Raw genomic sequence first — 46,739 nt, 5'->3', positions numbered from 1 at the left:
TAGAGAGTTTAAGATGTCAGATGTTATAATTTCTACCATTTGGAAACCTTTAAATGACTCAACAATTCTATTGTCAGGAAGAGAACTTCCCATTAAATTCATTGATGATGAGACGATTATTTTTCGTGATGACACACTATGTCTTCTGAAGGATTACAAGTATATCCCCAAAGAGTATCAGAAAATATTAGGGGTGGATATTAAAACTGGTGGTTTGGGGAGATAGAATTGAATAAAAGGATCAAAGGGACTGAGAATCCGATCACTTTCTCCGCACCCCATTTCTTTAATAAGGTGCCAGGGGACAAGGTGCCAGGGGACAGGTACATGGCACCACCACCCTCGCGGAAACATGTTTAATGGAGTGGAATACTTTGACCTTATAAGATATGATTCAAATGAGATATTAAATAATCAAATTAATAGAGTCGTAAATGAGACTATACGTAATATTAATAAGAAGAGGGTAAAATGATGATAAGAAGAATGTTATTTTTTATATATTTGTGCTTTAGCTTAAAGACAAATGCTCAAGTTCAACAAGATACAATACAAATTTCAGAATATTGTATTATATTAAGTTTTCCTGGAGAGTACATAATAAAGGAATACTCGTATGAAGAAGGCGTTTTTTATGACTACTTTTTTTTGCAAGAATCGAGTATTATTACTATTCATGTTGGGTCTATGGTAATTTTACCTTTAATCGAAAAAAAAGATATAATTTCCAGTTGTCTGATAGGAAATATACTAAAAGATGAAACCGCTAAATATTTAGAAGATGGAAAGTTAAAATATTGTCGCGAAATAAATATCTTTCCATATCATTTGAATATTATCTATGATAAAGTAAGTTCGCAATTGAAAGATAAATATGATTTTGTGTTTGACAATATAAAGGTATTTAGATAATCATGGGGATGGAGATGAAGTGCACCCCAGTAACTGTTAATCTTGTTAAATTCTGCCATGATTATTTGGCTGATAGAGAAATCGTGCGTATATTTGTCCCAAATCAATTACTTTTAACTTAAAAGGCTCAAACCGCCACTAACTTATGAACGGAAATTTAATGCTAAAGACAGGGAAGATAGAGGTGCCAAGGGACAGGTACATGGCACCACCACCCTCGCGGAAAGGAGATGCCACGTACCTGTCCCCTGGCACCCACAATGGCAAAGAACTCGACAAAATGCACGGCCTGAATACCTACGATTACGGCGCCAGACAGCACGACCCGATACTTGCAAGATGGGATAGAATCGATCCGCTGTGCGAGAAGTACTATAATGTTAGTCCGTATGCATACTGTAACAATAATCCAGCTATTCATATTGATAAGGACGGGAAAGTCCCCTTGGTATTGATTGGAGCATTAGTTGGTGCTGCAATTGAAGGTGGTATTGCATATTCTGAAGGCAAATCTACACGGGAAATAATAGGAGCTGCTGCGAAAGGACTCATTGAAGGAGCTGTAATGACTATACCATTTGCTAATGCTTCAGCAGCAATTGCAACGTCTGCTTGTGGAGGAGGAATTGGGAGTTGTATAGAGCAATATATTGGTACTGGCACTATAGAGACAAAAGATGTTATGGAAAGTACTATATCAGGTGCTATAAGTGGAGGAGCGAGCCACGTAACATCACAAATGCTTAGTACAACCAAGAATATGGTTGAAAAAAAATTGAGCAGAAGTTTTCTTCAGAGATTGTTCAAAAAGCAATTAAGAAGGAAGTTCAAACAGAGATGAAACAAGCAGGTAAAGCTATTTCTGGCCAAAGTGCTCGTCAATCAATTAATTCTGCTACTGCACGCAGAATAAAAACGTTAAAAGAAGTGGAAAAATCAGAGATTAATTTTGCATTCAAAACTACAGACTATATTCAGCAACAAATAAATGCTAAAGCTGGTGATTGGATTACAAATGGAGTCTTTAATAAAAAATAATATTTTATGGATTCATATGTTTTAACTAAAAAAAATGAATATAAATTGGGATTCTACATTTCAATTTGCCTATTTGTATTCATAATTCCGTGTTTTATTTATATGCTATATATGAGTATTTATGGTAAACCTTTAATTGGCTTGTTGCTTATTACGCTATGTCCATTGTATAGTATATTTAGGTTTCTTACGTTTAAAGAAGATAATAATTATTACACTCTTTTGATAGATGATGAAGGACTATTAATTCGTCAGAGTGACACAAATGAGAAGCTAAAATGGAACCAAATAAAAAGCATCAGTTTTCATTTAGGAAAATGGCGACTGGATGGATTGGTAATGGATGTATCTGTAATTGGAAAAAAGAGAATTACTTTCTCATTTTTCAATTACACACCAGGAGTAAGTATTAAAGAAATAAAAAAAGCAATTTTATTTTTTTCTAAAAACCCAGCTATAATAAAAAGGGAATCATAGTGAAGTGCCCCCCTGGCACCAGTCCCCTATATTCCGACATATTCGCCAGCCAAGTACTTTGTTAGTGATGGAAATTCTTCTAAAATAGTGACAAATGTATCTATTGATAAAAATAATGGTATTAAACGAGATGGCATAATATCTCCTTATAAATTCTGAATATGAAAGTATTATATTTTATGATTTTCCTTTCTTTAGTTGCATGCTCACGAAAAGAAAACAACTACTATAGTCGTTCTTTAGGTCATATGAATGATTCTGTGTCGCTAACAGAGAATGTTGTCTGCCAAAGTATTATTCGGTTTAATGATTCTGTATTGACGGAACGTTATCAAACATTTGACGAGTACACTATGTCTGGTAAAGGACGACCTGTTCACTCTCCCTTTGTATATGTTAAAAGGCATAAAGATTCTATATTGGTGTTAAGCTCCAATAGGAAAGATTCTGTTCGTCTATATGTTAAGTTGAATTACAATATTTGGTATAGCCATATGGAGTATGATATGTGGAAGAAGGAACATTATATACCATCAAAAGACAAACTGTCAAAGACAGCTAGGACTTATGATAGGTACTTCTATAATGATACAATTCTAGAAGTAAAAACCTGTTATATTACAGGTAAACAATACCATCAAATATACATTAAGACTAATTGTAATCTTTATATTATAAGAAACGTAGAGCATCTGAACTTTTCGGTTTTCTCTGATTTACGTAGAATGGTCAATAATTTGATATTGTCTAATGACAGACGTGTGAATAAATATGTATTAATAGAAAAGAATAAAAGATATACATATGAAGGAAGAAATAACAAAGATACTTATTCTTACGAAAGAAAAGCTTATGGCATTTGGGGAATTCAACCAGGAATAGAAGAAGCGAATTTATATGAAGGGGTGGATATACGAGAGTTTTCTGACAATTTGAATAGATATCAACATGACAACTCGGATATTATATATGAGGCTGCTGATGAGGTGCCAGTATTTCCCGGGGGAACTAGTAGATTCTATGAATTCATTAGAAACAACATAAGTGATTCTTTAAAACTTGACAAAAGGCCATATAGAGTGATACTCGAAGTAGTTATAGAAAAAGATGGTCGTATTATTAACGCAGGAGTTAAGAGCTCTATTGATTCTATACATGATAATGAAGCATTATACATAATTAAAAAAATGCCTAGATGGGTGCCAGCAAAACTTAATGGTAATTTTGTTCGTTATAAAATGCTTATACCAATATCTTACAAATAATCCATGGTTTATGTATTCATAAAGATATTACATAGATTCAAGGGACAAAAGTTGAAGTGAACCCTGACATGCATCATATTGGGAACGGATTCAAAACACTAACAATTATTTTAAGTAAATTATGAAATACTATTTAATTATCTTTTTCTGCTGTATATTTATATACACAGCTTGTGGTCAAAAGAGGCCTAATATCACCCCTGAAGATAAATATGATTTGTATACTCACAAACTGCAGGGAGACACAGAAAAAAGAGCCGTTATTCAAAATAGGCGACCAACTATCAACGATGTGAACTTATTTATGGAGAAAAGATCATATAACGAATTCAATAATCTACGTTATCTTTTTCGAAACGCCGATTCACAATTTGAAATACTACTTTATGCAATAATCGCAACAGACAAATTTGATATTGTGCCTGCATATTATGAAGTCGCATGTTGCCTAACCAATTGTTTAAGTTATCTAACAATTGGGAAACATTCGAAAGAGATGGCAACTCATTATCTTGAAATTGGAGCACAGAAAAATAAAATATGTGCAGATGCATACAATTCTCTTGATACGCGTAGAGATAATGCAAAGATGTGGATGCCAAAGAGAAGTGTAAACACACTCGTTAAACTTAAAACAAATTCTTTAATGGGATCTATAACAGATTATAACAATCTCAAAAAAACACTTCTAAAAGATAATAAATACGATTATTTACTGTATTATTCTTATATAATGGCAGAACGATACGACTATACTCCTGCAAAAAAAGATATTATTGATATAATTAATAAGGCATATAAAAAGTACAATTTAGGGGAATATGGTAAGGAAACGTTTTTTTTCTGTAGTTTTTTTAAGGATTAGAATTTATAACTATTAGTGAAATATTACAAATGAAACTGAAATTATTACTACCATTATTGCTATCTGGAGCGATGCCGGTCTATGGTCAGGTGAATCTGTCTGGCATGGTGCCAGAATCGGCCGACAGCTTGCAGAAATGCAAGATCCGCTACTTCTCGCCCGGCAGAGGCGGGATGAACAGAGTATGGGACTTTTCCAAAAAGCTGGGCTCTAAGGAGTCTTCGCAGGTGATGTTTATGAAAGACAGCACAGGCATGGTGTCGGTCATTGAAACCTTTAAGAATAGCTACTATCGTACAACCCCCGACACGCTTGTACTCCTTGGCAGTGAAACGGCGTTGGAAAAACGTGCGTATGTCGATGATAAGATCTCCAAGAGATTCCCGCTTGTATATGGCGACTCTATCAGCATGCCTTTCCGATGCGAAGGCATGTATTGTGGTAATCATCCTTTCCGTGAGTTAGGTGTAACCACCATTAAGGTTGATGCCATGGGGGCTATCGTACTGGCCGAGAACGATACGGTAGATCATGTCAGACGAGTACATACCATTGATTCCTATTCTATCTGCATGGATATTCTATCTTTAGTAAACGATGCAAATAAAGGTCTTAATAAGACCGGGATGCAGATTGTTTATAGAAGAACGGGAAGTGATGTTAATAGTTATGATTTAGACGTGGTAAGATGAAACAGATTGTATATATATCGTTATTTTTGTTTTGTGTCATGTCTTGCTCAAAAGGATATGATAAAGCAAGGCTGATAGCTGGCGATAGCTGTCAGTATTGGTATTATGCGCATTCAGATCCTGATGTCAAAACAAAATTCTACATGTATTTTGATCGTGAAGGAAGGATGTATACTCTCGAAGAAAGATATGCCGACAAGAAATTCTATCTCCATGATGTAGATGACGTGGAAACTATTCCAACATGGTCTATGGTGAATGATTCTGTTATTGAAATGGGTTCACTCAATTGGAAATTGACCATTGTGAATGATACTTTTCTTATCATCACGACAGACGAATACCACTGGGGTGATACTTTGTATAAAGTGACTGATGCATATTTGCTGAAGAAACTACAAAAAGTTCCCATTCCGTAAGGGCAAAAGGATTGAAGGGAGGTGAGAGTGATCATTACAACCATTAGTGATATATTATTTATGAAACTGAAATTATTACTACCATTATTGCTATCTGGAGCAATGTCGGTCTATGGTCATGTGAATCTCTCTGGCACGGGACTGTCCCCTGACATGCGAGATATCTGATTCTTATGGAACGACTGAGACAAAATCGGTACAGCAGCAAACCAAAGATCGCTCACATGATGTGCCTCATTGGGAAGCGGGTGGTATAAAGACAGATAATGGTAAGCCTGAAATGAACAAATATGGAAGGCCCAAATTAAGAAATTCAAAAAGTAAAGCAGAATACGAATAAATGGAAACATTGGAACAAAAAAAGCGAAAGCTTATTGGCAAGATTAAGTATCTTGATAAATATATCAGAACACTTAATAGAATCATTTTAAAGGGAGTTGAACCAACAATGTTATTATCTGTTGTTGAAACAGATAATATATATCCTTTGAGTTTAATTTACAAAACTGTTAATAAAAGAACCTTGGATTTTTGTGATAAAAAAGAAGAATGGGGAATGATAAAGGATATTTTTGGTAATAATCCTTTGTATATTTGGTTAACACATGGTAGTGAATGTGGTTTGTGTCCCTTGGAATCAATAGATTTATTTAATATCGATTTTGATTATGAAGATGACCCAGAAGGAATAATCGTTCTGATTACACATGATTTTTCTAAAAAGATAGTTTTGGATTTTTATGAGGAGAGTAATGGAAAGAAAATAGATATTATAGTTAAAAGTATTATTAAGAAGAAGTAAAGCGTCTGTCATCCCCTGGCAATTACAACAGGCAATTCAAATAATACAAACAAAAAAATGAGAATGGACTTGAAAAATAGATTCATGGTATTATTAATAATTCTACCATTATTATATAGTTGCTCAAAATTTGAGAATAAACTTTCTCAATATATGTAGAAAGATATGCCTACATGTACAGATACAACATATTGGCGCATAGTTGATTTGCAGGATGTTGTAGGCGTCAAGTACGATAAATTGTTTCTAATAGGATCTGATTTCGAAGAAGATATTGCAAGAGAAACTGGAAAAAGCTTTTTCCAGCCTTGGGGATGGTTGCGTAATCATAAAAGTAAACCTTGGGGGCATGGGGTGTCACTCAAAAAAGGAAAGGAATCTGAATGGACAAACTAAGATAGCTATTAAGTCTCTTGATGTTTGCTTCTGCTTCGATGTTGGCGCAAAGTACAGGGCAGAACTCTGGATTCACAGGGGCGGAGAAGGTAATCATTATAATTATTAGTGATATGTTGCATATGAAACTGAAATTATTACTACCATTATTACTATCTGGAGCAATGTCGGTCTATGGTCAGTTTAACTGCCTAATAATCGTAAAAACTTTTTGTTAGAGTTGCTGACTTAAGTAAATTCGGTCGATTTTTATGCTGAGTTAATTCGATTGATGATTTGAGCTGGCTCGATTGATCGTTTGAATTAACTCGCGGTTTTTCAGTCACCCCTACGATATCCAAAAAACGATCAATAATGTGTCACTATTTCTCTAAGATATGGGCCACTCAATCCTTGTATTGTTGATTCACATTGCAAAAGTAGCCATAAAAAACAGAAAAACAGCATTTTAGCGAAAAAATATTTTGATATACGGGCTTTTTTCCGTAACTTTGCAGCCCAAAATAATACATATATAAACAAATGGCAGAAACAAGTAACAGCATTCTACAGAAACTGGACGGACTGGAGGCACGATTCGAAGAGGTTTCAACCTTGATTACCGATCCCGCCGTGATTGCCGACCAGCAGCGATTCGTAAAACTGACAAAGGAATACAAAGACCTGGGCGATATCATGGATGCCCGCAAACGTTATATTGCATGCTTGAACGGCATCAAGGAGGCTAAGGATATACTGGCTAACGAGAGTGACCCCGAGATGAAGGAGATGGCACGCGAAGAGCTGGCTATCAACGAGGAATTGCAGCCACAGTTAGAGGAGGAAATCAAGATTGCCCTCATTCCGAAGGATCCCGAGGATGCCAAGAACGTAGAAATGGAAATCCGCGCAGGAACAGGTGGCGATGAGGCTGCCCTGTTTGCCGGCGACCTATTCAAGATGTACAAGAACTTCTGCGAGTCGAAGGGCTGGCAGGTTGCTATCACCTACGTATCCGAAGGCGCCGTAGGCGGTTTCAAGGAGATTGACTTCTCTGTATCAGGAGCCGATGTTTACGGCACACTGAAGTACGAGAGTGGTGTGCACCGCGTGCAGCGTGTGCCAGTGACCGAGAGTAACGGACGTATGCAGACGAGTGCTGCCACCGTGGCCGTGCTGCCCGAAGCTGATAAGTTTGAGGTACACGTAAACGAAGGCGAAATCAAGTGGGATACCTTCCGTAGTTCGGGTGCCGGTGGTCAGAACGTAAACAAGGTTGAATCGGGTGTACGCCTGCGTTACATGTGGAAGAACCCCAACACGGGTGAGACCGAGGAAATCCTGATTGAGTGTACCGAGACCCGCGACCAGCCTAAGAACAAGGAGCGTGCGCTCTCTCGCTTGTACACCTTTATTTATGATAAGGAGCACCAGAAGTACGTAGATGATATCGCCAACCGCCGTAAGAGCCTGGTTTCTACTGGCGACCGTTCGGCCAAGATCCGCACCTACAACTTCCCACAGGGCCGCGTGACCGATCACCGTATCGGCTATACCACTCATGATTTGCAAGGATTCCTGGGCGGCGATATTCAGGCCATGATCGATGCGCTGACCGTTGCCGAGAATGCCGAGCGTATGAAGGAGAACGAACTTTGATTCATTGAACATTAAACATTAAATCAGATATGACCAGAAAAGAACTGATTGAACAGATTCGCGAGAAGCAGAGCTTTCTGTGCGTGGGACTGGACACAGACCTGGACAAGATGCCCAAAGGCCTGAAGGAGATTGTAAAGAAAGAGTATGAAGAGGAGGAGATGATCTTCGGCATGCTGTTTGAGTTTAGCACCCGCATTATCGATGCTACAGCCCCCTACTGCGTGGCCTACAAGCCTAACCTGGCCTTCTACGAGGCTTACGGCATTGAAGGTATGGCTGCTTTCGAGGGTATTATCGAATATCTGCAGGAGAACTATCCCCAACACCTGATTATAGCCGATGCCAAGCGCGGCGATATCGGTAACACATCGAAGATGTACGCCAAGACTTTCTTTGAGCAGTACAACGTAGATGCGCTGACCGTTGCCCCTTATATGGGCGAAGATAGCGTAACACCGTTCCTGGGCTACGACGGCAAATGGGTGGTACTGCTGGCTCTTACCAGCAATAAAGGCAGCCACGACTTCCAGTTGATGAAGGACGAGAATGGCGAGCGCCTGTTTGAAAAGGTACTGAAGAAGAGTCAGGAATGGGGCAACGACGAGAACATGATGTACGTAGTTGGTGCCACACAGGGACAGATGTTTGAGGACATCCGTAAGCTGGCTCCTAACCACTTCCTGCTGGTTCCTGGCGTTGGTGCTCAGGGCGGTAGCTTAGAGGAGGTTTGCAAGTACGGCATGATTAAGGACTGCGGTCTGCTGGTCAACTCATCTCGCGGCATCATCTACGCCTCGAACGAGAAAGACTTTGCCGAGGTTGCCGGACAGAAGGCCGAGGAGCTGCAGCAGCAGATGGCCAAGATCCTGGCAGATGCCGGCATCTGCTAAAGATCAAAGTTCAAACTTCAAAGTTCCAAGTTTGTGGGCGAGGTTAAGATCATTAACGACCCGGTATTCGGGTTTATCAAAATACCACAAGGCATACTCTACGGGATTGTAGAGCACCCCTTATTTCAGAGGCTGAACCGCATCAATCAGTTGGGGTTGGCCTCTGTGGTGTATCCTGGGGCCAGGCATACGCGATTCCAGCACTCCTTAGGTGCTTTCCACCTGATGAGCGAGGCCATTCTGAACTTACAGCAGAAAGGCAACTTCATCTTCGATTCGGAAGCCGAAGCCGTACAAGCAGCCATCCTGATGCACGATATCGGGCACGGTCCCTTTTCGCACGTACTGGAGAACACGCTGATTAGCGGTATCAGTCATGAGGAGATATCACTGATGATGATGGAAGAGATCAACCGCTCGATGAATGGACAGCTAAATCTGGCCATCTCTATCTTCAAAGGCGAGTATCCGAAGAACTTCCTGCACCAGCTGATTTCGAGTCAGTTGGATATGGACCGACTGGACTACCTGCGCCGCGACTCGTTCTATACCGGTGTGACCGAGGGTAACATCGGCAGCGCACGTATCATCAAGATGCTCAACGTGGTAGACGACTCACTTGTAGTAGAACAGAAAGGTATCTACTCGCTGGAGAACTACCTGACCACCCGTCGGTTGATGTACTGGCAGGTATATCTGCACCGCACATGCGTGGCCTACGAGAAGGTATTAGTCAATATGCTGAACCGCGCCAAGTGGCTGATCCGAAACGGTCAGCAGGTGTTTGCATCGCCTGCCCTACTCTATTTCCTGGAGAACGATATCGACGCCAAATGGTTCGCATCGCACCCCGAGGCGCTGCAGTACTACAGCGAACTGGACGACAGCGACATCTGGAGCGCCATGAAGGCCTGGAAGCACCACAGCGACAAGATCCTCGCCACACTGGCCACCGACATGCTGGACCGTCATATCTTCAAGGTCGAAGTACTGGAGGATAAGCCTACGCCCGAACGCTTGGACGAACTGAAACATACCATCGCCGAAAAGATGGATATCGCCTACGAAGACGCCCACTATCTGATGAGCCTGAACACCATCCAGAAGGATATGTACAACGTAGACGATGACAAGATACAAATACTTTACAAAAACGGCGAGATCAGAGACATTTCTGAAGCCTCGGAATTGCTAAATGTTCAGTTACTATCAAAAAAAATACGAAAATATTATCTTTGTTATCAAAGATTTGAAGAAAAATAGTTATCTTTGCACGGATATTAAAATTAATAATTGCAAATTATGGAGTTTACAGCCAAACAAATTGCAGAACTGATTCAGGGAAGAGTGGAAGGCAATGAGAATGCAGCCGTCCGCACTTTTGCTAAGATTGAAGAGGGCGTTGAAGGAGCCATTTCATTCCTTTCAAACCCCAAATATACGCATTATATTTACGACACCAAGTCGAGTGTAGTACTCATCAACGAGGACGTAGAGCTTGATAAACCAGTTAGTTGCACACTCATCCGCGTAAAAAACGCCTATGAGTGCGTGGCCAAGCTGTTGCAGTTCTACGAGTCGATGAAACCTGCCAAGACCGGTATCGACCCATTGGCATCTATCTCGCCTAAAGCCAAGATTGGCGAGAACGTGTATATCGGTGCCTTTGCTGTGATTGGCGACGGTGCTGTTGTAGGCAACGGCACACAGATTTATCCCCACACCGTGATTGGTGATGGCGTGCAGGTAGGCGAAAAATGTCTGTTCTACCCTCACGTAACCATCTATCAGGGATGTAAGATTGGAAATAACGTGACAATACACGCTGGCAGCGTGGTAGGTGCCGACGGATTCGGATTTGCACCTAACACCGAGGGCTACGACAAGATTCCACAGATTGGTATCGTAGTTATCGAGGACAACGTAGAGATTGGTGCCAATACCTGTATCGACCGTTCTACGATGGGACAGACCGTTATCCACAAGGGTGTGAAGCTGGACAACCTGATTCAGGTAGCCCATAACTGTGAGATTGGCGAGAACACCGTGATGAGCGCTCAGGTAGGACTGGCTGGTTCGACCAAGATTGGCGCCTGGTGTATGGTCGGCGGTCAGGCTGGTTTTGCAGGTCACATCCAGGTGGCCGACAAGACCTTCGTAGGTGCCCAGTGCGGTGTGATCAGCAACACCAAGGGTAATGGTGAGCAGCTTATCGGTTCGCCCGCCGTTAATCCCAAGATGTACTTCAAGGCACGTGCCATCGATGCCAAGCTCCCTGACATGTATCGCCAGGTGGCAGCCCTGCAGCGCGAAATCGACGCCCTGAAGGCCCAAATCGAGAAATAAATTGTAAATTGTAAATCGTCAAATTATAAATTATACGATGAAACAGAAAACACTGAAAGGCAGTTTTTCGTTGTTCGGAAAAGGACTGCATACAGGTTTGAACCTGACTGTTACATTCAACCCCGCACCAGAGAATACTGGTTACAAGATTCAGCGTATCGACCTCGAAGGACAGCCTATCATCGACGCTATCGCCGAGAACGTGATCGACACACAGCGCGGTACTGTGCTGGCCAAGGGCGACGCACGCGTATCAACCGTAGAGCACGGTCTCTCAGCACTCTATGCCTTAGGCATCGACAACTGTCTGATCCAGGTCAACGGTCCTGAGTTCCCTATTCTCGACGGTTCAGCCATTCTCTATGTGAACAAGATCCAGGAGATAGGTATTGAGGAGCAGAACGCCCCCAAGGACTACTATGTGATTCGCAAGAAGATTGAGATCAAGGATGAGCAGACAGGATCGTGCATCACTATCCTGCCCGATGATGCTTTCACCATCACCGCTATGTGCTCGTTCGAGAGCAAATTCATCAACTCGCAGTTTGCTACACTCGATGATCCAAAGAAATATGCCACCGAGATTGCCAGCGCACGTACTTTTGTATTCGTACGCGACATTGAGCCCCTGTTGCAGGCCAACCTGATCAAGGGCGGCGACCTGGACAACGCTATCGTTATCTACGAGCGTCAAACCACACAGGAGCGTCTGGACATGCTGGCCGACATGCTGCATGTTGAGCATCGCGACGCTACCGACCTGGGCTATATCCAGCACAAGCCTCTGCAGTGGGAGAATGAGTGTACACGCCACAAGCTGCTCGACATCATCGGCGATATGGCGCTGATCGGTAAGCCCATCAAAGGTCGTATCATCGCTACACGTCCTGGTCATACTATCAACAACAAGTTTGCACGCCAGATGCGTAAGGAGATTCGCAAGCACGAGATTCAGGCGCCCATCTATGATCCCAACGAGGAGCCCATCATGGACGTGAACCGTATTCGCGAACTGCTGCCCCACCGCTACCCCATGCAGTTGGTAGATAAGGTAGTAGAGCTGGGTGCAACCACTATCGTAGGTATCAAGAACATCACCTCTAACGAGCCTTTCTTCCAGGGCCACTTCCCACAGGAGCCCGTTATGCCAGGCGTACTGCAGATTGAGGCAATGGCACAGTGCGGCGGACTGCTGGTACTGAACACACTGGAGGAGCCCGAGCGCTGGAGCACCTACTTCATGAAGATTGACGATGTGAAGTTCCGTCAGAAGGTGGTTCCTGGTGACACCCTGATCTTCAAGGTAGAACTGCTGGCTCCCGTACGTCATGGTATCTCTTCGATGAAGGGCTACGTATTCGTGGGCGACCACGTAGTAAGCGAGGCCACCTTCACCGCCCAGATCGTAAAGAATAAGTAAAGTTCAAAGTTCAAAGATCAAAGTTCAAAGTTCAAAGTTCAAAGAAGAATATGGCAAATCAGATACATCCAATGGCTATTGTCGACCCCGAGGCAAAACTGGGCGACAATAATATTATCGGCCCTTTCTGCGTGATCGACAAGAACGTAGTAATCGGCGACAACAACAAGCTGTATAACAGCGTAACACTACACTTTGGTACCCGTCTGGGTAGCAACAACGAGATTTTCCCAGGTGCTTCAATCTCTACCAAGCCTCAGGACCTGAAGTTCCAGGGCGAAGAGACCACCTGCGAGATCGGCAATAACAACTCTATCCGCGAAAACGTCACCATCAGCCGTGGTACTGCCTCAAAGGGTAAGACCACTGTGGGTAACAACAACCTGCTGATGGAGAATATGCATATCGGACACGACTGTGAGATTGGTAACGGTTGCATTATCGGCAACTCTACCAAATTTGCCGGCGAGGTTGTAGTTGATGATAACGCTATCATCTCTGCCTGCTGCCTGTTCCACCAGTTCCTGCACGTGGGCGGTTATATCATGTTCCAGGGTGGTAGCCGTACCAGTCAGGACATTCCTCCCTACGTGATTGCTGGTAAGGAGCCTATCCGCTATGCTGGTGTGAACCTGATCGGTCTGCGTCGTCGTGGTTTCTCTAACGAGACCATCGAGGCCATCCACGATGCCTACCGCATCATCTACTCAAAGGGTGTGATGAAGGAAGGCGTGGCCGAAGCACGCGCCAAGTACCCCGACTGCAAGGAGGTAGAATACATCTGCTCGTTCATCGAAAGTTCAAAAAGAGGTGTCATCCGCTAAGACGCTCATCGTCATCACAGGGCCGACGGCAGTAGGTAAGACAGCCTTATGCCTCGATATAGCCCAGCACTTTGGCATCCCTATCATCAATGCCGATTCAAGGCAGATATATAAGGAACTGAAGATTGGCACGGCAAGTCCAACAGCTGAGCAGCTCACACAAGTAAAACATTACTTTGTGGGCTCGCTCTCATTGAACGACTATTATAGTGCTTCGCTCTTTGAACAACAGACACTAGAGATTCTGGAACAGGAATTCCGTGAACATGACTTCGCCCTGATGGCTGGTGGCAGTATGATGTACATCGATGCGGTATGTAATGGTATTGACGATATCCCTACCGTTGACGATGTGACACGCGAGACGCTGAAACGCCGACTGGCCGACGAAGGACTTGAAGCCTTAGTAGCAGAACTGAAGGTTCTCGACCCAGAATACTACGACATCGTAGACAAACAAAACCCACGCCGCGTGGTGCATGGATTAGAGATCTGCCTGATGACAGGTAAGACCTATACCTCGTTCCGCAAGCGTGAAACAAAGCAACGCCCCTTCCATATCGTGAAGATCGGACTGAACCGAGAGCGCGAGGAGCTCTACAACCGCATCAATCACCGTGTAGATGAGATGATGGCCGAAGGGCTGCTGGAAGAAGCCAAAAGCCTTTACCCCATGCGACAGATGAATGCGCTGAACACCGTAGGATACAAAGAGATGTTTGCCTATCTGGACGGAACATGGTCACTCGAAGAAGCGGTGGAACGCATCAAGGGCAACACACGCAGATACGCCCGCAAACAACTAACATGGTATAAGAAAGATGAACAGATAAGGTGGTTTCACCCAAACGAAAAAGAACAAATAATCAGTTACATATCTCAAGACTATGAGCAACGAAACATCTAACAAATACATGGGCATGCTGAACATGGCCCTGCAGAAAATCAAGGGCCTCTGGCCGTGGTACAAAGGATTGTATCAGGGACGCGCATGGTATATCAAGACCTTGGTGACCATCGCATCACTCATCGTAGCCTTTTTCCTCTACTTGGGTGCTGTAGATATCAACTTCCTGTGGTTGTTCGGTAAGTCGCCATCCATGTCGACGATCAAGAACAAACGTCCGGCAGAAGCGTCAATGATCTATAGTGCCGATGGCAAGCAGATAGGAAAATTCTTCAGCGAGAACCGTACACCTGTCGGCTACGAGGATGTAAATCCTGCGTTCTGGAAGGCGCTGATCGACACTGAGGACGAGCGTTTCTACAGTCATCATGGTATTGATTATCAGGCATTTGCAGCCGCTCTGAAAGATTATGCTTTACATCACGACGCGCGTGGTGCATCGACCATCACACAGCAGTTGGCCAAGAACCTGTTCCGAACACGTTCTGAATACTCTACAGGCTTGTTAGGCAATATCCCTGGTATCAAGATGTTGATCCTGAAGAGCAAGGAATGGATTACCGCCTACAAACTGGAACTGTTTTTCACCAAGAATGAGATTCTGACCCAGTATGCCAATACCGTCGATTTCGGTTCGAACGCCTTTGGTATCAAGACCGCATGTAAGACTTACTTTGGTTGCTCACCCAAGCAGCTCACCACTGAGCAGGCCGCTGTTCTGGTAGGTATGCTGAAGGCTACCACCTATTATAACCCGCTCATCAACCCCAAGAACTCGCTGAAGCGACGCAACATCGTTCTCGACCTGATGCAGAAGCATGGCGACCTGACAAAGGAAGAATGCGACTCACTGAAGCAGTTGGAGATTAAACTTGACTACAGCGTGGAGAACGCCTACGACGGTGAGGCCAACTATTTCCGAGAGGCTGTAGCCGACTTTATGAAGGACTGGTGTGCCAACTATTATGGTGAAAACAAAAAATACGCATACTATACCGAGGGTTTGAAGATTTACACAACACTTGACACCCGCATGCAGAAATATGCCGAAGAGGCAGCTGTCAAGCAGATGCAGCAAGTGCAGAAATCCTTCAACGCCCACTGGGGATCAACCAATCCCTGGCAGGATGAGCGCCATGTAGAGATTCCTCACTTCATTGAGGACCTGGCCAAGAAGACACCTTATTATAAATATCTGAATCGCAAGTTCGATGGTAATCAGGACTCTATCGATTACTATCTGAACCTCCCTCATACAGTCAAGTTATTCGACTATGAGAAGGGCTATATCGAGAAAGAGATTTCAACCCTCGACTCACTACGCTATATGGAGCGCTTTATGCACTGCGGATTTGTGGCCATCGAGCCTCAGACCGGGCACGTAAAGGCATGGGTGGGCGATATAGACTTCAAGACCTGGAAGTATGATAAGGTGACCGCTATGCGCCAGCCTGGTTCTACCTTCAAGCTGTTCGTTTATACTGAGGCCATGAATCAGGGCATCACGCCTTGTGACACCCGTAAGGACGAGTACTTCTCGATGAAGGTCATGGATCACGGCGAGGAGGTGACATGGGCACCAACGAATGCTGACGGACGCTTTACCAACTCGGATATCACCCTGAAGCAGGCTTTCGCTATGAGTATCAACTCGGTAGCCGTTCGTCTGGGTCAGGAGTGCGGTATCGACAACATCGTAAAGACTGCCCACGACATGGGGATCAAGAGTAAGCTCGATGCTACCCCAGCCTTGGCATTAGGTTCGAGCGACGTGAACCTGCTGGAGATGGTGAGTGCCTACTGCACACCTTGCAGCGATGGTGTTCAGCATGATCCCGTCTTGGTCAGCAGGATTGAGGACCGCGACGGTAACGTGATCTACGAAGCACCTACCGATGGCAAACAGGCCATCCCCTATCGTAGCGCCTTCCTGGTACAGCAACTGCTGATGGGCGGAATGAGCGGTACCAGTTCGCGATTGAGAGGTTTCGTAGGCTACGATATCACAGATACCGACTTCGGTGGTAAGACAGGAACCTCCAACAACCACTCTGATGCCTGGTTCATCGGCACCACACCTAATCTGGTTTGCGGTGCATGGGTTGGTGGTGAGTATCGCTGTATCCACTTCCGCACAGGTATGTTGGGTCAGGGTAACCGCACAGCGCTACCCATCTGCGGCTACTTCTTAGGTAGCGTACTGAAGGATCCTGCCTTCAAGAAGTATCGTGCTAAGTTTGCTGCACCACGCGATGCTGACCTCAATCAAGCCATGTATGGTTGCGGCGGTTATCTCGCTCTACCTTCAGATTCTGATTCCATTGGCGTCGACTCACTGAGAATGGCCGATGGCGAAGAACTGATAGAGGTTCAGGGCGATGGCACCCAGAAGCCGCTCGAGGGCGACAACGAGAATGCCAACCAGACACCAACACCCAACAATAACGGCGAAGCTACAGAGAAAAAAGACTAATGCACGCAGAACAGCAACTTGATCTGGACAACAAAGAGTGGCAAGACGCTCTCCAGATCATCAACTATACACGGCGCTCGCTTTTCCTGACCGGAAAAGCGGGCACTGGTAAATCCACCTTTCTGCGCTACATATCCCAAAACACCAAAAAGAAACATGTGATCCTGGCACCAACAGGCATCGCTGCCATCAATGCCGGCGGCTCTACATTGCACAGTTTCTTCAAGCTACCCTTTCATCCGCTATTGCCCAACGACACGCAATATGACTGGCGACACCTGAAGGAAACCCTGAAATATACCGGAGCCCAACGCAAGCTGATACGCGAGGTTGAACTGATCATCATCGACGAGATTTCGATGGTCAGGGCTGACATCATCGACTTTATTGATAAGGTACTGCGCGCCTATACGCGCAACCCAGAGCCTTTTGGCGGCAAACAACTGCTGCTGGTTGGCGACATCTACCAGCTGGAACCCGTACTCAAGGACGAGGACCGTCAACTATTACAGCCTTTTTATCCATCGCCGTATTTCTTCAATGCGAAAGTGTGGCAGGTTATGCCGATTGTTTCGATAGAGCTGCGAAAAGTGTATCGCCAGACAGACGATAAATTCATAGCCATCCTCGATCGTATCCGTAACAACACCGCTACGCCTGGCGACCTGAGCGCCCTCAACACCCGCGTAGCATCCAGCACCACACACCCAACACCACACACCCAACTATCCATCACGCTGGCTGCCCGCCGCGATACGGTGGATTTCATCAACGAGCAGAAACTCGCTGCCCTCGATGGCGATATCAGCATGTTTAAGGGGGTGATTAAGGGCAACTTCCCTGAGTCGTCACTCCCTACCCCCATGGAACTGCAACTGAAACCTGGGGCACAGATTATCTTTATCAAGAACGACAAAGAGAAGCGCTGGGTCAACGGCACACTGGGCACCATCGAATACATCGACGAAGAAGAGGGCATCATCGGCATCATCACTGAGTCGGGATTAGAATACGATGTAGAGCGCGACATCTGGGAGAACATGCGCTATACCTTCAACGAGAAGGAACAGAAAATCGAAGAGGAACTATTGGGCACCTATACCCAGTTCCCTATCCGACTGGCTTGGGCCATAACTGTTCACAAGAGCCAGGGTCTCACCTTCCAACAGGTATCAATCGATTTCGGTGGTGGAGGCGCCTTTGCCGGTGGTCAGACTTATGTTGCCCTCTCACGATGCACATCGCTCGAAGGTATCACGCTAAAAGCGCCACTGCGTCAAAGCGATATCTTCGTCAGGGCCGAAGTAGTGAGATTCGCCAACCAGTATAACGACCCGCAAACCATCAACCAAGCCCTTCAGGAAGGCAAGGCCGACCGTGAATACCGTGATGCCATCAGGGCGTTCGACAAAGGCGAGTTCGGCAAGTTTCTCGACAACTTCTTCAAAGCCATCCATTCGCGCTATGATATCGAGAAACCACATATCAAGAGATATATCCAGAGGAAACTGGAGATTATCAATCGGCAGAAACGGGCCATCATCGAAATACAGTCACGCCACGAGACCGAGATAGCCAAGCTGAGGGAAGAGCTCAATGCCAAGAATAACCTGCTGAAACGCCTGGCAGCCGAATACACCATCATGGGACGCGAATGCGAACGCGAACACATGCTCGATGCTGCTATCCGCAACTACCAGAAGGCTCTGGAACTATATCCAGAAGCCGGCGATGCGCAACGAAGATTAAATAAACTACAGAAAAACAACTAACGCTTGGATTTAAAGAAATCCTGCATCAGCTGCCGGCACTCTGCTTCGAGAATACCGCTGGTTACTGTTGCTTTAGGATGAAAAGCCCTGGGAGCCAGATCATGGTAGCCACGCTTCTCGTCAGAAGTGCCATATACTATACGCGGAATCTGCGCCCAGCCTATAGCACCAGCACACATCGTACAAGGTTCTACCGTAACGTAAAGCGTACAATCAGTCAAGTATTTGCCACCTAAGGTGTTGGCCGCTGCTGTAATAGCCTGCATCTCTGCATGAGCAGTAACGTCGCACAATGTCTCAGTCAGATTATGCGCACGAGATATGACGCGGTCCTTGCAAACCACAACTGCACCAATAGGTATTTCGCCCGCTTGCAACGCTTCATGAGCCTCATCAAGGGCCATTTGCATATACCGCTCGTCTTTTTTTTGCTGTTCTTCTGTAATCATGTTGCAAAATTACGATTTTTTTCTTAACTTTGCAAACGAAATGATGGATTTTAAGATCGTACACATCGAAGAAACAGATTCTACCAACCGTTGGATGAAGGATATGATAGATCAGCACACCATTGAGGAGACACAAGACCCAATGGTGGTGGTGGCTGAATACCAAACGGCAGGACGAGGTTGCGGAACAAACTCATGGGAGTCGGAAGCAGGCAAGAATCTATTATGTTCGGTGTTGATACACCCCCAAAAGGTATCAGCCAGAACGCAATTCATCATTACACAGATCGTTTCAGTAGCACTTTGTCAGACTCTGAGTCAGTATATCAGCGCCCCGATAGAAATCAAGTGGCCTAACGATATATACGTAGGCGACAAGAAAATTTGCGGCGTACTGATAGAAAACCGCATTCACGGCCGACGTATTAAGGACTGTATCATCGGCATTGGACTGAACATCAATCAGACCACATTCAGAAGCGATGCGCCTAATCCCGTATCCATCAAGCAGATTACAAATAAGGAAGTGGATCGCGATGAATTCCTGAACACCTTTCTGAGTCTGCTTGACAAGGCCTGCAACAACAAGAACATGCATCAGGACTATCTGAACAGATTATACAGGCGAGAAGGTAAACACCCGTTTATGACAAAAGGCATCCGTTTCGAAGCCAGTATCGTTGGCGTCAACGACGATGGCCGCCTGATGCTTCAGGACGAGAAAGGTGTGGCGCATTTGTTCGCATTCAAAGAAGTACAATTCATTATATAATAATAAGGTATATGGCAAGATTTAAGAGAATTCTTTTAAAGCTCTCAGGCGAGAGCTTGATGGGAAAGCAGGGCTACGGCATCGACCCTGAGAGATTGAGTGACTATGCTAACCAGATTAAGGAGATTGCCGGCATGGGTGTACAGATCGGCATCGTGATTGGCGGTGGTAACATCTTCCGTGGTCTCTCTGGCTCACAGAAAGGTTTCGACCGTGTAAAAGGCGACCAGATGGGCATGTGCGCCACAGTCATCAACTCGCTGGCACTCAGTTCTGCCCTTGGCGCTGTTGGCGTGAAGAATAAGGTGCTTACAGCCATCCGCATGGAGCCTATCGGCGAGTTCTACACCAAGTGGAAGGCCATCGAGGCTATGGAGGCTGGTTATGTGTGCATCTTCTCAGCAGGAACAGGTTCACCCTACTTCACCACCGACACTGGTTCAAGTCTGCGTGGTATCGAGATTGAGGCCGACGTGATGCTGAAGGGTACCCGCGTAGATGGTATCTACACTGCCGACCCCGAGAAGGATCCTACAGCCACTAAGTTCGATGATATCACCTACAAAGAAGTATTGGCTCGTGGACTGAAGGTGATGGACCTGACAGCCATCTGCATGTGTCAGGACAACAACCTGCCTATCTACGTATTCAATATGGATGTAGTGGGAAATCTGAAGAAAGTTATGGATGGCGAGCAGATTGGCACGCTGGTTCACAACTAAATAGAAAAATTCGAAGAAGCCTGCTATCAGCGGACTTCTTCGAACTCTACATATTCATCGTCGCCCTTATCGAAGATCTTCTTGTCTTCCTGGCGCTCATCGATAATCGTAACACCACCGCTTGTAGTTGTTCTACGAGTGGTTTTTTGTTGCTTCTCACGAGCCCTGCGGGCGTCCTGATTATCAGTCTTACGACTGCTTTTGAAATAATCTTCACCAAAGGGATTACGATCCTTCTGCTCGTTACGTCTGTCACGGCGATAGAAGAAATCTTCGGCATCTTCACGCATACGCTTCATGTTGCGATACAACACGTTGATAACGATGATAGCGATAATAGCCAGAGCAATAAAGCCGAATACAATAAAGGCTACAAGAGTCTTCATAAAGACCATTTTTACTTACTTGTTTGTTAAAACTGCAATCTTAGACAGCAATACGTACCACGCTATGATAGCCGCAAAGCCGCTAACTCCCAAAAGGAGTAACAGAGGAATACATGATATTATGAATATATACTTAATTTCATTACCTTTCCATCCCCAATGCTTGAACTTGAGCGCAAACATAGGTATCTCGGCTATCAGCAGGTAGCAACTTACGAAAGTGCCAAGAAGTATCACCCACACTATTCCATCGAATGCGATATCGTTCTGCTGCAGTCCCAATATAAGGGATCCCCAAAAAAGGGCGTTGGCAGGTGTAGGCAGTCCAATGAATCCCAAAGCCTGACGCTCGTCGAGATTGAACTTAGCAAGACGCAGGGCCGAGAAGGCTGCCATCACGAATGCCAGGAACGGAACAAACGGCAGGTCGATGTGGAATGTGCACAGATAGCTGAACACGATAGCCGATGGAGCGAAACCGAAGGTGATATCATCGGCTAGCGAATCGAGCTCCTTACCGATAGGTGATGAAACGCCCAGCAATCGGGCACTCATGCCATCAAAGAAATCGAATACAGCTCCGATGACGATGAACAGCAGCGCCATCTCGAAATCGCTAAGAAAAGCGAAATATGTAGCGATACAGCCCGAAATAAGGTTGCAGCAGGTTATTGTATTTGGAATATGCTTTTTAATCATTGAACATTGACCATTGAACATTGAACATTGACATTACGCCAACTTAGCGATGACGGTCTGATCGCCTGTGGTGGGCTGATCCATAGTGACACAAGCCTTGGCGGTAATTGGCAGATACACATCCACGCGCGAACCTAACTTAATAAAGCCCAAGTGCTCATCGATGTAGCACTCCTCGCCATCCTTGGCGTAAGTCACGATACGACGCGCCAAAGCACCAGCAATCTGACGCACCAGAATGTCCTGACCATCAGGTGTGGTAATCATGATGTCGGCATGCTCGTTCTCCTCGCTGGCCTTAGGCAGCCAGGCCTTATGATAGTTACCATTGAAGTGCTTTACAAACTTTACCTTTCCGTCAACAGGATACCAGTTGGCATGCACATTGAGCGGACTCATAAAGATAGAGATCATCAATCGCTTATCGTGGAAATAAGTATTCTCCTCAACTTCCTCCACAACTACAATTCTGCCATCAGCAGGAGCTACTACCATTTTTTCTGTATCGCCATTAAAATAGCGAATTGGACAGCGATAGAAGTTTAATGCTATCAGCCATGCGGTAACGAAAACAACAACGAAAATCCAGAAAGGAATTGTTGTCTCAAGTCCATACCACAATAATGATCCTATAAAAAATATAGCCAAGGCACTGAGTGTCAACTCGTTAGTACCTTCACGATGAATTCTGATCTTTTTCAGTTTCTTAATTCTTTCTCCCATTAGTTACAACTCGATTGTTTCTTTCTGGGTGCAAAGGTACATTTTTTTTTCGAGTGTTACAAACTTTTCACGCTTTTCTTTTGGTAATCTCGAAATTTAAGCGTACCTTTGAACCTCAAAATTAAGCATTTCAGACAAAAAAATGGAAGATTTCGTACATCTACACGTACATACATATTATTCGATTCTCGATGGACAATCGAGCATCAAAAAGCTTGTAGACAAAGCTATCGGCGACGGCATGAAAGGCATGGCGATTACCGATCACGGCGACATGTTCGGCATTAAGGAATTCCACGACATCTGTAATGGTGTAAACAAACAGCGCAAGAAAGATGGGCTTGAACCATTCAAACCTATCTTCGGTTGCGAGATGTATGTGGCACGCCGCGGCGACATGATGCTAAAGGAAGGCAAAGAGGACCTTGGTGGCTACCACCTCATTGTGCTCGCCAAGAACCAGAACGGCTACAAGAACCTGATTAAACTGGTTAGTAATTCGTGGGTAGATGGTTTCTACAACCGTCCGCGTACAGACCACAAGCAGCTCGAGAAATATCACGAGGACCTGATTGTGTGCTCGGCTTGTATTGCCGGCGAGGTGCCAGCTAAGATTCTGAAGGGCGATATCGAAGGCGCAAGAAAGTCGATCGAGTGGCATAAGAATCTGTGGGGCGACGACTATTATCTGGAGCTGCAGCGCCACGAGGTGACCGACCCCAGCATCAGAGCCAATCGCGAAACATTCCCACTCCAGCAGCAAGCCAATAAAGTACTGATTGAGTTGGCCAAGGAATATGGTGTGAAGTTAGTATGTACCAACGACGCCCACTTTGTAGATAAGGAGAATGCTGAAGCGCACGACCACCTGTTGTGTCTGGCTACTGGTAAGGACCTCGACGATCCAACCCGTATGCTCTATTCCAAGCAGGAGTGGTTTAAGACGCGCCAGGAGATGAACGACATCTTCAGCGATGTGCCTGAGGCACTGGCTAATACCGTTGAGATATTAGATAAGGTAGAGACCTACAGTCTGGATGCCGACCCTATCATGCCTTTCTTCCCCATCCCGGAGAGTTTCGGTACCGAGGAAGAGTGGCGACAGAAGTTTACCGAGGACGATCTCTATAAAGAGTTCACCTGCGATGAGAATGGCGAGAACCAGCTGTCGCCTGAGAATGGCGAAAAGAAAATCAAGAAATTAGGAGGTTACGACAAGATTTACCGCATCAAGTTCGAAGCCGACTATCTGGCGAAACTGGCCTACGAAGGCGCCACTAAGCGCTATGGCGATCCTCTTTCGAAAGAGGTTGACGACCGTATTCGCTTTGAGCTGCATATCATGAAGACCATGGGTTTCCCTGGTTACTTCCTGATTGTGCAGGACTTTATCAACTCGGCTCGCGACGAATTGGGCGTGATGGTAGGTCCGGGTCGTGGATCGGCCGCTGGTAGCGTGGTAGCCTATTGCTTAGGTATCACCAAGATCGACCCGTTGAAATACGATTTGCTGTTCGAGCGTTTCCTGAATCCTGACCGTATCTCGCTGCCTGATATCGATACCGACTTCGATGATGACGGACGAGGCAAGGTGCTGAAATGGGTAATGGACAAATACGGTCATGAGAACTGTGCCCACATCATCACTTATGCTTCGATGGCTACCAAGAACTCTATTAAGGATGTTGCGCGCGTAGAGAAAGTGCCACTGGCCATATCAAACGCCCTGTGTAAGGCAATCCCCGACAGACTGCCGGATGTGGATGGCAAGACGCCCAAGATGAATCTGACGAATGCCATCAAGGCCGTACCAGAACTGCAGGAAGCAGAGACTTCGACCGACCCACGCATTGCCAACACGATGAAGTACGCCAAGATGCTTGAGGGAACGGTTCGTGGAACTGGTATCCATGCCTGCGGATTCATTATCTGTCGCGACCCGATTAGCGATCACGTGCCCGTATCTACCGCCGATGACCCTGACTTCAAAGGCACCAAGACCAACTGTACACAGTACGATGGCCACGTGATTGAATCGACTGGACTCATCAAGATGGACTTCCTGGGCCTGAAAACCCTGTCGGAGTTGAAGGAGGCTTGTGCCAACATCAAGCGTACACGAGGCATCGATGTGGATCTCGATACTATTCCCATCGACGACCCCAAGACATACGAACTATACCAGAAAGGACGTACCATCGGTACCTTCCAGTTTGAGTCGCAAGGAATGCAGAAATACCTGCGCGAACTGCATCCAACGGTATTCGAGGACCTGATTGCGATGAACGCACTCTATCGCCCAGGACCTATGGACTATATCCCATCATTCATCGCCCGTAAGAACGGCCGCGAGCCCATTACATACGATATCGATTGCATGGAGAAGTACCTGAAGGACACCTATGGCATTACAGTGTACCAGGAGCAGGTGATGTTGCTGAGCCGCCAGTTGGCCGACTTCACACGAGGCGAGAGTGACGCGCTGCGAAAGGCCATGGGTAAGAAGAAGAAGGACATCGTTGACGCCATGAAGCCTAAGTTCATCGATGGCGGTAAGAAGAACGGTCACGACCCGAAGATTCTGGAGAAGATATGGGCCGACTGGGAGAAGTTTGCATCGTATGCGTTCAACAAGTCGCATGCTGCCTGCTACTCATGGGTAGCCTACCAGACAGCCTATCTGAAGGCCAACTACCCTGCCGAATACATGGCTGCCATCATGAGCCGCCGTCGCGACCAGATTACAGAAATCACCAAGCTGATGGACGAATGTAAGCAGATGGGCATAGCCACACTGGGACCAGATGTAAACGAGAGTTACGAGAAGTTCGGTGTGAACCATCATGGTGAAATCCGTTTCGGCTTAGGCGCTATCAAGGGCATGGGCGATTCGGCTGCGCTCGCTATTATCGAAGAGCGCGAGAAGAACGGCCCATATAAGGACATCTATGATTTCGCCCAGCGTGTCAACTACTCATCGGTTAACCGCAAGGCCTTCGAATCGCTCGCACTGAGTGGTGGTTTCGACAGCTTTGGCTTTCGCCGCGAAGATTTCTTTGCCAAGAACCAGAAGGGCGAAACATTTATTGAGACCATTTGTCGCTATGGTCAGCTGTACCAGCAGGAACAGGCCGAGATGAAGAATTCGCTGTTCGGCATGTTTGGAGAGGGCGTAGAGATAGCCCAGCCCCAACCACCCAAGAATGATGTACGCTGGAGCGACATTGAACGACTGAACAAAGAGCGCGAGCTGGTAGGTATCTATCTGTCGGCTCACCCACTCGATGAGTATAAGATTATCCTCGACAACCTCTGCAACACAAAATGTGTCGAATTGGCAGACACCAACAAATTGTCTGACCGCGAGGATGTCATACTGGGTGGTATTGTGACAGGTGTCAAGACAGGCTTCACCAAAACGGGCAAGCCCTATGGTGTTGTCACCATCGAAGATTTCGAGGGTTCAGGCGAACTGTTTATGATGGGCGAGGAATGGGGACAGCGTGCAGGCATGTTCTCGATAGGTGCGTCGGTCTATGTCACAGGAAAGGTACGTCCACGATTCCAGTATAATGAGAATGGTCCGAAAGACCTGAAGATTGGCGGCGTAGAGTTCCTGCAGACCATTAAGGAGCGTGCCATCGACCGTATCACCATCTCGCTGGTTACCGATCAGCTGAACGATCAGATAGTAGCCGACCTGACAGAGCTGATTAACGAGAATCCCGGCACCACGAAGTTGTTCTTCCAGCTCCGTGATTCGCATGGGGGCAACCACGTGTTGCTGCGCAGTAAGCGCGAGGGTGTCAACGTCAAGCACCAGCTGATTGATTACATCGAACAGCACGAGATGCTCTCCTACTCCATCAATTAATGGCATGCTATTTGCAGAAAAAAAAATTATAGTTCACATAGTATTCACATAATTAAACAGAAAAGAACAATGGAAGTAACAATTACAAAAGAAAACTTTGCAAGTTTGAAGGCTGGCGACCAGCCTTTGGTAGTTGATTTCTGGGCTACATGGTGTGGTCCCTGCCGTATGGTGGCTCCCATTATCTCTGAGCTGGCCGAGCAGTACGACGGCAAGATCGTTGTTGGCAAGTGCGACGTTGAGGACAACGAAGATCTGGCTGCAGAGTTTGGTATCCGCAACATTCCTACCATCCTGTTCTTCAAGAACGGCGAAGTAGTAGACAAGATTATCGGCGCTCAGTCGAGAGCTAAGTTTGAAGAGAAATTCGAAGCACTGCTCTAAGCGAACAGTGCTACGCCCCTGATTATCCGACGGTAACTACACGGTTGCCGTCGGCTTTTTCTTCTATCGTTACCTTCACTGCATCCTCAGGCAACACATCCTCTATCAGCTCGGGCCATTCAATGAGACAGAGGCAACCACTGTAGAAGTAATCCTCATAACCCATATCGTAAACCTCCTCGAGTTTCTTGATACGGTAGAAATCAAAGTGATAGATACTCTCACCCTCACCCGATGTATATTCGTTGATGATAGCGAAGGTGGGCGATGTAATCACATCGTCAACGCCCAAAGCTTCGCAGATAGCTTTGATAAATGTTGTTTTTCCGGCTCCCATCTTGCCATAGAAGGCAAACACACGACGATCACCCATCTGGGCGATAAACTCACGGGCAGCTTCCCCGATCTGGTCTAAACTGTTAATCTTGATTTCCATATGCTATTTATCTTTTCTTTCCTGTCAGTGTAATGAGCGGCACAATCATCTCTTCCAAAGAGATGCCTCCATGCTGGAAGGTGTCGCGATAATACGATACATAATAATTGTAGTTGTTGGGATAAGCGAAGAACGCATCGCCCGTAGCAAACACATAACTCGTAGAGAGATTGGGCGAAGGCAGAAGCGCCTTACGTGGGTCCTTGATAATAAAGAGACTCTTGTTCTCATCATATCCTAAGTTCTTGCCCAGCTTGTAGCGCAGATTGGTATTGGTATTGCGATCGCCCACAATCTTCACAGGCTGCGTACAGCGGATACTGCCGTGATCGGTTGTCACAATAACCTTGCAGTCCATCTGTGCCAGCTGACGGAAAAAGCCGCTGATGACAGAATGGCGGAACCACGACAGCGTAATAGAGCGATAGGCACTCTCGTTGTTGGCCAACTCACGCACCATCTTCGACTCTGTTCGCGCATGACTCAGCATATCGATAAAGTTAAACACCACCACATTCAGCGGATTCCTCTCAATCTGGTTCATCTGCTGCATCAGCTTTTCGGCATCAGCCTGGGTATTTATCTTATGATACGAGAATGTCTCTTTACGACGATAGCGCTCCAGCTGGGTGCGGATAAGCGGCTCCTCGTTCAGGTTCTTCCCTTCCTCTTCATCCTCATTCACCCATAAATCAGGGAACATCTCCTGGATTCTATTCGGCATCAGACCACTGAAGATGGCGTTGCGCGCATACTGCGTTGCAGTTGGTAGAATACTGTAATACAAATCCTCATCGACATCGAAATACTCGCTCAGTTCGCCAGAAAGCACACGCCACTGGTCGTAACGGAAGTTATCGAGCACTACGAGGAACACCTTTTCGCCAGCAGAGAGCAGCGGGAACACCTTGGTCTTAAAGATGTCGGGCGAAAGTACAGGCTTATCCATCGACAATTGCCCATTGCCCATCGACAATTGAGATATCCAGTCCAGATAGTTCTTCTTCACGAACTTCGCAAAGCCGTTGTTCGCCTCTTCTTTCTGCATCTGCAGCATCTCCGTCATAGAGCTTTCTGTAGAGCTGAGCTCCAGTTCCCAATGCACCAGACGCTTATACACATCCACCCAGTCGTGCCACGTCCGGCAATCCATGATCTGCATCGCTATCTGCTGGAAGTTCTGCTGATACTGACTTTGTGTAATCTCTGTCTCGATGGCCTTACGGTGAATGTTCTTTTTCAGCGCCAGCAGTATCTGGTTGGGGTTGACGGGTTTTATCAGATAGTCGGCTATCTTCTGTCCGATGGCCTGCTCCATGATGTTCTCCTCTTCGCTTTTGGTAACCATCACCACAGGCATCGACGGACAGATCTCCTTGAGTTGACGCAGGGTTTCGAGTCCGCTGATACCAGGCATCTGCTCATCGAGCAGCACCAGGTCGAAATTGCGCTGACGACATTGCTCTATGGCATCGGTACCGTTGCTAACGGTCACGATATCATAGCCTTTCTTCTCGAGGAACATGATGTGTGCCCTCAGCTGCTCAATCTCGTCGTCTACCCAAAGTAGTAATCCGTTTGTCATATATCTCAATGTTTACCAAAAATCATCATCAAAATCAAATGCCGACTGCTGTTTCTTCTTCGTTGCCGACTTCTGTGGCTCAGCAGGTTTCTCAGGTGCGATATCCTCAATGTCGGGCGCCTCAAGGTTCTCTGGAATAATAAGCAGATTATCCTTGCTCACCTGCATGGGTGCCAACTCGCGCTCGTAGAACTGCTGATACTCGTCGTAGCCGATTCTGACGCCCAGGTACGGTAGGTTTTTCTCACTAACCAGCAAACGCATAGTGCCAGCGATATGGGTGCGAAGAGCCTCGTTGTCATAGAGCATACGGACATATTGTAAAGCCTCATCGAAACTCTGGAAGCCACTCACAATCATACGGTTATAATCACCAGCCTGTTCTACTTCTATCTCGAAGTTGCGCACCAGGAAGTTGGTGAAGTTGTAGCGTGCCAACTCGAACAGCAACTGGTTCTGGTTCACAGAATCGGGATTGTAAACAAGCATGAACATATAGTGGTCGCTGCGGTCTGTGCTCAGCGTGTCGATGGCTGTAGAATCATCAGTCAGCGTTATGTTCTGCTGGCTCCAGAGGTCACCGATCTCGAACTTACCACCATGTAGTGTCCTACCCTCCTGCACACCCTTGATGATCATGCCTGCCAGCTGACTCACCTCACTCTCAGGGTATTTCTCTACCACCTCTTTCAACTGGGTCATACACCCTTCGCCATCGCCTGCATTCAGCCTACTCAGGCCACTGATGAAGATAAACTTGTCGCGATGCGCACCTTGCGGGAAACGGGTAGCCGAGAGGGCGGCATTAGCCTTCACCACCTCAGTCTGGTCAGTCTTAAAGGCATCGTAGGTGGCCACATAGAGCGAGTCTTCTATCTGCTCACCCCAACGGGCGTTTTCAGCATATAGTGAATCGGCAATCAAAAGGGTCCATTCGCTCTCTGGGTATTGTTCCTTCAGCTGGCTCATGCACTCATCGGCTTGCATCGTTCTGCCTTGACGCGAGTAGAGCAACCACAGATGATACCAAACCTCATCATTATGCTCGTAGCCGGGATAATCTGCAGCCAGCCGGCGCAGATAGCGCTCACTGATAGCCAGCCGTTCCATCTTGTCCTTCAGGATGATACCTGCATGGAAGAGACCGTCCTTGATGATATTGTGACAGGCAGCCTGCTGCTCTTCCGTGAATGGTATCTGGGCGAGATAGTACTCACGCTGATGGGGATCGAGGGCTACAGAATCCTGAGGGCCAGAAATGACACTGTCATTGGTCACTATTGTCATGTCGTCAAGAGGCGCAGCCGACAGACTGTCAGTTTCTGCCGACGGCATGCGGACTACCGTCTGGTTGATACGTCGCCAGTTATCTACATTCTCACGCTTTCCCCACATGCGCTGGAAGGTAATCTTACCCTGACTCACAGCTGTGGGGTTATAGAAGTACCACGTGCCCCCCGACTGCTGGGCGCCAGGCATTTGCGGGGCACCCGAAGGGGTGCGTTGGGACGATGATCGATAATCCGATTGCGCCCCAAGCTGCTGTACATCGGCGTTGTTTTCCAACTCGTTATTGCGTGCCTCCTTCTCCCGTTTCTTCAGGGCGTCAATCACACGATCGATGGCCTGATAGCGCTCCTTCTCCGGCATTTGAGCAAGCGCCAGCAGAGAATCCTGCAGATGAATGGCTTCTGTATGTGGTACCAGTTCGTCGAGCACCTTCGAGCGCTGCGACAGCACGTCGTAATCCTTACGTTCCTTGTCGAGCAGTCCGATGGCCTCGCCATAGCAGCGTTTGGCCTCGCTGAACTGTTCGCGCTCCCAGTAAATGTTACCCAACGTCAGGAGCAGTACACCTTTCTCGATACCGTTGCGTGTAGCTTTCATGTTACCCTTCTCATAAGCGGCTATAGCGCTGAGGGTATCGCCTTGAGCCATGTAGATATTGCCAATGGCGTAGTAAACCTGGTCGAGATAGTCGGCATTGTTATCATTGGCGGCCATACGTTTCAGCTTGCCTATCATCTGACGACCGTTGTTCTTAGCCAACACTTCGGTCTGGGCGATACGGGCATTAAACTCCAACTCGTAAGGCGGATGACATCTGACCACATGCTTAAAGGCGCTATAGGCCTGTTGCTGATGGCCTAACAGGTTCTGTATCTGTCCCATCAGATACCATTCGCGCGCACGTTGCAGCTTGCGACGCTCATGCTTGATGACCTTTTGCAGATAAGGCACCGCCTTGTCGTAACTGCCTTCACGGATATAGTAGTTGGCGTAGGTATAGTCCCAATCCTTCACAGCTCGGAAGTCCATCGAGTCGCGACTCATATTGCGTATCACGTCCTCGGCATCGTAGCGCCATCCCAGTTCCGTATAGCTTTTGGCAAGCCAGGCGCGAGCCAGTCCGCTGCGCATAGGATCGCCCTGATACAACCGGGCCATATACGAGAAGGTGGCAGCAGCCTCTTCGAACTGCCCCATCTGGAACTCAGCCTTACCCATCAGCAGCCACGCTTTCCAGAGGAACGGATTCAGTTCGCGTCCTTTCTCCTTGATACTATGGCGCTGGATGGCTTTCTCCATCTTCTCTACCGTTCGCTCGTAGTTCGATTTGCCTATCTCGCGACTGTTTTTATTGGCTACAGGATAGAGTGGCAACAGTTCTGTATAGTTGTCCTTGTTGCCTTTTTCCTTTTCCAGATTGCCATCGAGAAAGGCCATATGACCATTATAATAGGTATTATAGCGCGCATTGAAGGCATGCCACCAACGCGACTTAGCGGTATGCTTATTCTTTTGCGCGAGACAAGGGGCGAAAAAGAAAAATGCGGTTGTAAGAATGATACAAACCTTATTCATCAATCCTTATCGAACTTCCAGTATCTTCCCAGTTTGTTCAGTACGTTCTTATTCTTTTCTGATTCTTCCTTTTTCTTCTTCTGTTTCTGCTCTTCCAACAGACAGTGTATCTTGCAGTCGCCCTCATCGGCAGCTGTACAGGTAGAGCAGTCGTGTCCCTGCTTAATCTCATCGTCGCCCCTGTCAAACCAGTTGGCTATCAGCGCTATCACACCGAGGGCGGCTATCATCGCTACACAAACTAATGCAAACATCATAAGCTCTCAATATTAAATCCAACATATTTCAGGTCGTCCCAGAACTTAGGATACGACTTGGTGACCACCTGCGGATTATTGATAATCAATCCGTTAGTGCGCAAGGCAAAGGGTGCGAAGGCCAGCGCCATACGATGGTCTTCGTAGGTATCGATGCCTGCCTCAAGGTTGGGCTCACAGCGCTCGCCGTCCCAATAGAGCTCGCTATCGTTAGCATCGTGTATCACGTAGCCCAGTTTCCGCATTTCGTTCTTCAAGGCTGCAATACGGTCGGTCTCCTTGATTTTCAGGGTTGAGAGACCCTTGAAGTGAAAGGGGATATCGAGTGCGGCGCAGGTCACCACAAAGGTCTGTGCCAAGTCGGGCGCATTTACAAAGTCGTACTCCAACTTCGATACGCCTCGGCCATTCTTCCTCAGTGTCACCAACTGTGGAATACCCTTCTTCTGGGTTTCAAAAGTAGTCTTTACGCCCAGCAGACTGAAGATATAGCGGGTGGTTGAGTCGCCTTGCATCGAGCCATCCATCAGGCCAGTCAGCTTCACTTCAGCCTCGCGGTCCTTGCTCAGCGCCACCATCTCATACCAATAGCTGGCACCACTCCAGTCGCTCTCTATATAGTAGTCGCGACTCGTGTAGGGTTTGTGGGCCACTGTAATCGTATCTGGTGTGCTCCACTTGGCTTCAGCGCCAAACTCGCCCATCATCCACAGCGTAAGGTCAATGTAGGGGCGCGATATAATGTCGCCTGTGAGCTGAAGCGTCAGACCGTTCTTCAACATAGGGCCAATCATGAGTAGTGCCGAGATGTATTGCGAACTGACGTTGCCTGGAATCTCGAGTACGCCGCCAGCCAGTTTCTTACCAGTAATCTTCAGGGGTGGGAATCCCTCTTCACCCACATATTCGATCTGCGCGCCCAATTTGCGGAGCGCATCGACTAAGATGGCAATGGGGCGATGCTTCATGCGGTCTGTACCTGTTATCACATGGGTGCCACGCATCACGCTCAGGTAGGCCGTCATAAATCGCATGGCGGTACCTGCGGCTTTTATGTTAATCTCGTCGGGCATATATTTCAACGCCTCGATAATCACCTCTGTATCATCGCAATCGCTCAGGTTCTCAGGCAGGTTGCTGCCACCACTAAGGGCATAGATGATCAGGGCACGGTTGGATATGCTTTTTGAGGCTGGCAACTGGATGGTCTGAGCCAAACGTTCAGGTGCCGAGAGTCTATATTGCTTCATTTTTTGTAATTGTCGTTTTCTACGATGCAAAGATACGCATTTTCAGCCACAGAGCGCTCATTTTTACACATTTTATCACATTTTTCCTATTAATGTGTGTTAATCTTTGCGCCGGTTCGCAATCTTTTTGTACTTTTGCAGCCAGAACAACAATTTTAACAAACATCTGTATGAACTACATTAAGACTACTCTACTGTCGGCCCTCATGGGGCTATTGCCTATCGCCACAGCTTCGGCTCAGGGCGAAAAGGTGCTGAGAGAAAAGAATTCCGAGTTTTTCAAATCTGCCGAAGCCCGCCGTGTGGGCGACCAGTTGCTGATATGGCAACGCAATACCGGTGGATGGCCCAAGAACATCGATATGGTGACGCCGCTTACTGACGCCCAGCGCCAACAGGTGTTGGCCGACAAGCAGGTGACTGACGACTCGACCATCGACAACGGTGCTACCACCATGCAGATGACCTTCCTGGCTCGTCTGTGGCAGCAGACCAAGGATGAGCGCTATCGCGAGGCATTCAACAAGGGCGTACGCTATCTGCTGAGTGGTCAGTACGAGAATGGCGGCTGGCCCCAGTTCTGGCCCACCATGCGCAATTACCAGATACACATTACTTATAATGACGACGCGATGGTGAACACGCTGATTATCCTGCGCGAGATACTGAAAGACCGCGAGCCATTTAAGGATCTGAGTGATGCAGAGCTCGACAAGCAGATTGAGAAAGCATATAATAAAGGTATCGACTGCATTCTGAACACACAGATCAAAGTGGGCGACACACTAACCGTATGGTGCCAACAGCACGACCACACCACCCTTGCGCCAGCCAAAGCACGCTCGTACGAGCTGCCATCGTTCTGCTCGATGGAGAGTGCAAGTATCGTGCGTTTCCTGATGAATCTGCCCAACCCCGATGAGCGCGTACGCAAGGCCATACACAGTGCGATGGCGTGGTTCGACAAGCACAAGATTACCGGCTACCGCCTGGAGCGTATCGGCAAGAAGGGCGAGCCTGGTGCCGACACCCGATTGGTGGCCGACGAGAAGGCCGGACCACTGTGGGCCCGATTCTACGATTTGGAGACCTGCCAGCCCTACGTTTGCGACCGCGATGGAGTGCCCCGTAAGCATCTGTGGGAGATTGGTCCTGAGCGCCGAAATGGCTACAGTTGGTACAACGATCGTGCTGAACAACTGTTCGAAAAGTACGAAAAATGGAAAAATAAGTGGGAAAACAAGAAAAAGTAAGCCAAAAATTTGGTAGTTTCAAAAATACTCCGTACCTTTGCACCCGCATTCGACAATGAGGTCGGTGTTAAGCATAGTTTTGATCGGGATTTAGCGCAGTTGGTAGCGCACACGTCTGGGGGGCGCGAGGTCGCTGGTTCGAGTCCAGTAATCCCGACAGGAGGAGCGAGGGAGTCGAAAGATTCCCTCGCTTTTTTCTTTTTCATACGCTTGATGTAGTACCAAAAGTAATCCCCTCCGTGATTGGAGGGGATTAACTATTTTAACGACGGCGGATGTGCAGGATATCGTCCTTGGTGCCGCGAGAGACATAGCCTAACAACTGGCTCACCTCGTTCATCAACTTGGCATTGATAAGCTCGCGCAAACTCACTTCCGTTGGCGTGCGATGTCCTTCGGCATCCTCGTGATAGGCATTCTGGAAGATGCCGTGCGACCAGTTCTCTGTGATTGTAGATACAATTTTTCGCCTGTCGTACTTGATCAGCGTCCAAGGACCGTCAGGATAACCATTATCGTCGCACAAACCGTGAAAACTATGTCCATCCTTGAAACGACCAGTAATATGGCCACTCACCTCACCATCGAAAACCGTCAGCGCCAGGTCTTCGGCAGTATCATCTGTGTTGTTCAGTGACGCATAGATCATATCGCCGCTCAACACGCCACACATGAAGTGCGTCCGCAACTCTTTACGTCCATCGCTATGCTTACAGAACATCGACCAGTAGCCACTCTTAAAATCGTGCTCGTACTCGCCTTCCGCATGCTCATAATTGCCATCCTTGTGATTGCACTCGTAGCGAAACTTGCCATCCAACACATGCCCTTGGGCCGTTGGAATATACACATACTCAGCCGCGCCACGCTCAAACTTACCACGATAGAACTTATGACCAGCAGGAACATTGGTCATTAACCTAGTAAAAAATCTGTTGACACAGTTCATACTGGATCTATTTAATAGAACTTCACAACATCATCGAGAGGCTTGCGCTCTGGGCGGTTTGGCTCTTCAGCACGATAGCCCAGCGAAATAACAGCCATGATAGTCTCGCTCTCAGGGATAGCAAACAACTCACGCAACTGATCGGCATCGCGCATACCCATAATCAGCGTATCGAAGCCCATAGCACGTGCTTTCATAATCAGATAGCAGTTGCTCAGACCATTGTCGTAAGCACCCCAGCCATCGCCAACCTCATTGGTCTGATTGCCTTGGAAGAAGCCCGACCTGCCACGTTCGAAAGTAGAGACGATGAGCACTGGCGCATCCTTGATACGATCCTTGTTGCCACCAACCATATCCTGCACGGCAGCCAGTTTCTCAGGACTGATGGCCACATAGTACTTGGAAGGCTGCTGGTTGGCCCACGATGGTGCCTCCTGTGTTGCCAGCAGCAATTCACGCACCTCGGCCTCAGAAATCTTCTTCGAGGCATCGTAGCTACGCACACTGCGGCGCGAGGTCAGCACTTCATCGAACGACGGCGATGTACCTGCCGACTCTGTATTACTACTGTTACTATTAGAACAACTGGTTAGCGAAAGAAGTGCAATAGCTGCACCAATCAGATAGTTTTTTGTCATAGTTTTAATTTAAAAATCGCTTGCAAATATACACAAAAATATGCTATTCTACAAGATTTTAACAATATTTTTGTACCTTTGCACCATTATGTTACACCTAAGCAAAGAAAGAGACATCATCGCCTTCTCGACCGAGAGAGGCTTTGTAGATATGGATGCACCCTACGACGGGTTCAACATCACCTGGTATACCGACGACAACGAGGAGCATATAGCCAACTGCCGTCACGACCTGTGTCAGATGCTGGAGATTGACGACCAGCATCTGGTACTACCACGACAGGTACACGACACACTGGTGGCCGAGGTAACTGCTGAGAACTTAGGTAGCCGCTTTGAGGGCATCGACGCACTCATCACCACCCTGCCCCGCACCTGCATCGGCGTATCCACAGCCGACTGTGTACCTATATTAATATATGACACGCGCACGCGAGCCATCGCAGCAGCTCATGCGGGCTGGCGAGGTACCGTGGCACACATCGCACAAAAAACCATCGCCCAAATGGCAGAACGCTATGGCTCGCAACCAGAAGACCTCAAGGTGGCGATAGGTCCGAGCATCGGCCCAGAGGCCTTCGAGATAGGCGACGAGGTGTACGAGGCATTTGCCCAAGCCGACTTCGATATGCAGCGCATAGCCTTACGGCGCGAAAAATGGCATATCGACCTGTGGCAGGCCAATGCACTCGACATCCAACAGACGGGCGTGCCCGCCAGCAACATCGAGATAGCAGGCGTATGCACCTACGAGCACTATGACCAGTTCTTCTCGGCACGAAGGCTGGGCATTAAAAGTGGAAGAATTTATACCGGAATCATGATAAAATGAAAGTAAATAGCTAAATTTCCTTTCAGATATTTGGCTGTTTGCACAAAAACACTTACCTTTGCAGCGCCAGTGGATGAAGCCCTGCTTGTTTAAGGGTACCGCTAAAGGCAAGGTAAATTGCATAGGAATATGAAAGTATTGAAATTCGGCGGAACGTCCGTAGGTTCCGTAAAAAGCATTCTCAGCTTGAAAAAAATCGTTGAGACAGAGGCTCGGACGCAACCTGTCGTAGTAGTAGTTAGTGCGCTGGGCGGTATCACCGATAAACTGATTGCCACATCGCAGATGGCCCTGAAGGGAGACGACAAGTGGCGCGAGGAATTCGACGCTATGGTGACACGACATCACCAAATGATCGACACCATCATTACCGATGACAAAAAGCGCGTAGATTTATTCAACAAAGTGGATCAGCTGTTCGACCAGTTGAAGAGCATTTATTATGGCGTATATCTGATTCACGACCTCTCGAAAAAGACAGAAGATGCGATTGTAAGTTACGGCGAGCGCTTATCGTCGAACATCGTGGCCACACTCATTAAGGGTGGCAAGCGCATGAACAGTCGCGACTTTATCCGTACAGAAAAAAAGAACGGCAAGCACCGTCTGGTGGCCGATTTGACCAACCAGCTGGTTCGCGAGGCGTTTAAAGATATGCCCGAGGTAGCTGTGGTGCCTGGCTTTATCAGTAGAGATAAGGACACTAGCGAGACCACTAACCTGGGACGTGGCGGTAGCGATTACACCGCCGCCATCATTGCTGCAGCACTCGACGCCGAGGTGCTGGAGATTTGGACCGACGTGGATGGCTTTATGACCGCCGACCCACGTGTGATTAAGACGGCCTACACCATCAACGAACTGAGCTACATCGAGGCGATGGAGCTGTGTAACTTTGGTGCCAAGGTTATCTATCCCCCAACCATCTACCCCGTTTGCGTAAAAAACATTCCCATTAAGGTTAAGAATACATTCAACCCCGAACACCCGGGCACACTGATTAAGGATCATATCGAGAACGATCAGAAGCCTATTAAGGGTATCAGCAGTATTAAGGGTACTACCCTGATTACCGTTACGGGACTGTCGATGGTAGGTGTGATTGGTGTGAACCGACGCATTTTCACCACGCTGGCCAACAAGGGTATCAGTGTGTTCATGGTATCGCAGGCATCATCAGAGAACTCAACCTCAATCGGTGTGCGCGACGAGGATGCAAACGATGCTGTAGAGGTGCTGAACGACGAGTTTGCCAAGGAGATTGAGACGGGCGCCATGTTCCCCATGCACGCCGAGAGCGGACTGGCCACCATCGCCATCGTAGGTGAGAACATGAAGCATACACCAGGTATCGCAGGAAAACTGTTTGGCACATTAGGTCGCAGTGGTATCAGCGTGATTGCCTGTGCACAGGGTGCTTCGGAGACGAACATCTCGTTTGTTGTGGATGGCAAGTTCCTGCGCAAGTCGCTCAACGTACTCCACGACTCGTTCTTCCTCTCGGAATACAAGGTACTCAACTTGTTTATCTGCGGTGTGGGCACCGTGGGTGGCAAGCTGATTGAGCAGATTCGCAGTCAGTACGAAACACTGATGCAGCGTAACGGTCTAAAGCTGAACGTGGTGGGTATCGCCTCGTCGAAGGCTGGCATCTACGACCGCGATGGCATCGACCTTGAGAACTATCGTGAACTGCTGAAGGCTCCCGAGGCACAGGGCAAGAACCTGCGCGACGAGGTGATTGGCATGAACATTTTTAATAGCGTGTTTGTAGATTGTACCGCCAGCAAGGATATTGCTGCGCTGTACCAATCGTTCTTAGAGCATAACATCAGCGTGATTGCAGCCAACAAACTGGCGGCTTCGAGCGATTACGCCAACTATATGAAACTGAAGAAGACGGCTCGCGACCGAGGTGTCTGGTTCCGTTACGAAACCAACGTGGGCGCCGGACTGCCTATCATCGGCACCATCAACGACCTGCGAAACTCGGGCGATAAAATCCTGAAAATCGAGGCTGTGCTGAGTGGTACGCTGAACTTCATCTTCAACGAGATAGCTGCCGACGTGCCCTTCTCGGAGACAGTACGACGTGCCAAGGAGCAGGGCTACAGCGAGCCCGATCCACGTATCGACCTGAGTGGTACCGACGTGATTCGCAAACTGGTGATTCTAACCCGCGAGGCCGGCTATCAGGTGGAACAGGCCGATGTAGAGAAGCATCTGTTTGTGCCCAATGAATACTTTGAGGGTACGGTTGACGACTTCTGGAAGAAGTTGCCTGAGCTGGATGCCGACTTTGAGGCACGACGCCAGAAGCTGGATGCCGAAGGCAAGCGTTGGCGCTTTGTAGCCACAATGGAAGACGGCAAGACCAACGTAGCTCTGCGCGAGGTGGATATCAACCATCCGTTCTACCGTCTGGAGGGCTCAAACAACATTGTGCTGCTAACCACAGAGCGCTACAAGGAGTACCCCATGCTCATTCAAGGCTATGGTGCCGGTGCCAGCGTAACAGCAGCAGGTGTCTTCGCAAACATCATGTCAATCGCTAATATTTAAAAGCTATGAAACACATTATTATCTTAGGAGACGGAATGGCTGACCTGCCAGTAGAACGACTGGGAGGAAAGACATTACTACAATATGCCAACAAACCCATGATGGACCAGTTGGCAAAAGAAGGACGCTGCGGCCGACTGATAACCGTGCCCGAGGGATTTCCTCCTGGCAGCGAGGTGGCCAACACCGCCATCTTAGGTTACGACCTGAATAAGGTGTACGAGGGTCGCGGACCATTGGAGGCTGCCTCGATAGGTTATGAGATGGCCGACGACGACCTGGCCTTACGTTGCAACATCATCAATCTGCAGGATGGAAAGATCATCACACACAACGGTGGTAATCTGGAAACAGATGATGCCCGATTGCTGATCGACTATCTGAACGAAACCCTGGCCAAGCCCATCAACGAGAGTCTAGGCTGCGAACGCGTAAAATTTATCACTGGCATACAGTATCGTCACCTGCTGGTAATCAAGGGCGGCAACAAGCACATTACTTGCGCCCCACCCCACGACCATCCTAACGAGGAGTGGCGCCCACTGCTGGTAAAAGCTGATATTCCTGAAGCACAGGAGACAGCCGACCTGCTGAACGAACTTATCTTGAAATCGCAGGAGCTGCTGCCCAAGCACCCTTATAATCAGGCTAAGGTCGCTAAAGGCGAACGACAGGCTAACAGCATCTGGCCTTGGAGCGGTGGTTATCGTCCGTCGATGGAAACGCTGATGCAGCAGTATCCCGACATCAAATCGGGTACAGTGATTTCGGCTGTAGACTTGATTCGTGGCATTGGTCACTATGCAGGCTTGAGAATTGTGGAAGTGGAAGGGGCTACCGGACTCGCCGACACCAACTACGAGGGTAAGGCTAAGGCGGCTATCGAGGCGTTGGAGCACGACGACTTTGTGTTTGTACATGTTGAAGCCAGCGACGAAGCCGGACACGACGGCGATCTGGAGCTGAAGCTCAAAACCATCGAGTATCTCGACCAACGACTCATCAAGCCCATCTACGAGCACATCCTTAAGATGAACGAGCCCGTATGTATGGCAGTGCTGCCCGACCACCTGACACCTGTTGAGATGCGCATACACGTAGGACAGCCCGTGCCATTCTTGATTTGGCACAAAGGCATCGAGCCCGACGAGGTTCAGCAATACGACGAAGTGAGCTGCGTATCAGGCAGTTACGGTCTCTTGAAGCTTAACGAATTCATGCAAGCCCTGATGACCGAAAAATAAAGTTCCGCTCGGCTATGCCGCTTTTACAAAGGCGGAACGCCGACTAAAAGAATGTTCAAAGATCAAAGTTAAAAGTATGAAATATTACAGCACCAACGGCAAGGCTCCTATTGCCGACCTGCACAAAGCAGTAGTAAAGGGACTGGCAGAAGATCGCGGACTGTATATGCCCGAGCGTATCAACAAGCTGCCCCAGGAGTTTTTCGATAATATCGAAAAGATGAGTTTTCAGGAGATTGCCTACACCGTAGCCAGCGCTTTCTTTGGCGAAGATGTAGATCCTGATGCCCTGCATGATATCGTGTACGACACCTTGGCATTCGATTGTCCTGTGGTGAACGTTAAGGATAATATCTATACTCTGGAGCTGTTCCATGGTCCTACACTCGCCTTTAAGGATGTTGGCGCCCGCTTTATGGCGCGCTTGCTGCAGTACTTTATTAAGCAGGAGGAAGGGCATAAGGAGGTAAACGTGCTGGTGGCTACCAGCGGCGATACAGGTTCGGCTGTAGCCAATGGATTCTTGGGGGTTGAGGGTATCCACGTGTATGTGCTCTATCCCAAAGGCAAGGTAAGTCCAATACAGGAGTGCCAGTTTACTACACTGGGCAAGAACATCACAGCCATCGAGGTGGATGGTGTGTTCGACGACTGTCAGGCATTAGTAAAAAATGCCTTTATGGATGCTGAGCTGAACGCGCACATGAAGCTGACATCGGCTAACTCAATCAATGTGGCTCGTTTCCTGCCCCAGGCATTCTACTACTTTAATGCCTACGCCCGCATGAAGGAGCAAGGTAAGGCCGATAATTTGGTGATATGTGTTCCGAGTGGTAATTTTGGAAACATCTGTGCAGCGCTGTTCGGACATGAAATGGGACTGCCCATCAAGCGATTCATTGCTGCCAACAACGCCAACGATATCTTCTATAAGTATCTGCAGACAGGCAAATACGAGCCCAAACCATCGAAGCAGACACTCGCTAACGCAATGGACGTAGGCAATCCTTCGAACTTTGCCCGTATCTACGACCTGTATGGCAAGAGTCACGAGAAGATCAGCGCGCTGATCAGCGGTGCTACCTATAGCGACGAACAGATTCGCGAAACCATGCGCGAGTGCTACAAGGCTTCGGGCTATATCCTTGATCCTCATGGTGCTTGCGGCTATCAGGCTTTGGCCGACGGACTGCAGCCTGACGAGGTTGGTGTGTTCTGCGAAACAGCCCACCCTGCTAAGTTCAAGGAGAAGGTTGATGAGATTCTGGGTATCGATGTAGCTATACCCGAGCGCTTAGCCGCCTTCATGCGTGGTGAGAAGCAAAGCGTCCCCATGACAAAGGACTTCGCAGACTTTAAAGATTATCTCATGCATCAATAATTCAGCAACGGACAATAGGACTAACAAGACGGATTAATCCTAAAAACTAATCTTTAAGTCGTGTAGCCGTTGCAAAAAAATTATAGAGAATCGAGGCGGTCAGAGTACAATTCTCTGGCCGCTTCGTCTCTTTCATCATCCGTCATATCGATAAGCGGATGAATGTCGATCTCATCGAGATTGATACCGATGCGGTCCATGTTCTGATTGGTATAAGTGAGCTGCGCACCAAACAAGCAGATGGTCCACGAAATCTGTACCCAAAGCATGAACAAGGGCAACGCAGCAAACGAACCGTAGATAGCGTTATAGCCAGTCACCCAAATCTGCGAGTGGATATAGAACAACTGTAGCAGCTGCATGGCAACACCCGACAGGATACCTGGCACAATGGCGCTCTTAAACTTGACATTGGTATTGGGCATATACACATACAGTATTACAAAGAGCATCGACAACAGCAGATAAGGCGAGAAATCGAGTAATCTACTCACCGCCGAGCCCAAAATCAAAAGGCCTTCCATGTGTTTCGCCACCGTGGCCATAAAGATGGAAAGACCCATCGACACCACAATAATAATGGGGAATACAAAGAACATGGCCAAATAGTTTGTAAGCGAACGGATAAGCGGACGCGAATTGCTCACCTGCCATATCTGATTGAACGTTTCCTCCACATTGTTAACCAGCATCAAAACCGTATAGAGCATGAAGATCAAACCCACACCTAAGAAGATACCACTCTGCGTATGAATCAGGTAGCTGTTCACAAAGTCGGTCAGGATATCAGCCACCTGAGGCTGCGACGACAGCGCATCGCGAAACCATATCTCAATATACTTGTTATAACCGAATCCACGCGCAATGGCAAAAATCACAGCCAAGATAGGCACTATGGCCAGCAACGTAGAATAAGTAAGGGCCGACGCCTGCGTCATCACTCGTTTCGTGGTAAAGAAACGAATGGTGAGAATCAGCGTACGATATATCTGGTTTATCTTCATATGATCGAAAAAAAAGCACTGCACCTATAAGCCGGGTTCTGTACCATGCAAGCATGGCGTTTGTCATTTATCTAGTCCATAAGTCACCTCATGGCTCAAGCGTTCTACCCTCCATCGTGTAAGAACTCGGGCGGGCAACCCTCAGACGACGGTTTACATGAACTTGCAGCCCCCAGTCGGCACAGCCCAACGATCACCCGCTGGCTGGTGGTCTCTTACACCACCTTCTCACCCTTACCTTGCGGCGGTAATTTTCTTCTGCCGGCACCTACTGTCACCAATAGCTTCTACTTTCAGAAGTGGAGCGCCCTATGCTGCCCGGACTTTCCTCTCGCGCGACCTTTCAGAAGCGCCAGCGACAAACCGTTGCAGTGCGTTTTCTGCCTGCAAAGATACTCATATTTTCGCAAATTCAAGAAGAATCTGCATAAAATAATTGATATAATTAAAAATATGTAACTAAAATCATAACAAATCCTTAATTTTGTCAGTAATTTAAGATTTAAAGTGTTAATCGCAAATGCGCGTTAAGCATGTGGGGCGAATTGTTAAAATGGGACAAATCTTTGCGACATTTTGTCAGTATTCCAAATAATGCACTTATTTTTGCACCATCAAAACGTGAAAGGAAACTGGATTGTAGAATTTAAAACTTAAAAAAATGAATGAGAATATGAAAAAAATCGTAAATGTAGCAACACCTGCCGTTTGTGCAGTTGCTTTGACGCTTTCAGTAGTTGCATTCGCTAAAACCAATGCCGCTACTGCTCCCGCTCCTATTATGACATCAACAACAGCTGCTCCTGCCGGACAGCCTGTAGACCTGACTTATGCTGCCGAAAAGGCCCTGCCATCGGTAGTATACATCAAATCGGTACAAAACTCAAAGATTCAGACCGTTGAGTATAGTGATCCATTCGAGGACTTCTTCTCTAATCCCTTTGGCGGATTCTTCGGACAGGGTCAGGGTAACAACGGGCGCCGTCAGCGTCAGGTGCAGACACCTAAGCGTGCTGCAGCCGGTTCGGGCGTTATCATCTCTGCCGACGGTTATATTGTCACCAACAACCACGTAGTTGACGGAGCCGACGAGCTGACAGTTAGCCTGAACGAGGGTTCGAAGGAATACTCAGCTCGTGTCATCGGTGCCGACAAGACCACCGACCTGGCACTCATCAAAATCGACGGCAAGAACTTGCCCGCCATCGTAATTGCCAATAGCGACAATGTCAAGGTGGGTGAATGGGTTCTCGCTGTAGGTAACCCACTCGGCCTGAACAATACCGTTACAGCAGGTATTATCTCAGCAAAAGCACGTACACTGGGCGCTAACGGTGTCGAGAGTTTTATCCAGACCGATGCCGCTATCAACCAAGGTAACTCTGGTGGTGCACTGGTTAACACCCGCGGTGAGCTGGTAGGTATCAATGCCATGCTGGCATCACCCACAGGTTCGAATATCGGCTACGGTTTCGCCATCCCAACAGCAATTATGAATAAGGTGGTTGAGGACCTGAAGCAGTATGGTAACGTACAGCGCGCTATGATCGGTATTCAGGGTACAGACGTGAAGACCTACGTTGACGCCGAGAAAGACAAGGATAAGGAAGTTGACTTAGGCACCATGGAGGGTATCTATGTAGCCAAGGTTGTAGAGGACGGTGCTGCAGAGGCTGCCGGACTGAAGGAAGGCGACGTCATCACCGTCATCGACGGACAGAAAGTTACCAAGTTCGGTGAATTGCAGGGAATCCTGGCCAAGAAACGTCCTGGTGACAAGATCAACATCACCTATCTGCGCAATAAGAAGAACCACAGCGCTACCTTGACACTGAAAAACGAGCAGGGCACCACTAAGGTAGTGAAGAACGCTGATACCGACGTACTGGGAGCTGACTTCCGTCCTGTTACCGAAGCCCAGAAGAAGCAGTTGGAAATCAACTACGGTCTGGAGGTAATCAAGGTCAACGGTGGTAAGATGAAGGAGGCCGGTGTACCTAAGGGATTCATCATCCAGCGCGTGAACGATGTTCCTATGAAGACCTTCGACGACCTGCAGAACGCAGTAAAGGAGGCCAACAACTCGAAGGACCAGATGCTCGTTATCCGTGGTATCTTCCCAACAGGTAAAAAAGGTGGTTTCGTAGTATATCTGCAGAGCGAATAATACAAAATCGATAAAAAAGAGCCACGAATGATGAAAATTCGTGGCTTTTTTTTGGTCAATTCAGGAAAAAGCCTTACTTTTGCGCTCAGCTAAAAAATATTACCACGATGAGACAACTAAAGATCACTAAATCTATAACCAACCGAGAAAGTGCGGCTCTGGAGAAGTATCTACAGGAAATCAGCAAAGAAGCCATGATCTCGGCTGAGGAAGAAGTTGAATTGGCACAGCGCATCAAAAAGGGAGACCAAAAGGCGCTGGAACGACTGACGAAGGCAAACCTTCGCTTCGTGGTATCTGTGGCTAAACAATATCAGAATCAAGGACTATCGCTACCCGATCTGATCAACGAGGGAAACCTTGGACTACTCAAGGCAGCAGAGCGTTTCGATGAGACACGCGGATTCAAGTTCATCTCGTATGCAGTATGGTGGATTCGTCAGAGTATTCTGCAGGCCATCTCAGAGCAGAGCCGTATCGTACGTCTGCCGCTCAACCAGGTGGGATCAGTCAATAAGATCAATCGCGAGATTAACCGCTTTGAACAGCTGAACGAGCGCCGACCATCAATCGACGAGATTGCCGAAAAAACAGATCTGCCGCAGGATAAGATCGACGAAGCAATGAGCATCAACGGCCACCACATCTCAGTGGATGCGCCATTCATTGAGGGCGAAGACAACAGTCTGCTCGACGTGATGACAAACAGCGATGCCCCTCTGGCCGACAACTCGCTGGTAGAAGAATCGCTGAAATCAGAAATACAGAACGCTCTGAACACCCTGAATGAGCGAGAGCGCAACGTGGTAGAAGCCTCATACGGCATCAACCAACCAGAGTTGACACTGGAAGAGATCGGCTCAAAGTTCGGACTTACACGCGAGCGCGTACGACAGATTAAGGAAAAGGCTATCCGCAAACTCAGAAATAGTAAAGCGAATAAATTTTTAAAGACATATTTAGGATAATGAAATTGATTAAACAACTTACACTCGCCATCATTCTGATGGCTGCCGGCACCACCAACGTACAGGCACAGAATGTAAAAGTTCCAAAGGCGTATATGTTCGGATTCGTAGCTTCGTTCAACGACTCTACGGTATATTTCACCAATATCCAGCAGGTTGACAGCGTTTGGGTTACCAAGAAAAAGAATATGCTGGCA

At 47.3% G+C, this 46,739-nt stretch carries 44 protein-coding genes, 1 tRNA gene and 1 other RNA gene (1 of these 46 only partly in view); 33 read left to right on the top strand and 13 right to left on the bottom strand.

Annotated elements, in window-relative coordinates; translation table 11 throughout:
- The 20 genes from T491_RS18110 to T491_RS0110360 all read left to right on the top strand — a co-directional run.
- A partial coding sequence (locus T491_RS18110) for a hypothetical protein (RefSeq protein ID WP_028903842.1) occupies window positions 1–226 on the top strand: 226 nt, incomplete at its 5' end.
- 245 nt (window positions 227–471) lie between these two features.
- Complete coding sequence (locus tag T491_RS0110455) at window positions 472–912, top strand: hypothetical protein (protein WP_028903841.1); 441 nt, start codon at window positions 472–474, stop codon at window positions 910–912.
- 145 nt (window positions 913–1,057) lie between these two features.
- The gene (locus tag T491_RS0110450) at window positions 1,058–1,753 is read left to right on the top strand and encodes an RHS repeat domain-containing protein (protein WP_028903840.1); all 696 of its coding nucleotides are present in this window, start codon (window positions 1,058–1,060) and stop codon (window positions 1,751–1,753) included.
- Complete coding sequence (locus T491_RS0110445) at window positions 1,750–1,950, top strand: hypothetical protein (protein WP_028903839.1); 201 nt, start codon at window positions 1,750–1,752, stop codon at window positions 1,948–1,950. The genes T491_RS0110450 and T491_RS0110445 overlap by 4 nt, the downstream gene beginning before the upstream one ends.
- Before the next feature lie 111 nt (window positions 1,951–2,061).
- Window positions 2,062–2,427, top strand: coding sequence for a hypothetical protein (locus T491_RS0110440; protein WP_155950106.1), 366 nt, complete (start codon window positions 2,062–2,064; stop codon window positions 2,425–2,427).
- Between the two features lie 161 nt (window positions 2,428–2,588).
- Entirely contained in the window at window positions 2,589–3,692 is a 1,104-nt protein-coding gene (locus T491_RS0110435; protein WP_081773341.1) for an energy transducer TonB, read from the top strand.
- A gap of 121 nt (window positions 3,693–3,813) precedes the next feature.
- A complete protein-coding gene (locus tag T491_RS0110430) occupies window positions 3,814–4,557 on the top strand; it encodes a hypothetical protein (protein WP_028903836.1) in 744 nt (247 codons plus the stop codon).
- Window positions 4,558–4,586: 29 nt separating this feature from the next.
- Window positions 4,587–5,249 (top strand): hypothetical protein, encoded by a 663-nt coding sequence (locus T491_RS0110425; protein ID WP_155950105.1) that lies wholly within the window; start codon window positions 4,587–4,589, stop codon window positions 5,247–5,249.
- A complete protein-coding gene (locus tag T491_RS0110420; protein WP_155950104.1) occupies window positions 5,246–5,668 on the top strand; it encodes a hypothetical protein in 423 nt (140 codons plus the stop codon). Before T491_RS0110425 ends, T491_RS0110420 begins: the two co-directional genes overlap by 4 nt.
- A gap of 340 nt (window positions 5,669–6,008) precedes the next feature.
- Complete coding sequence (locus tag T491_RS0110415; RefSeq protein ID WP_028903833.1) at window positions 6,009–6,470, top strand: hypothetical protein; 462 nt, start codon at window positions 6,009–6,011, stop codon at window positions 6,468–6,470.
- A gap of 165 nt (window positions 6,471–6,635) precedes the next feature.
- Window positions 6,636–6,866: a hypothetical protein gene (locus tag T491_RS0110410; RefSeq protein WP_028903832.1), complete on the top strand. Its 231-nt coding sequence runs from the start codon at window positions 6,636–6,638 to the stop codon at window positions 6,864–6,866.
- Between the two features lie 522 nt (window positions 6,867–7,388).
- On the top strand, window positions 7,389–8,504 hold the full coding sequence (gene prfA, locus T491_RS0110400) for a peptide chain release factor 1 (RefSeq protein ID WP_028903830.1): 1,116 nt from the start codon (window positions 7,389–7,391) through the stop codon (window positions 8,502–8,504).
- A gap of 29 nt (window positions 8,505–8,533) precedes the next feature.
- Complete coding sequence (gene pyrF, locus T491_RS0110395) at window positions 8,534–9,397, top strand: orotidine-5'-phosphate decarboxylase (RefSeq protein WP_028903829.1); 864 nt, start codon at window positions 8,534–8,536, stop codon at window positions 9,395–9,397.
- Window positions 9,398–9,430: 33 nt separating this feature from the next.
- The gene (locus tag T491_RS0110390) at window positions 9,431–10,660 is read left to right on the top strand and encodes an HD domain-containing protein (RefSeq protein WP_028903828.1); all 1,230 of its coding nucleotides are present in this window, start codon (window positions 9,431–9,433) and stop codon (window positions 10,658–10,660) included.
- A gap of 39 nt (window positions 10,661–10,699) precedes the next feature.
- On the top strand, window positions 10,700–11,743 hold the full coding sequence (gene lpxD, locus T491_RS0110385; RefSeq protein ID WP_028903827.1) for a UDP-3-O-(3-hydroxymyristoyl)glucosamine N-acyltransferase: 1,044 nt from the start codon (window positions 10,700–10,702) through the stop codon (window positions 11,741–11,743).
- A gap of 37 nt (window positions 11,744–11,780) precedes the next feature.
- A complete protein-coding gene (locus T491_RS0110380) occupies window positions 11,781–13,163 on the top strand; it encodes a bifunctional UDP-3-O-[3-hydroxymyristoyl] N-acetylglucosamine deacetylase/3-hydroxyacyl-ACP dehydratase (RefSeq protein ID WP_028903826.1) in 1,383 nt (460 codons plus the stop codon).
- Between the two features lie 50 nt (window positions 13,164–13,213).
- Complete coding sequence (gene lpxA / locus T491_RS0110375; protein WP_028903825.1) at window positions 13,214–13,987, top strand: acyl-ACP--UDP-N-acetylglucosamine O-acyltransferase; 774 nt, start codon at window positions 13,214–13,216, stop codon at window positions 13,985–13,987.
- Window positions 13,974–14,894: a tRNA (adenosine(37)-N6)-dimethylallyltransferase MiaA gene (gene miaA, locus T491_RS0110370; protein WP_028903824.1), complete on the top strand. Its 921-nt coding sequence runs from the start codon at window positions 13,974–13,976 to the stop codon at window positions 14,892–14,894. Before lpxA ends, miaA begins: the two co-directional genes overlap by 14 nt.
- On the top strand, window positions 14,875–17,367 hold the full coding sequence (locus tag T491_RS16300) for a transglycosylase domain-containing protein (protein WP_081773340.1): 2,493 nt from the start codon (window positions 14,875–14,877) through the stop codon (window positions 17,365–17,367). Before miaA ends, T491_RS16300 begins: the two co-directional genes overlap by 20 nt.
- On the top strand, window positions 17,367–19,139 hold the full coding sequence (locus T491_RS0110360) for an ATP-dependent RecD-like DNA helicase (RefSeq protein ID WP_028903823.1): 1,773 nt from the start codon (window positions 17,367–17,369) through the stop codon (window positions 19,137–19,139). The genes T491_RS16300 and T491_RS0110360 overlap by 1 nt, the downstream gene beginning before the upstream one ends.
- Here the strand turns inward: T491_RS0110360 and T491_RS0110355 are convergent.
- The gene (locus T491_RS0110355; protein ID WP_028903822.1) at window positions 19,136–19,588 is read right to left on the bottom strand and encodes a nucleoside deaminase; all 453 of its coding nucleotides are present in this window, start codon (window positions 19,586–19,588) and stop codon (window positions 19,136–19,138) included. The two genes, T491_RS0110360 and T491_RS0110355, sit on opposite strands and share 4 nt — an antisense overlap.
- Window positions 19,589–19,628: 40 nt before the next feature.
- On the opposite strand from T491_RS0110355, the gene T491_RS0110350 reads away from it, so the two are divergent.
- Both T491_RS0110350 and pyrH read left to right on the top strand, forming a co-directional pair.
- Window positions 19,629–20,360: a biotin--[acetyl-CoA-carboxylase] ligase gene (locus T491_RS0110350; RefSeq protein ID WP_051523112.1), complete on the top strand. Its 732-nt coding sequence runs from the start codon at window positions 19,629–19,631 to the stop codon at window positions 20,358–20,360.
- Window positions 20,361–20,371: 11 nt separating this feature from the next.
- Complete coding sequence (gene pyrH, locus T491_RS0110345; protein ID WP_028903820.1) at window positions 20,372–21,082, top strand: UMP kinase; 711 nt, start codon at window positions 20,372–20,374, stop codon at window positions 21,080–21,082.
- A 26-nt stretch (window positions 21,083–21,108) separates the two neighbouring features.
- Here the strand turns inward: pyrH and T491_RS0110340 are convergent, their stop codons facing one another.
- The 3 genes from T491_RS0110340 to T491_RS0110330 are packed head-to-tail and all read right to left on the bottom strand — an operon-like array spanning window position 21,109 to window position 22,890.
- Window positions 21,109–21,468, bottom strand: a complete 360-nt coding sequence (locus T491_RS0110340) for a DUF4834 family protein (RefSeq protein ID WP_197018850.1) — start codon at window positions 21,466–21,468, stop codon at window positions 21,109–21,111.
- Between the two features lie 15 nt (window positions 21,469–21,483).
- Entirely contained in the window at window positions 21,484–22,167 is a 684-nt protein-coding gene (locus tag T491_RS0110335) for a phosphatidylcholine/phosphatidylserine synthase (RefSeq protein WP_036915916.1), read from the bottom strand.
- A 33-nt stretch (window positions 22,168–22,200) separates the two neighbouring features.
- Entirely contained in the window at window positions 22,201–22,890 is a 690-nt protein-coding gene (locus T491_RS0110330) for a phosphatidylserine decarboxylase family protein (RefSeq protein ID WP_028903817.1), read from the bottom strand.
- 142 nt (window positions 22,891–23,032) lie between these two features.
- Between T491_RS0110330 and dnaE the strand changes: the two genes are divergently transcribed.
- A complete protein-coding gene (gene dnaE / locus T491_RS0110325; protein ID WP_028903816.1) occupies window positions 23,033–26,764 on the top strand; it encodes a DNA polymerase III subunit alpha in 3,732 nt (1,243 codons plus the stop codon).
- 69 nt (window positions 26,765–26,833) lie between these two features.
- Complete coding sequence (gene trxA / locus T491_RS0110320) at window positions 26,834–27,148, top strand: thioredoxin (protein ID WP_028903815.1); 315 nt, start codon at window positions 26,834–26,836, stop codon at window positions 27,146–27,148.
- A 22-nt stretch (window positions 27,149–27,170) separates the two neighbouring features.
- Here the strand turns inward: trxA and tsaE are convergent, their stop codons facing one another.
- Genes tsaE through aroA form a run of 5 tightly spaced genes read right to left on the bottom strand, consistent with a single transcriptional unit; the run spans window position 27,171 to window position 33,541 of the window.
- On the bottom strand, window positions 27,171–27,584 hold the full coding sequence (tsaE, locus tag T491_RS0110315; protein WP_028903814.1) for a tRNA (adenosine(37)-N6)-threonylcarbamoyltransferase complex ATPase subunit type 1 TsaE: 414 nt from the start codon (window positions 27,582–27,584) through the stop codon (window positions 27,171–27,173).
- Between the two features lie 7 nt (window positions 27,585–27,591).
- Window positions 27,592–29,169 carry a bifunctional response regulator/alkaline phosphatase family protein gene (locus tag T491_RS0110310; protein ID WP_028903813.1) on the bottom strand — a complete coding sequence of 526 codons (1,578 nt, stop codon included), beginning with the start codon at window positions 29,167–29,169 and terminating at the stop codon, window positions 27,592–27,594.
- A gap of 12 nt (window positions 29,170–29,181) precedes the next feature.
- The gene (locus tag T491_RS16295; RefSeq protein WP_081773339.1) at window positions 29,182–32,034 is read right to left on the bottom strand and encodes a tetratricopeptide repeat protein; all 2,853 of its coding nucleotides are present in this window, start codon (window positions 32,032–32,034) and stop codon (window positions 29,182–29,184) included.
- A complete protein-coding gene (locus tag T491_RS0110300) occupies window positions 32,034–32,291 on the bottom strand; it encodes a hypothetical protein (protein ID WP_155950103.1) in 258 nt (85 codons plus the stop codon). The genes T491_RS16295 and T491_RS0110300 overlap by 1 nt, the downstream gene beginning before the upstream one ends.
- The gene (aroA, locus tag T491_RS0110295) at window positions 32,288–33,541 is read right to left on the bottom strand and encodes a 3-phosphoshikimate 1-carboxyvinyltransferase (protein WP_028903811.1); all 1,254 of its coding nucleotides are present in this window, start codon (window positions 33,539–33,541) and stop codon (window positions 32,288–32,290) included. Before aroA ends, T491_RS0110300 begins: the two co-directional genes overlap by 4 nt.
- Before the next feature lie 170 nt (window positions 33,542–33,711).
- Here aroA and pelA point away from each other — a divergent pair, with 170 nt between their 5' ends.
- Together pelA and T491_RS0110285 are read left to right on the top strand one after the other, a co-directional pair.
- Entirely contained in the window at window positions 33,712–34,794 is a 1,083-nt protein-coding gene (gene pelA / locus T491_RS0110290; RefSeq protein ID WP_028903810.1) for a pectate lyase, read from the top strand.
- Between the two features lie 84 nt (window positions 34,795–34,878).
- Window positions 34,879–34,951: transfer RNA gene (locus T491_RS0110285), tRNA-Pro, on the top strand.
- Window positions 34,952–35,056: 105 nt separating this feature from the next.
- Here T491_RS0110285 and T491_RS0110280 read toward each other — a convergent pair.
- Both T491_RS0110280 and T491_RS0110275 read right to left on the bottom strand, forming a co-directional pair.
- The gene (locus T491_RS0110280) at window positions 35,057–35,710 is read right to left on the bottom strand and encodes a hypothetical protein (RefSeq protein WP_028903809.1); all 654 of its coding nucleotides are present in this window, start codon (window positions 35,708–35,710) and stop codon (window positions 35,057–35,059) included.
- A gap of 44 nt (window positions 35,711–35,754) precedes the next feature.
- Window positions 35,755–36,384 carry a nitroreductase family protein gene (locus T491_RS0110275; protein WP_051523111.1) on the bottom strand — a complete coding sequence of 210 codons (630 nt, stop codon included), beginning with the start codon at window positions 36,382–36,384 and terminating at the stop codon, window positions 35,755–35,757.
- Window positions 36,385–36,472: 88 nt separating this feature from the next.
- On the opposite strand from T491_RS0110275, the gene pgeF reads away from it, so the two are divergent.
- From pgeF to thrC, 4 genes are all read left to right on the top strand, one after another.
- A complete protein-coding gene (gene pgeF / locus T491_RS0110270) occupies window positions 36,473–37,216 on the top strand; it encodes a peptidoglycan editing factor PgeF (protein WP_051523110.1) in 744 nt (247 codons plus the stop codon).
- Window positions 37,217–37,345: 129 nt separating this feature from the next.
- Window positions 37,346–39,778 carry a bifunctional aspartate kinase/homoserine dehydrogenase I gene (gene thrA / locus T491_RS0110265; RefSeq protein WP_028903806.1) on the top strand — a complete coding sequence of 811 codons (2,433 nt, stop codon included), beginning with the start codon at window positions 37,346–37,348 and terminating at the stop codon, window positions 39,776–39,778.
- Window positions 39,779–39,783: 5 nt separating this feature from the next.
- The gene (locus tag T491_RS0110260; RefSeq protein ID WP_028903805.1) at window positions 39,784–41,022 is read left to right on the top strand and encodes a cofactor-independent phosphoglycerate mutase; all 1,239 of its coding nucleotides are present in this window, start codon (window positions 39,784–39,786) and stop codon (window positions 41,020–41,022) included.
- A 76-nt stretch (window positions 41,023–41,098) separates the two neighbouring features.
- On the top strand, window positions 41,099–42,403 hold the full coding sequence (gene thrC, locus T491_RS0110255; RefSeq protein WP_028903804.1) for a threonine synthase: 1,305 nt from the start codon (window positions 41,099–41,101) through the stop codon (window positions 42,401–42,403).
- An 80-nt stretch (window positions 42,404–42,483) separates the two neighbouring features.
- On the opposite strand, the gene T491_RS16290 is transcribed toward thrC, so the two are convergent.
- A complete protein-coding gene (locus T491_RS16290; protein WP_051523109.1) occupies window positions 42,484–43,407 on the bottom strand; it encodes a YihY/virulence factor BrkB family protein in 924 nt (307 codons plus the stop codon).
- A gap of 11 nt (window positions 43,408–43,418) precedes the next feature.
- Window positions 43,419–43,782: RNase P RNA component class A (gene rnpB / locus T491_RS17120), an RNA gene on the bottom strand.
- Window positions 43,783–44,080: 298 nt separating this feature from the next.
- Here rnpB and T491_RS0110245 point away from each other — a divergent pair.
- The 3 genes from T491_RS0110245 to T491_RS16285 form a co-directional block, all read left to right on the top strand.
- Complete coding sequence (locus tag T491_RS0110245) at window positions 44,081–45,574, top strand: trypsin-like peptidase domain-containing protein (RefSeq protein ID WP_028903803.1); 1,494 nt, start codon at window positions 44,081–44,083, stop codon at window positions 45,572–45,574.
- A gap of 107 nt (window positions 45,575–45,681) precedes the next feature.
- Window positions 45,682–46,542: an RNA polymerase sigma factor RpoD/SigA gene (locus T491_RS0110240; RefSeq protein WP_028903802.1), complete on the top strand. Its 861-nt coding sequence runs from the start codon at window positions 45,682–45,684 to the stop codon at window positions 46,540–46,542.
- On the top strand, window positions 46,542–46,739 hold the 5' end (the start) of the coding sequence (locus tag T491_RS16285) for a hypothetical protein (RefSeq protein ID WP_036915892.1). The gene runs 225 nt beyond the window's last position; only the first 198 of its 423 coding nucleotides appear in the window; the start codon lies at window positions 46,542–46,544; the stop codon falls past the right edge of the window. Before T491_RS0110240 ends, T491_RS16285 begins: the two co-directional genes overlap by 1 nt.

Source organism: Prevotella sp. P6B4, assembly GCF_000619985.1.
In the GTDB taxonomy this organism is placed as follows: domain Bacteria; phylum Bacteroidota; class Bacteroidia; order Bacteroidales; family Bacteroidaceae; genus Prevotella.
The sequence above is the reverse complement of the archived record's forward strand: the minus strand, read 5'-3'. Positions and strand labels throughout refer to the sequence as shown.

What these genes read in the sequence shown, in the direction of transcription:
- T491_RS0110335 (WP_036915916.1), bottom strand. Translation starts at nt 22,167, where the DNA reads ATGATTAAAAAGCATATTCCAAATACAATAACCTGCTGCAACCTTATT.
- T491_RS0110350 (WP_051523112.1), top strand. Translation starts at nt 19,629, where the DNA reads ATGATGGATTTTAAGATCGTACACATCGAAGAAACAGATTCTACCAAC.
- trxA (WP_028903815.1), top strand. Translation starts at nt 26,834, where the DNA reads ATGGAAGTAACAATTACAAAAGAAAACTTTGCAAGTTTGAAGGCTGGC.
- T491_RS16300 (WP_081773340.1), top strand. Translation starts at nt 14,875, where the DNA reads ATGAGCAACGAAACATCTAACAAATACATGGGCATGCTGAACATGGCC.
- lpxD (WP_028903827.1), top strand. Translation starts at nt 10,700, where the DNA reads ATGGAGTTTACAGCCAAACAAATTGCAGAACTGATTCAGGGAAGAGTG.
- T491_RS0110245 (WP_028903803.1), top strand. Translation starts at nt 44,081, where the DNA reads ATGAAAAAAATCGTAAATGTAGCAACACCTGCCGTTTGTGCAGTTGCT.
- T491_RS0110410 (WP_028903832.1), top strand. Translation starts at nt 6,636, where the DNA reads ATGCCTACATGTACAGATACAACATATTGGCGCATAGTTGATTTGCAG.
- prfA (WP_028903830.1), top strand. Translation starts at nt 7,389, where the DNA reads ATGGCAGAAACAAGTAACAGCATTCTACAGAAACTGGACGGACTGGAG.
- T491_RS0110355 (WP_028903822.1), bottom strand. Translation starts at nt 19,588, where the DNA reads ATGATTACAGAAGAACAGCAAAAAAAAGACGAGCGGTATATGCAAATG.
- T491_RS0110360 (WP_028903823.1), top strand. Translation starts at nt 17,367, where the DNA reads ATGCACGCAGAACAGCAACTTGATCTGGACAACAAAGAGTGGCAAGAC.
- T491_RS16290 (WP_051523109.1), bottom strand. Translation starts at nt 43,407, where the DNA reads ATGAAGATAAACCAGATATATCGTACGCTGATTCTCACCATTCGTTTC.
- T491_RS0110330 (WP_028903817.1), bottom strand. Translation starts at nt 22,890, where the DNA reads ATGGGAGAAAGAATTAAGAAACTGAAAAAGATCAGAATTCATCGTGAA.
- aroA (WP_028903811.1), bottom strand. Translation starts at nt 33,541, where the DNA reads ATGAAGCAATATAGACTCTCGGCACCTGAACGTTTGGCTCAGACCATC.
- thrC (WP_028903804.1), top strand. Translation starts at nt 41,099, where the DNA reads ATGAAATATTACAGCACCAACGGCAAGGCTCCTATTGCCGACCTGCAC.
- pyrF (WP_028903829.1), top strand. Translation starts at nt 8,534, where the DNA reads ATGACCAGAAAAGAACTGATTGAACAGATTCGCGAGAAGCAGAGCTTT.
- dnaE (WP_028903816.1), top strand. Translation starts at nt 23,033, where the DNA reads ATGGAAGATTTCGTACATCTACACGTACATACATATTATTCGATTCTC.
- T491_RS0110425 (WP_155950105.1), top strand. Translation starts at nt 4,587, where the DNA reads ATGAAACTGAAATTATTACTACCATTATTGCTATCTGGAGCGATGCCG.
- T491_RS0110340 (WP_197018850.1), bottom strand. Translation starts at nt 21,468, where the DNA reads ATGAAGACTCTTGTAGCCTTTATTGTATTCGGCTTTATTGCTCTGGCT.
- T491_RS0110310 (WP_028903813.1), bottom strand. Translation starts at nt 29,169, where the DNA reads ATGACAAACGGATTACTACTTTGGGTAGACGACGAGATTGAGCAGCTG.
- T491_RS0110445 (WP_028903839.1), top strand. Translation starts at nt 1,750, where the DNA reads ATGAAACAAGCAGGTAAAGCTATTTCTGGCCAAAGTGCTCGTCAATCA.
- T491_RS0110240 (WP_028903802.1), top strand. Translation starts at nt 45,682, where the DNA reads ATGAGACAACTAAAGATCACTAAATCTATAACCAACCGAGAAAGTGCG.
- T491_RS0110415 (WP_028903833.1), top strand. Translation starts at nt 6,009, where the DNA reads ATGGAAACATTGGAACAAAAAAAGCGAAAGCTTATTGGCAAGATTAAG.
- T491_RS0110440 (WP_155950106.1), top strand. Translation starts at nt 2,062, where the DNA reads ATGAGTATTTATGGTAAACCTTTAATTGGCTTGTTGCTTATTACGCTA.
- T491_RS0110450 (WP_028903840.1), top strand. Translation starts at nt 1,058, where the DNA reads ATGAACGGAAATTTAATGCTAAAGACAGGGAAGATAGAGGTGCCAAGG.
- T491_RS0110430 (WP_028903836.1), top strand. Translation starts at nt 3,814, where the DNA reads ATGAAATACTATTTAATTATCTTTTTCTGCTGTATATTTATATACACA.
- pyrH (WP_028903820.1), top strand. Translation starts at nt 20,372, where the DNA reads ATGGCAAGATTTAAGAGAATTCTTTTAAAGCTCTCAGGCGAGAGCTTG.
- thrA (WP_028903806.1), top strand. Translation starts at nt 37,346, where the DNA reads ATGAAAGTATTGAAATTCGGCGGAACGTCCGTAGGTTCCGTAAAAAGC.
- T491_RS0110435 (WP_081773341.1), top strand. Translation starts at nt 2,589, where the DNA reads ATGAAAGTATTATATTTTATGATTTTCCTTTCTTTAGTTGCATGCTCA.
- T491_RS0110280 (WP_028903809.1), bottom strand. Translation starts at nt 35,710, where the DNA reads ATGACCAATGTTCCTGCTGGTCATAAGTTCTATCGTGGTAAGTTTGAG.
- lpxA (WP_028903825.1), top strand. Translation starts at nt 13,214, where the DNA reads ATGGCAAATCAGATACATCCAATGGCTATTGTCGACCCCGAGGCAAAA.
- T491_RS0110300 (WP_155950103.1), bottom strand. Translation starts at nt 32,291, where the DNA reads ATGATGTTTGCATTAGTTTGTGTAGCGATGATAGCCGCCCTCGGTGTG.
- T491_RS16295 (WP_081773339.1), bottom strand. Translation starts at nt 32,034, where the DNA reads ATGAATAAGGTTTGTATCATTCTTACAACCGCATTTTTCTTTTTCGCC.
- T491_RS0110420 (WP_155950104.1), top strand. Translation starts at nt 5,246, where the DNA reads ATGAAACAGATTGTATATATATCGTTATTTTTGTTTTGTGTCATGTCT.
- T491_RS0110275 (WP_051523111.1), bottom strand. Translation starts at nt 36,384, where the DNA reads ATGACAAAAAACTATCTGATTGGTGCAGCTATTGCACTTCTTTCGCTA.
- pelA (WP_028903810.1), top strand. Translation starts at nt 33,712, where the DNA reads ATGAACTACATTAAGACTACTCTACTGTCGGCCCTCATGGGGCTATTG.
- T491_RS0110380 (WP_028903826.1), top strand. Translation starts at nt 11,781, where the DNA reads ATGAAACAGAAAACACTGAAAGGCAGTTTTTCGTTGTTCGGAAAAGGA.
- T491_RS0110455 (WP_028903841.1), top strand. Translation starts at nt 472, where the DNA reads ATGATGATAAGAAGAATGTTATTTTTTATATATTTGTGCTTTAGCTTA.
- pgeF (WP_051523110.1), top strand. Translation starts at nt 36,473, where the DNA reads ATGTTACACCTAAGCAAAGAAAGAGACATCATCGCCTTCTCGACCGAG.
- T491_RS0110260 (WP_028903805.1), top strand. Translation starts at nt 39,784, where the DNA reads ATGAAACACATTATTATCTTAGGAGACGGAATGGCTGACCTGCCAGTA.
- tsaE (WP_028903814.1), bottom strand. Translation starts at nt 27,584, where the DNA reads ATGGAAATCAAGATTAACAGTTTAGACCAGATCGGGGAAGCTGCCCGT.